Source organism: Streptomyces sp. NPDC031100, assembly GCF_055570785.1.
This window is the reverse complement of sequence record NZ_JBVIGN010000017.1, coordinates 1-54,916: the sequence shown is the minus strand read 5'-3', so window position 1 is coordinate 54,916 and position 54,916 is coordinate 1. Positions and strand designations below refer to the sequence as shown.

Below are 54,916 nucleotides of genomic sequence, written 5' to 3'. Positions count from 1 at the left end.
GCCGGTGACGGCCCAGCGTGCGGGCAGCAGCAGATGGCAGGCGGTGGCGAGCGCGATGTCTCGCGGGCGTTGAGGACCTGACCGAGGATGGTGAAGAGGCCGTAGAAGAAGATCTGCTGCAACAGGAACCGGGCGAAGACGACGGTGAGCCGGAAGGCCTGATGACTGTCCGGCGTGTCCCTCATGTACACGCTCACGATCTGCGGGGCCGCCCAGACGGCGAGTACGGTCCCGGCGGCCAGCACGGTGACGACGAGGGTCACCCCCGCTGCTCGTACGCACGCCCTCCATCAGGGTGGGAGGCACGGGCACGCACCAGCTGCGGCACGAGCACGGCGTTCAGCGCGCCGCCGATCAGCAGGATGTACAGACTGGTCGGCAGGTTGTTCGCCGTGTTGTACGTGGTCGCCAGCAGCCCGTTCCCGAGCGCGGCCCCCTGCAGCACCTGCCGTATCAGCCCGGTCGCCCGAGACACGACGGTGGCCCCGGCCATGAGCGCGGAGGACCGCGTGAGGCCGCCCTTCTTACGCTCAACTGCGGTCCACGCCAGGGGAATCGGCGATCTTCCCTCTCAATGGTGAACATTCCGGTTGCAGCTGGCATATTCGGTTTCCTCCGCCCTACGTTCCGCAGCGGAGGTGGTTCACATGAACGAACCCAGGAAGCGGCCCAACGCGGGCGAGCGGCACGAGGCGATCGACGTCAGCGACTTCGTGTACGCGGCGACCGGAGCCCGGGTACGACGACTGACCATGCCGGACGGGAGTCATTGGTTTCCGGCGGTGGATGTCTGTAAGGAACTCGGGCACACCAACTCGAGGAAGGCTCTCTCCGACCATGTCCCCGACGAGCACCGAGAGATTCTCGAGACCGTAACTGGGGGTTACGGTCTCAGCATTCCCGCAGGTCGGGAGTGGCGCCGAGACTTGCAACTCATCGATCTCCAGGGCCTGATCATCCTCGTCCAGGCCTGCACCAAACCCTCCTGCGCCCCCTTCAAGCAGTGGGCCGCCGAGGTCATCGAGACCGTCCAGCGGGAGGGTTCTTACACTCTCGAAGAGGCCGAGGTGCAGCCGGCCGACCCGGGCGCGCCCATCGCGTACGCCATGCCCGAGCAGGTCGCGGAAGCCATCGTCCGGCTTGAGGCGCACAACCTTCAGCTGGACGAGGAGTTGGCGAACGGGCAGCGCGAATCGATCTCGCTGCAGAAGGAGATGCCGACGATCCAGAGGGAAACGCTGGCCACGCAAAGGGAGACCCTGGCCACGCAGAAGGCCACACTCGCCGTGCAACAGGCCCTGGTCCGGGCGATGGAACGCATCGCGGACCGATTCGACGCCCTCGTCCTCGAACGTCGGGCGCCCGGCTGCCACCTCACGGCGCTGCCCACCACGGAGACCGTGCTGGCCGACTGGCGGCAACGGCTGTCCGTGACGGAGGACGTGTGGACGGTGGCCGTCGTCATCGCCCCGGTTCTCGTCGAGAAGGGTGAACTGCGCGAGCCGCTCGAATCGATCGCGGCCCGTACCGGTCTGACGGTGCACCGGGTCAACGAATGCCTCCGCCTGCTGCGCAAGCACGCCTGCATCCTTTCGCAGGGCGCGGCGGAGGACGGGGCGCCGGTGTACGTGCTCAACCGGACCTGAGCGTCCTGTAGGAGAGGGGGCGGCCGCAAGACGAATTTGCGGCCGCCCCCTTCAGGCCTCAGAGGTTACCTGCCGAGGATCGTCACGCCCAGGTAATCAACCGCTTCGGCTGCTCCAGGATCGCCGCCACGTCCGCCAGCACCTTGGAGCCCAGTTCGCCGTCGACCAGGCGGTGGTCGAAGCTCAGTGCCAGGGTCGTGACCTGGCGTGGCTTCACCTTGCCCTTGTGGACCCATGGCTGGAGCTTGATCGCGCCGACCGCGAGGATCGCGGACTCGCCGGGGTTGAGGATCGGCGTGCCGGTGTCGACGCCGAAGACGCCGACGTTGGTGATGGTCACCGTGCCGCCCTGCATCGCCGCGGGGGACGTCTTGCCCTCGCGGGCCGTGGTCACCAGCTCGCCCAGGGACTCTGCCAGCTGCGGGAGCGTCTTGGCGTGGGCGTCCTTGATGTTCGGGACGATCAGGCCACGGGGGGTGGCCGCGGCGATGCCCAGGTTGACGTAGTGCTTGAGCACGATCTCCTGGTTGGCCTCGTCCCAGGACGCGTTGATGTCCGGATTGCGCTTGATGGCGACCAGCAGGGCCTTGGCGATCAGGAGCAGCGGGTTCACCCGCAGGCCCTGGAACTCCTTGTCCTGCTTGAGCTCCTCCACCAGCTTCATCGTGCGTGTCACGTCCACCGTCACGAACTCCGTGACATGCGGGGCCGTGAACGCCGAGCCGATCATGGCCTGGGCGGTGGCCTTGCGAACGCCCTTGACCGGGATGCGGGTCTCGCGGACGCCGTCGTAGGTCACGGCGGGGGCCGTCACGGCCGGTGCGGGAACCGGGGCCGGGGCAACGGTCTCCACGACCGGCGCGGCGGCCTCGGCGGCCTGGGGCGCCGCCGCCGCGTGGACGTCCTCGCGGGTGATGACGCCGTCCGGGCCGGACGGGGTGATCGTGGCCAGGTCGACGCCGAGGTCCTTCGCCAGCTTGCGCACCGGCGGCTTGGCCAGCGGGCGTGGCTGGGCCGGGGCGCTGTGGCCGTTCAGTTCGGCCTGGACGGCCTGGGCGGCGGCCGCCGGGACGGTGACCTCCGGGCCCTTGCGCGGGCGGCGCTTGGTGGAGGTGGTGGCCACGCCGTAGCCGACCAGGACCGGCTGGCGGCCCTCCGCCTTGGGCTCCTCCGCCTTCGGTGCCGGCTTCGGCTCCTCGGCGGCCGGCGCCTGAGCTGCCGCACCGCCGGCCACGTCCACCGCGATGATGGCCGTGCCCACGTCCACCGTGGTGCCCTCGGGGAAGTGCAGCTCGCGGACCACGCCGTCGTAGGGGATGGGGAGTTCGACGGCCGCCTTGGCGGTCTCGACCTCGCACACCACCTGGCCGTCGGTGACCGTGTCACCCGGCTGGACGTACCACTTGAGGATCTCGGCCTCGGTGAGTCCCTCGCCCACGTCGGGCATCTTGAACTCGCGTACGGAAGCTTCCGTCATCGTCGTCACGAACCCTCTCCTCAGTACGCCAGGGCACGGTCGACGGCGTCGAGCACCCGGTCCAGACCCGGCAGGTACTCCTCCTCCAGGCGCGCCGGCGGGTACGGGGCGTGGTAGCCGCCGACCCGGAGCACCGGGGCCTCCAGGTGGTAGAAGCAGCGCTCCGTGATCCGGGCGGCGATCTCCGCACCGGAGCCGAAGAACACCGGCGCCTCGTGGACCACGACCAGGCGGCGGGTCTTCTCCACCGAGGCCTGGATGGTGTCGAAGTCGAGGGGGCTGACCGAGCGCAGGTCCAGCACCTCCAGAGCCTTGCCCTCCTCGGCGGCCGCGTCCGCGACCTGCTGGCACAGCTTCACCATCGGCCCGTAGGCGGCCAGGGTCAGATCCGTGCCCTCGCGGACCACCCGCGCCTTGTGCAGCGGGCCGGGGATCGCCTCGGTGCTGACCTCGCCCTTGTCCCAGTAGCGGCGCTTGGGCTCGAAGTAGATCACCGGGTCGTCGCTCTGGATGGCCTGCTGCATCATCCAGTAGGCGTCCGACGCGTTGGAGGGGCTGACCACCTTCAGGCCCGCCACGTGCGCGAACAGCGCCTCGGGGGACTCGGAGTGGTGCTCGACCGCACCGATGCCGCCGCCGTAGGGGATACGGATGACGACGGGCATCTTGACCTTGCCCAGGGCGCGGGCGTGCATCTTCGCGAGCTGGGTGACGATCTGGTCGTAGGCCGGGAAGACGAAGCCGTCGAACTGGATCTCCACCACCGGGCGGTAGCCGCGCAGGGCCAGGCCGATCGCGGTGCCGACGATGCCCGACTCGGCGAGCGGGGTGTCGATGACCCGGCTCTCGCCGAAGTCCTTCTGGAGGCCGTCCGTCACGCGGAACACGCCGCCGAGCTTGCCGACGTCCTCACCCATGATGACGACCTTGGGGTCCGTCTCCAGGGCGCGGCGCAGCGACTCGTTGATCGCCTTGGCCAATGCCATGGTCTTGGTCTCGGCTGCCATGATCAGACCCCCTCTGCGTCCGCGAACGACGCCTGGTAGGCGGCGAACTGGGCTCGCTCCTCGTCGACGAGCGCATGCCCGTCCGCGTACACGTTCTCGAAGATGGCGAAGTGGTCCGGGTCCGGCATGGAACGGACCGCTTCGCGCACTCGCCTGCCCAACGCCTCGGACTCGGCCTCGAGTTCCGCGAAGAATCCCTCGTCCGCGTGGTTTGAGGCTTCGAGGAACCGGCGAAGGCGCAGGATCGGGTCCTTCGCCTCCCAGGACTGCCGCTCCTCGTCGCCCCGGTAGCGGGTCGGGTCGTCGGAGGTGGTGTGGGCGCCCATGCGGTAGGTGTAGGCCTCGACGAGGGTCGGGCCCTCGCCGTTGCGGGCGCGCTCCAGCGCCCACTTGGTGACCGCGAGGCAGGCGAGCACGTCGTTGCCGTCGACCCGCACGCCCGGGAAGCCGAAGCCCTGCGCGCGCTGGTAGAGCGGCACACGGGTCTGCTTCTCGGTGGGCTCGGAGATGGCCCACTGGTTGTTCTGGCAGAAGAAGACCACCGGCGCGTTGTAGACCGCGGAGAAGGTGAACGACTCGGCCACGTCGCCCTGGCTGGAGGCGCCGTCGCCGAAGTAGGCGATGACGGCCGAGTCCGCGCCGTCCTTGGCGACGCCCATCGCGTAGCCGGTGGCGTGCAGCGTCTGGGAGCCGATCACGATCGTGTACAGGTGGAAGTTGTTGCTGTTCGGGTCCCAGCCGCCGTTGTTCACGCCGCGGAACATCCCGAGGAGGTTGGCCGGGTCGACCCCGCGGCACCAGGCGACGCCGTGCTCGCGGTAGGTCGGGAAGACGTAGTCGTCGTCGCGCAGGGCACGGCCAGAGCCGATCTGAGCGGCCTCCTGGCCGAGCAGCGAGGCCCACAGGCCCAGCTCGCCCTGGCGCTGCAGGGAGGTGGCCTCGGCGTCGAAGCGGCGGGTGAGCACCATGTCGCGGTACAGGCCACGCAGCTCTTCGGGGGTGATCCCGGCGACGTAGGCGTCGTACTCGGCGTTCTTGACCCGCTTGCCCTCGGGCGTCAGGAGCTGCACGAGTTCCGGGTCGGTGCTCTTCTTGGTGGTGCGGGTGGTGCGCTTGGTGCCGGTGGTACCGGTACTGGTGCCGGTGGTGCCGGCCTTGCCTGCGGCGCTGCGTCGCGGCTTGCGCGCGGCACTGCTGTCCACGGTCACGTGTGCTCCTCCGTCGTTCCGGCCCCCGGGGTTGCCGGTAGGCCAGTGCGGCTCACCTGTTTCGACCACCGGGCACGGGGTGGGTGCCACTCGGCCGGGAACAGGCGTGACAGGTGCCCCGGCGAGCGCCCTGCAACTTTCACGTTACCCAGTGCTCCACATTTCTGTGAAACCCCTCCTGACCTGCGTTTTTGCTTGGATTTCCAAGTAAATCCGCAGGGGCCGGAAGGCCGCTGGTCACAGCCTTGCAGGAGGCCGGAGCAACGGCACGTTATCCCGGCCACCCCGGGCACGGGAAGAGCCAATGTGTGACACTGCCCTCGTGCGCGAAGACGGAAAAATCCGGGTATTCCTGCTGGACGACCACGAGGTCGTGCGCCGTGGCGTCCACGAAATACTCTCCGTCGAAGCGGACTTCGAGGTGGTCGGCGAGGCCGGTACGGCGGCCGACGCGCTGGTGCGGATTCCGGCCACCCGACCCGACGTCGCCGTGGGTCAAGCGCCTGTTACTGACCTCGTTCGCGGACGACGAGGCCCTCTTCGACGCGATCATGGCGGGCGCCTCCGGGTACGTCCTGAAAGCGATCCGGGGCAACGAACTGCTGCAGGCCGTGCGGGACTCCATCTCGCCGAGAAGACGATCAAGAACTACGTTTCCAGCCTGCTCGCCAAACTCGGATGCAGCGGCGTTCCCAGGCGGCCGCCTACGTGGCCCGCATACAGGCGGAAAAGTTGCGGAAGCCATTGAGGGGCGACCAGAGTTTCTTTATCGAACTTTTCATCGCGTGACCGAAAGCGACCGACGGAGACTGCCTGTGACAAGCCCCAGCTCACGGCTGCTTTTCGTGCCCTAACATCTGGCGCGTGCCGCGCTCATGTGTACCACCCTTTGTGTCCCACGCGCCCCCTCTGGGCGCCCTGCTGCGCCTGTACGCCGCCGGTACCGCCCTCACCTGCGAACCCGTCGACCAGGGGCTGCTCAACCGCGGCTACCGGCTCTGCACCACCCGCGGCCGCTACTTCCTCAAGCACCACTTCGATCCGGACACCGCCGACCCGGCCGCCATCGAGCGCCGGCACCGGGCCACCCAGCGTCTGGCCGACCTCGGCGTCCCGGTCGCCCCGCCGCTCGCGCACCGCGAGGGCCGTACGGTCGCCGTCGTCGGCGGCCACGCCTACGCCCTGCACCCCTGGATCGACGGCCGGCACCGCCACGGCGGCCAGCTCACCCGCGGGGCGAGCGCACGCCTGGGAGCGCTCCTGGGCGCCGTACACGCCTGTCTGGAACGCGTGATGCCACCCAAGGGGCGCGCACGCCCCGCAACGAGCCCCCACCCCGTGGAGAGCGCCGACCCGGCCGACACCTTCGCCCTCATCGACGGCCTGCTCGCCCACGTGCGCCGCCACCGCCCCGCCGACGCCTTCGACGAACTGGCCCGCCACCGCCTGCTGGAGCGCCGCGCGCTCCTGGAACAGCACGCCCACCGGCGCCCGCCGCGCGGCGGCTCGGTGGGCTGGGTACACGGCGACTTCCACCCGTTCAACGTGCTCTACCAGGGCGACGCCCCGGCCGCCATCGTCGACTGGGACCGGCTCGGCGTGCAGCCCCGCGCCGAGGAGGCCGTACGCGCCGCCGCGATCTTCTTCGTACGGCCAGCCGGGGCGCTCGACCTGCCCAAGGTGCGGGCGTACGCGCGCACGTACCGGCGCGCGGCCGGGGCCACGCCCTCGGAGCTCGCGGCGGCCGTGCACCGGGTGTGGTGGGAGCGCCTGAACGACTTCTGGATGCTGCGCTGGCACTACGAACGCGGCGACACCCGCGCGGACTGCCAGTTCCCGGCCGCCTCGGCGCTCGCGGTGTGGTGGACGCGGGAGTACGACGCGGTGTGCGACGCCTTCGTGGGCTGACCGCCGGACGAGGCCGGGCACGGTCGGGCGGGGCTCCACGCGCGCGTGGAGCCGTTGCTCGCACGCGCGCGTGGGGTGGCCTGCCGGTGACGCCTCAGGCCGTTGCCGGGGCCGACGGCGTCGGTGGCCTTCAAGTCCCGTTGCCGGCCGTGGTGCCGTCCGTGGTGCCCGCGTCCGTCCCGCCGATCGTGGTGCCCGTGTCCGTGCCGCCGTCCGCCGGGTCCGTCGGCTGCGGCGCGGAGGTCTCCGGATCCGTCGGCTCCTGCGAGGTCTGCGGGTCCGTCGGCTCGTCGGTCGGGTCGGAGGTGGCCGTGTCGGACGGGGTCGAGGACGGCGAGTACGACGGCGACCCCCACTCCGAACCGGTGCCCGTGCCCGAGCCGTCGTCCGTGGTCGTGTCCGTGGGCTCGTCCGTGGGGTCGTCGGACGGCGACTCGCTGGGCGTCTCTTCCTTCGTGGTCTTCGAGTGGGACGGCGTCGGATCGGTGCCCGCGCCGCCGTGGCCGCCCGTGTTCTGCAGCGCCAGCGCGACACCGGCCGCGATCGCGATCACCGCGAGGACGGCGAGGATCCACAGCTTGCCGCGGCCGCTGCCCTTGTTGCCGTGCCCCTCGAAGCCGCCGTCGTCGCCGCCGTACCCGGCGGGCAGGATCGGCTGCGGGATCTGCGCGGTGCCGGCGCCGAAGTCGCCGGGGTGCTGCATCGCGGTCGTCCCCGCGAAGCCGCCCGCCGGGGTGCTGCGGCCGTCGTGCGTCTCCACCGGGCCGGTGTTCCACGTGCCGGTGTGGCCGCCCTGGTCGTACAGCATCTGCAGGCCGTACTGGACCATGCCGCGCATCTCCTCGGCCGTCTGGAACCGGTCGTCGGGTTCCTTGGCGAGCGAGCGCATGACCAGGCCGTCCAGCTCCGGCGGGCAGCCGTCGGAGAACTCGGAGGGCGGGGTCGGGATGTCCTGGACGTGCTGGTAGACCACCGACAGCGGGGTCTCGCCGGTGAACGGGGGCCGCAGCGCGAGGAGTTCGTACAGCAGGCAGCCGGTCGCGTAGAGGTCGGAGCGGTGGTCGACCGCCTTGCCGAGCGCCTGCTCGGGCGACAGGTACTGCGGGGTGCCCATGACCATGCCGGTCTGTGTCATCGTTGTCGAAGCACCGTGCAGGGCGCGGGCGATGCCGAAGTCCATCACCTTGACGGCGCCGTTGTGCGTGATGATGACGTTGGCCGGCTTGATGTCGCGGTGCACGATGCCGTGCTGGTGCGAGTAGGCGAGCGCCTCCAGCACCCCGGAGACGATGATCAGAGCCTGCTCGGGGCCCGGCGCCTCGGCGTTCATCAGCAGGTCGCGGATGGTGCGGCCCTCGACCAGCTCCATCACGATGTACGGCACGGACTGGCCGCCCACGAAGTCCTCGCCGGAGTCGTACACGGCGACGATCGCGTGGTGGTTGAGCCCGGCCACCGACTGGGCCTCGCGCGTGAAGCGGGCCTTGGACGTCGGGTCCTCGGCCAGGTCGGCACGGAGCAGCTTGACCGCGACCGTGCGGCCCAGACGGACGTCCTCGGCCGCGAACACCTCGGCCATGCCGCCCCGGCCCAGCCGGTGCGTCAGCCGGTACCGGCCGTCGCCGACGAGCCCTCCGTTGCCCCACATCTCCGGCGTGTCTGACATACCGCCGCCAGTCGCCTCGGGGTCGGACGGGCCCTGGGCGCTGTGCGTCTGTGCCATCGGTCCTCGCCGTCGTTTCTGCCCGCGGTGCGCGCGGTGTTGTTACGGTCTCCGTCGGCCACGCTACAGCCTTCGCGCAAGCCTCCGGTCCGATATGGGTACCGGGACCGGCCCGACCGGACCGGCCATGAAACCCGTAGCACGCGCTCTCGTGCAAATTCTGTGCGCCGGTCGTACGCCCCCTGTAACGCTTCCGCGACGCTTCTTTCGCGTACGGTCACGGAACGGGCACCGAGCTTGACGTGTCAGTGCCCTGGGGCAGACTTGGCCGGGAATGACACATTCGATCAAGGCATGTTCGCTCAAGGACGGCGCCGGACGGCCGGTGGGGGACGCGGAGAGATGAGCCACGACGGCGCACAGGGCAGGTACGCGGGACGGGCACTGGCCGGCGGTCGCTACCAGCTGCGCGATCTGCTCGGTGAAGGCGGCATGGCCTCGGTCCACCTGGCGTACGACGCCGTGCTGGACCGCCAGGTCGCGATCAAGACGCTGCACACCGAGCTGGGCCGGGAGCAGGCCTTCCGCGAGCGGTTCCGCCGCGAGGCGCAGGCCGTGGCCAAGCTCACGCACACCAACATCGTCTCGGTCTTCGACACCGGCGAGGACGATCTGGACGGCGCGACGATGCCGTACATCGTCATGGAGTACGTCGAGGGCCGCCCGCTCGGCTCGGTGCTCGACGAGGACGTACGGCAGTACGGCGCGATGCCCGCCGACAAGGCCCTGAAGATCACCGCGGACGTGCTGGCGGCGCTGGAGATCAGTCACGAGAAGGGGCTGGTCCACCGCGACATCAAGCCCGGCAACGTGATGATGACCAAGCGCGGCGTCGTCAAGGTGATGGACTTCGGCATCGCCCGCGCCATGCAGTCCGGCGTCACCTCGATGACCCAGACCGGCATGGTCGTCGGCACCCCGCAGTACCTCTCGCCCGAGCAGGCCCTCGGCCGTGGCGTGGACGCCCGCTCCGATCTGTACTCGGTCGGCATCATGCTGTTCCAGCTGGTCACCGGGCGGCTGCCGTTCGACGCGGACTCCCCGCTGGCGATCGCGTACGCGCACGTCCAGGAGGAGCCGGTCGCGCCCTCCTCGATCAACCGTTCCCTTCCGCCCGCCGTGGACGCGCTGATCGCCCGCGCGCTGAAGAAGAACCCGAACGAGCGCTTCCCGACCGCCGAGTCCATGCGCGACGAGTGCCTGCGCGTCGCCGCCTCCTTCCAGGCGGCGGCCCCGAGCATCGTGCCGGGCAGCGCCCCGACGCAGAGCGGCTCGGGAGTCGGCTCCGCGGTGTTCCCGCCGATCGACCAGGCGACCCCGGCGCCCACCGGCCCGGTCCAGACGCCGTACCAGCCGACGCCACCGCCGAACCCGTACGGCACCCAGGCGCCCGCCCCGGCCCCGGCGTACGGGTACCCGCAGCAGGGCGGCTATCAGACCCCGCAGGCGATGTACGGGCAGCAGGCTCCCGCGACCCCGCCGCCGTACAACCTCACGCCCCAGACCGTGGCCCAGCCGGCCGGCGGGGGCGGCGGCAAGAGCAACAAGCCGGTGATCATCGGGTCGATCGTGGTGTCCCTCGTCGCGGTCGTCGGCCTGATCGTCGCGCTGACGCTGAACGGCGGCACCACGGACGACCAGGGCGGCGGCGACGCCGGCCCGTCGGCGTCGACCCACGCGGCGGGCTACCGGGGGCCGGACAAGTCGAAGACGGTCGAGAAGACCGACTGCACGGAGCCGCAGGAGTCGTACAACGACCCGAAGAAGATCCGGCTCCCGGACTTCCGGTTCAAATACATCAAGTCCGTCAAGGAGTGCGCGGCGGCCGCGGGCTGGCGCATCACGACCAAGGAAGTCAACGAGAACACGTACGGCCAGGGCGCGGTGATCGACCAGTTCCCCCAGCAGGGCACGGACGTCAACCCGCAGGATGTCGAGATCCAGCTCAACGTGTCGAGCGGCAACCCCTAGCGGGGACCGGCCGGACCACGGCAGAGATGCAGGCATGGGAAAGGGCCCGGCGGACGACCGCCGGGCCCTTTGCTGCCGGGAGCGTGGGGAGTGCTTACAGGTACGGTCCGCCCGAGCGGCCGCCCGTGCGCGGGTCGTCGTCGCCCTCGTGGTGGCCCATGCCCGGCGGGAGCGCGCGGCGCATCTGCTCCAGCTGGGCCCGCGCGGCCATCTGCTGGGCGAACAGCGTCGTCTGGATCCCGTGGAACAGGCCCTCCAGCCAGCCCACCAACTGGGCCTGCGCGATCCGCAGTTCCGCATCGCTCGGGGTTCCGTCGTCCGTGAACGGCAGGGAGAGCCGCTCGAGCTCCTCGACCAACTCCGGCGCCAGCCCGTCCTCCAGCTCCTTCACCGAGCTGCGATGGATCTCCTTGAGCCGGGCCCGGCTCGCGTCGTCCAGGGGAGCTGCGCGCACCTCCTCCAGGAGCTGCTTGATCATGCTGCCGATCCGCATCACCTTGGCCGGCTGCTCGACCTGCTCCGTCACCGGGGTCTCGCGGGAGTCCTCGTCTGCGCCGCCGCCAATCGCCATGCCGTCCTGGCCCACGACCAGGATCTGGGGATTCTCCGGTGACCGTTCGTTCCTCGGCATCTCCATGCCGCCATTCTCTCGCACGCCTACACCTCACCACCGTGGTGCCCCCTCATGGGGCTGATCCACCGTTTAGACCCATCGGCCCAACCCGGAATGCCCTCTATGCCAGGAAATGTGAGTCTGGCTGACGTCGGTGTTTCGACGTCTGGGCTCCGGGAGGTCACCGACGTGACTCCAAGGCTGCGACTCACGATCCGCTGCGCAGGGCTGGTACTCGGCCTCGCCGCGGCTGCGCCGCTGTACGGCACGGCGACCTCGTACGGCGTCCAGGCCGCGCCGCCGGGCTCCCCCTCGCCCTCGGACCGGCCCACGGCGTCCGCCTCCCCCATCGTGCGGGCCTCCGCTTCCCGTTCCTCCTCCGCCGCGGCCGAGCCGTCGCGGGCCGGGAGCCGCCCCGGTGAGGGCCGGATGCGGCCGGGCCGGCCGGACGGGCCGGCCGCCGAGGAGGAGGGCGACGACGACGGCACGGTCACCGGTCCCCGCGACACCGCCGATCCGGAGGACGGCTCCGCGGAGCCGGAGACCGCGGACCTCCCGGGCCGGACCCCGGCGGCCTCCGGCACGCCTCAGGAGGCCGGACTGAACCCCGCCCGGCCGCCGCAGCGCCCGGAGGCCCAGAACCCGGCCCACCAGGGCGGAGCCGCGGCCGAGCCCGCACTGCAGATCCTGCCCCTGGGCACCGGCCTGGTCCTGATCGGGCTGGGCCTCGGCCTCGCGTTCGTGGGCCTGCGCGTACGGCGCAGCTGACCGGCCGCCGCCTACGGCGCGACCAGCAAGCGCCTTCCCGACGTGCCCGGCCGACTACGGCGTTACCGACAACACCTGGCCGATGTGCTCGGCCGGTTACGGTGCGACCAGCAGCACCTTCCCGACGTGCCCGCTCGCCTCGAGCACCCGGTGTGCCTCGGCCGCCTCCGGCATCGGCAGCTCGCGGTCGACGACCGGGCGGACCTGTCCCGCCGCGAGCAAGGGCCACACATGCTCGCGTACGGCCGCCACGATGGCCGCCTTCTCGGTCAGCGGCCGGGCCCGCAGCGAGGTCGCGGTGATCGCGGCCCGCTTGGTCAGCAGGGTGCCGATGTTCAGCTCGCCCTTGACGCCGCCCTGCATGCCGATGATCGCGAGGCGTCCGTTGACGGCGAGGGCCTGGACGTTGCGGTCCAGGTACTTCGCGCCCATGTTGTCGAGGATGACATCGGCGCCCGCGCCGTCCGTGGCCTGCTTGACCTCGGCGACGAAGTCCTGTTCGCGGTAGTTGATCAGCACGTCCGCGCCCAGCTCGGCGCAGCGCTCCAGCTTCTCCTTCGTCCCGGCGGTCACCGCGACCTTCGCGCCGACGGCCTTGGCCAGCTGGATCGCCATCGTGCCGATGCCGCTGGAGCCGCCGTGCACCAGCAGGGTCTCGCCCGGGCGTAGATGGGCGACCATGAAGACGTTGGACCAGACGGTGCAGACCACCTCGGGCAGCGCGGCCGCCTGCGTCAGGTCGACGCCGCCGGGCACGGGCAGCAGCTGTCCGGCCGGAACGGCGACCTTCTCGGCGTAGCCGCCGCCCGCGAGCAGCGCGCACACCTCGTCGCCGACGGCCCAGCCGGAGACCCCGGGGCCGAGCGCGGCGATCCTGCCGGAGCACTCCAGGCCGGGGTACGGGGACGCGCCGGGCGGCGGGTTGTAGAAGCCCTGCCGCTGCAGGACGTCGGCACGGTTGACGGCGCTGGCCACCACCTCGACCAGCACCTCGCCCTGGCCGGGCACCGGATCGGGAACCTCGTCCCACACCAGTGCCTCGGGCCCGCCAGGTTCGGGAATCGTGATCGCATGCATGCCGGCGACGCTACTCCTCGCAGGCACCGCCGCACGGACAGGCCCGCTCAGTCGCGGGGCAGCGGGCGGGTGTGCGGGGTGACCTGGGCGCCGGGGCCGGCGCGGGCGATGGTGATCAGGCGGTCCGTCAGCTGCAGGGTGCCGATGGACGGATCGTCGTAGCCGAGGACCCGGTGTCCGCGGACGACACACCACGAGGTCGTCCGTCTCGCGCGGGAACTTTCTTCAACCCCGTCGAGCAGACGGTCCGGACGGCCGACCGTCCCTTGGGTTCGTCCGCCTGGCGGGCGCTGGCGTCATGGCCCGGAAGTTTCACGTGAAACACACCCCGATGCCGGCCGCCGCCCACGGCAGGTCCAGCAGCTCCGCCTCCTCCCCCTGCCGCGCCCCGCCCGGCGGTACGACGGCCAGCGCGTCGGCGGCGGCGATCCCGCGCAGCATGGCCGGGCCGTTGTAGTGCAGGGGTGCGGCACGGTCGCCGCGCAGCACCACGGGAATGAGCCGGGTGTCGTACGGATGCCCCTGCACCGCCTCGTTGAGCGGCAGCGTGTACGGCTCGGGGGCGGGGCGGGCGGCGAGGGTGCGCAGCAGGGGCTCGGCCAGCGTGAGCAGGCCGGAGACGGCCGCGAGCGGGTTGCCGGGCAGGCCGACGAGGTGCTGGTTCTCCTTGGTGCGGGCCAGCAGCATGGGGTGGCCCGGGCGCACCTTGACGCCGTCGACGAGCAGTTCGGCGCCGATGCGTTCCAGGGTGGGGTGGACATGGTCGACGGGTCCGGCGGCGGTACCGCCGGTGGTGACGATGAGGTCGGCGTCGGAGCTGGTGAGCGCCTTGCGCAGGGCCCTGGCGTCGTCACCCAGTCGGCGTACGGCGATGACCTCGGCGCCCATCGCGCGCAGCCAGGGCGGCAGCATGGGGCCGAGCGCGTCCCGGATCAGTCCGTCGTGCGGGATCCCCTCGGTGAGCAACTCGTCGCCGAGGACGAGGACTTCGGCGCGGGGGCGGGGGACGGCGGTGAGGGTGTCGTATCCGGCGGCCGCAGCGAGGCCCAGGACGGCCGGGGTGACGAGAGTGCCGACGGGGAGCAGCTGGTCGCCGCTGCGGCACTCCTGACCGCGTGGGCGGATGTCCTGGCCGTGGCTGACCTCCTGGGTGGAGTGGAGGCGCCCCTGGGCGTCCGTGCGGCCGTGTTCGGTGCGCAGGACGGCGGTGGTGTCGGCCGGGATACGGGCGCCGGTCGCGATGCGGACGGCCTCGCCGTCGGTCAGCGGCTCGGGCTGCCCGTGTCCGGCGAGCACGCCCTCGTCCCGTACCTCCCAGGGGCCGGGTCCGGCGACCGCCCAGCCGTCCATCGCGGAGGTGTCGAAGGAGGGCAGGTCGGTGAGCGCGTCGAGGGGGGTGGCGAGGACCAGGCCGAGGGAGTCGGCGAGGGAGACGGAGACGGGGGCGCGGCGGCTGCCCGAGCGGGCGGCGCGGGCGGCGATCTCGCGGGCCCGGGGCCAGGGGGTGGCCTTGTGCCGGTGCTCGCCTCCGGCGGTGGAGGCGGGCGCGGGTACGGTGCCGTCGTCCTTGGGTTCTCTCACGAGGGCCAGGGCCTCCTCGACGTCGAGGTCGTCGCTGTCCTCGGGGGGCGCTCCGGCCCGGATGCCCGGGGCGGTCATCCGGCGTCCGGGGCGGCCGCGCCCCCGCTGCTCTCTTCCTCCCAGCGCAGCGCCAGTGCGGTGGCCTTGCGGGCGGCCTCGGCGACGGCTTCGGGGCCTCCCCTGCCCTGGGCGGCGGCGTAGCCGACGAGGAAGGTCGTCAGGGGCGCGGCGGGCCGGGCCACGCCGTGCGCGGCGTCGCGGGCCAGGTCGAGCAGGACGCCGGTGTCGACGTCGAGGTCGATGCCCAGCTCGTCCTTGACTGCGGAGATCCATTCATCCAACACGTGCCCATGCTCCCTGATGCGTGCCCTGGCGTCGGCGATGTCGTCCCAGGTGTCGCAGTCGAAGGACGCGAGCGGGTCCGGGACGCGGGTGAGGTGGAGGGCGCCGGTCAGCCGGCGCAGGGGCAGGCCGGTGAGGCCGTCGTGCCCGGTCGCGAGGGCCGCCAGTGCGCGGCGCAGCTCGGCGGTGCGGTAGGCGGCCACGAGCGGCTGGTCGCGGCCGTCGGCGTCGGTGAGCAGTGCGCCGTCGGCGCCGGTGTCCTCAAGAGCGGTCAACAGCCGCTGCAGCGTGGCCGTTTCAAGGAAGGGCAGGTCGGCGGAGAGGACGACCGCATGCGCGGCGGTGGTGAGCCCGAGGCCCGCCTCCAGCGCGGCGACCGGTCCGCCGCCGGGCGGATCCTCGCGTGCCCAGCGCACCGGGCGGGCGGTGGGCCGGGGGTCGGCGACGACGACCGTCGTGGCCGCGCCAGCACAGGCCGCGAGCACCCGGTCGAGCAGGGCGCGCCCGCCGACCCGCAGCCCGGGCTTGTCGGCCCCGCCGAGCCGCCGGGCGGCGCCGCCGGCCAGCACGACGGCGTCGTACGGCGCGGCGGTCCCGGGGGCGGCGGGAGCGTTGTCGGTCACCCTCTGAGTATGTCCTGCCTGCTCCTCCTTCTGGACCTTGCGTGCGTGACCTTTGCGTACGTCACAGGGTGCGCAGCAGCACCGCCGGCTGTTCCACGCAGTCCGCCACGTACCGCAGGAAGCCGCCTGCCGTGCCGCCGTCGCACACCCGGTGGTCGAAGGTGAGCGAGAGCTGGACGACCTGGCGCACGGCCAGCTCGCCCTCGTGCACCCACGGCTTGGGGACGATGCGGCCGACGCCGAGCATGGCCGCCTCGGGGTGGTTGATGATCGGGGTGGAGCCGTCGACGCCGAAGACCCCGTAGTTGTTCAACGTGAAGGTCCCGCCGGTGAGTTCCCCGGGGGTCAGCGTGCCGGCCCGGGCGGCTTCGGTGAGCCGGGCGAACTCCGCGGTCAGCGCCTCGGCGTCGCGCGCGTGGGCGTCCCGGACGACGGGCACGACCAGTCCCCGCTCGGTCTGCGCGGCGAACCCGAGGTGCACGTGGTCGAGTTGGACGACCTCGCGGGCGTCGGTGTCGACGTAGGAGTTCAGCTCGGGGAAGCGGGCGAGGGCGGCGGTGCAGATGCGGGCGAGCAGCGCGAGGAGGGAGATCTTCGTGCCTCCGGCCGCGTTCATCGCCGCCCGCGCGCGCATGAGTTCCGTCGCGTCGGCGTCGACCCAGCAGGTCGCGTCGGGGATCTCCCGCCGGCTGCGGGAGAGCTTGTCGGCGACGGCGCCCCGGACGCCCTTGAGGGGGATGCGGATGCCGTTGCGGACGGGGGAGACGCGGGCGGCCGGTGCCTCCGCAACGGGGGCGGGGGCGGCCTTGGCGCGCAGGGCGGCCTCGACGTCGGACCGCAGGATCAGCCCGTCGGGTCCCGAACCGGACAGCTGCCTGAGGTCGAGGTCGTTGTCCCGGGCGAGCCGGCGCACCAGCGGGGAGATCACGGGGACGGGTCCCTCGGCGGGTACGGAGACGGGCTCGGGGACGGACGGTGCCGGAGCGGGCTCCTTCGTCGTCCGGTTGGCGGCCGCCGCCCGCACCCTACGGCGCCGCGCGGGCGCTTCGGAGGTGCCGTATCCGACGAGGACGTTGCCCGATCCCTCGGTGTCCCCTCCCGCGGCCCGGGATGTCTGAGGGGCCTGTGGGACCTGGGGAGCCTGGGGGCCCACCGCCACCGTCAGCAGGGGGGCGCCTACGGGCAGTTCCGTGCCCTCCTCGCCGAAGCGGGCGGTGACCACGCCGCCGTAGGGGCAGGGGACCTCGACCATCGCCTTGGCGGTCTCGACCTCCACGACCGGCTGGTCGACGGCGACGACGTCGCCGACCTGCACCAGCCAGCGGACGATCTCCGCCTCGGTGAGGCCCTCGCCGAGGTCGGGGAGCTTGAACTCCAGCACCTGTGCCATCAGCTCTCGGCCTCCCACTGCAGGCGCGCCACGGCGTCCAGGATGCGGTCGACGCCGGGCAGGTGGTGCCGCTCCAGCATCGGCGGCGGGTAGGGGATGTCGAAGCCGGCCACGCGCAGCACCGGCGCCTCCAGGTGGTGGAAGCAGCGCTCGGTGATCCGGGCAGCGATCTCGGCGCCCGGACCTGCGAACCCGGTCGACTCGTGCACGACCACCGCGCGCCCGGTGCGCCGGACGGCCGCGCAGACCGTCTCGTCGTCGAACGGCACCAGGGAGCGCAGGTCGACCACTTCCAGGTCCCAGCCCTCCGCCCGGGCGGCCTCGGCGGCCTCCAGGCAGACCGGCACGGACGGGCCGTAGGTGATGAGCGTGGCGCTGCTGCCCGGGCGGCGCACCACCGCGCGCCCTATGGGCTCGACCTCCGTGGGGTGCTCGGGGTTCCAGGTGTCCTTGGACCAGTAGAGCCGCTTGGGCTCCAGGAAGACGACCGGGTCGTCGGAGGCGATGGCCTGGCGCAGCAGCCCGTAGGCGTCGGCGACGGTCGCGGGCGTGACGACATGGAGGCCCGGGGTGGCCATGTAGTAGGCCTCGGAGGAGTCGCTGTGGTGCTCGACGCCGCCGATGCCGCCCCCGTAGGGGACACGGACGGTGATCGGCAGGGGCATCCGGCCGCGGGTGCGGTTGCGCATCCGGGAGACATGGCTGATCAGCTGCTCGAACGCCGGGTAGGCGAAGGCGTCGAACTGCATCTCCACGACCGGGCGCAGGCCGTACATGGCCATGCCGACGGCGGTGCCGAGGATGCCGGCCTCCGCGAGCGGGGTGTCGGTGCAGCGGTTCTCGCCGAACTCCTTGGCGAGCCCGTCGGTGACCCGGAAGACTCCGCCGAGGGTGCCGACGTCCTCGCCCATGACGTGCACGGCGGGGTCGGCGGCCATCGCGTCGCGCATCGCGCGCGTGAGGGCCTGCGCCATGGTGGCGGGCTTGACGGCGACGGTGGTCATCGAAGGTCGCCTTCCTGGTCGTCCTGCTCCGCCTCCAGCTCGGCGCGCAGCAGGGCGCGCTGTTCGCGCAGTTGCGTGGTGGTCTCGGCGTAGACGTGGTCGAAGAGGTCCATGGGGTTGAGCTCGGGGTCCTGGTTCATGCGTTCCCGCAGGTCGGCAGCCATGTCCTCGGCGTCCTGCCGGGCGGCCTCGATTCCGGCGTCGTCGAGCAGGCCGCGCGCGGTCAGCTCGCGCTCCAGCAGCTGGATCGGGTCGTGCGCACGCCAGGCCTCGACCTCGGCGTCGCCGCGGTAGCGGGTGGCGTCGTCGGCGTTGGTGTGGGCGTCGATGCGGTACGTCACCGCCTCCACGAGGGTCGGGCCGCCGCCTGCGCGCGCGTGCCGTACGGCGTCGCTGAGGACCTCGTGCATGGCGGCCGCGTCGTTTCCGTCGACCAGCCGGCCCGGCATGCCGTAGCCGACGGCCTTGTGGGCCAGGGAGGGCGCGGCGGTCTGCTTGGCGAGCGGGACGGAGATCGCGAAGCCGTTGTTCTGCACCAGGAAGACGACCGGTGCCTGCCAGACGGCGGCGAAGTTCAGGGCCTCGTGGAAGTCGCCCTCGCTGGTGCCGCCGTCGCCGACCATGGCGAGTGCGACCACGTCGTCGCCCTTGAGGCGGGCGGCGTGCGCCAGGCCGACGGCGTGCGGGAGCTGGGTGGCCAGCGGGGTGCTCAGGGGGGCCACCCGGTGGGCGTGGGGGTCGTAGCCGGTGTGCCAGTCGCCGCGCAGCAGGGTGAGCGCCTCGACGGGGTCCACGCCCCGGGCGACGGCGGCGAGGGTGTCGCGGTAGCTGGGGAACAGCCAGTCGCGCTCCTCGAGGGCCAGGGCGGCGGCGACCTCGCAGGCCTCCTGGCCGGTGCTGGAGGGGTAGACGGCGAGACGGCCCTGCTTGGTCAGTGCGGTGGCCTGCACGTTGTACCGGCGGCCGCGCACCAGCTGGGCGTGGAGCCGCCGCAGCAGCTCCGGATCGGCCTTGGCGGCCGCCTCGGTGCCGAGGACGCGATAGGGCTCGGCGTCGGGCAGCAGCGGCGCGGGGTCCATACGGGGCTGCCAGGCGGGCGGCGGCGATGGCCGGTACGCGCCCCGCTGCTCCATGACCGTCATGACGGCACCTCCTCGTGGGAGCGGCTACGGGAGGCGTGTCGGCTGTGACCCGCCTCACCAACCGATTGTTCGGTCGTCGGCACATTTTGGCTACAGCCCCCGCCAGGCTGTGGACAAACGGTTCTCCACAGCCTGGAATGAATGCAGGACGTCCACGGCGATGAAGCGGGGGGACATGGCAGCTGAACAAATGGCCGAGGGACCGCAGGACGGCGCCGCCCTGCCCCCGCCGCGTCCGCTGGACGCCATCGACCAGGACATCCTGAAAATCCTGCAGGCGGACGGCCGTGCCTCGATACGGTCGGTCTCCGAACGCGTCCACGTCTCCCGTGCCAACGCCTACGCGCGCATCAACCGGCTCATCGAGGACGGGGTGATCAGGGGCTTCAGCGCCCGCGTCGACCACGAGCGGGCGGGGCACAGCACATCGGCGTACATCACGCTGAAGATCGTCCAGAACACCTGGCGCACGGTCCGCGAGCAGCTCAGGCAGCTGCCCGGCGCCTCCCACATCTCGCTGGTGGGCGGCGACTTCGACGTCCTGCTCCTGGTGCACACGCCCGACAACAGGGCGCTGCGCGAGCTGGTGCTCACCCGGCTCCAGGCGATCCCCGAGGTGCTCAGCACGCGCACGCTGCTGGTGTTCGAGGAGGAGGACCTGGAGCCGGAGGCCTGAGATCCGGCTCTGCCCGGAGACCCGGGCTCAGCTCTGGCGCAGGCCCGAGAAGGCAAGCCGGACCACCGCGTCGGCCACCTCGCGGCCGCTGGCACCGCGCGCCTCGGGCCGGTACCACTCCACGATGGAGTTGATCATCCCGAAGACCAGCCGGGTGGCCAGGCGGACCTCCACGTCGCCGCGTATGTCCCCCTCGGCGGCCGCGGCCTTCAGCAGCTCGGCGACCTGGTGGTCGAAGTCGCGGCGCCGCTCCAGCGCCCAGCGCTCGGTCTCGGTGTTGCCGCGCACGCGCAGCAGCAGCGTCACGTACGGCAGCTCCGATATGAGCACCTCGACCATGCGCCGCACGACGTGCTCCAGGCGGTCCGCGGCGTGCCCCACGCGCGCGTGCTCCTCCTCGAGGATTCCGAACAGGCCGTCCAGCGCCCGGCTGACGGCCCGGCGCAGCAGCTCCTCCTTGCCGCTGACGTGGTGGTAGATGGACGACTTGGAGATGCCGGCCGCCTTGGAGAGGTGCTCCATGGAGGTGCCGTCGTAGCCGCGTTCGTTGAAGACCCGGACGGCGACGGAGAGCAGCGACTCGGGGGTGTACGTGTCGCGCTTGGCGGTGGTCATGGGGTGCCCTCCCGCTTGTCGGTGGCGTACGCGTGGCGGTAGAGCGCGAGGGACGGCGCGTACCGGCCGGAGGGGTCGCGCAGGTGCAGGTCGTCCAGCAGGTCGTAGGCCCAGCCGCGGCCGAGCCTGCGGCTCCATTCGAAGGGGCCGAGCGGGTAGTTGACGCCGAGGCGCATCGCGGTGTCGATGTCCTCCTCGGTGGCCACGCCCTTGGCGACGGCGTCGTGCGCGAGGTCCACGATCCGGGCGACCGTACGGGCGACGATCATGCCGGGGACGTCGCCGATGACGCTGACCTTCTTGCCGAGCGCCTGGAAGAGGCCGATGGCCTCGGCGAGGGTCTGCGGCGAGGTGTCCTGGGAGGCGGACAGGGCGATACGGGTGGCCTTGCGGTAGTCGAGGGCGAGGTCGAAGTAGACGACGTCGCGGAACTCCACGGAGGTCTGGCCGTCGGCGAGGACCAGCTGTCCGCCGCTGGGCAGCAGCAGGCGGCTGCCGTGGTCCTCGTCCTCCTCGCGGACCTGGATGCCCGCCTCGCGGATCAGCGTGAGCAGCTCGGCCGCCGGGCCGAGGCCGCCCTCGGCGGTGACGTGGGCGGGCGGCCGCTCCTGCTCGGCGGTGTGCGGCTCGGAGCGCTCGGCGCCCTCGGCGTAGTCGTACCAGCCGTGCCCGCTCTTGCGGCCGAGCCGCCCGGACTCGACCAGCCGGCGCTGGGCCAGCGAGGGGGTGAAGCGCACGTCCTGGAAGAAGGACTGCCACACCGAGTGGGTGACGGACTCGTTGACGTCCTGCCCGATCAGGTCGGTCAGCTCGAACGCGCCCATCCGGAAGCCGCCCGACTCGCGCAGGACCGCGTCGATGGTGGCCGGGTCGGCGGCCTGGGCCTCGTAGACGGCGAAGGCCTCGGCGTAGAAGGGCCGGGCGATCCGGTTGACGATGAAGCCGGGGGTGTCCGCGCAGGCCACGGGAGTCTTGCCCCAGGCGCGTGCGGTCTCGTACGCGCGCGTGGCCGACGTGACGTCGGTGGCGAACCCGGAGACGACCTCCACCAGCGGCAGCAGCGGGGCCGGGTTGAAGAAGTGCAGGCCCAGGAAGCGGCCGGGGTTGGCGAGCGCGCCGCCGATGGCCGTCACCGACAGGGACGAGGTGTTGGTGGCGAGCAGACAGTCCTCGGCGACGATCTCCTCCAGCTCGCGGAAGAGCTGCTGCTTGATGTCCAGCCGCTCCAGGACGGCCTCGACGACCAGCGCGCAGTCGGCCAGCTCGGTGAGGCTGCCCGCGGGGGTGAGCCGGGCGCGGGCAGCGTCCCGTTCGGCGGCGGTGAGCCGGTCCTTCGTCACGAGCCGGTCGAGGCGGGCGCCGATCGCTGCGGCCGCCTCCTGGGCGCGCCCGGGAACGGCGTCGTACAGCCGCACCGGGTGGCCGGCGACCAGCGCGACCTGGGCGATGCCCTGGCCCATGGTGCCGGTGCCGACGACGGCCACGGCGCTGCTGAGGTCGAGAGCTGTCATGTGCGCGATCCTCCCGCACGGGGTTTTCCACAGATGCGGCGGACCCCCTTGTACCGACCGATCGTTCGGTTACTCTAGCTCTGACTGGCTGTTCCCGCTTCTGTTTCCGCCCAGGTCCTGAACTCGACGAAGAGTTCTCCAGACGAGGAGTTGGTCCCGCATGGCCGCCCAACTGACCCCCCACGAGCTGATCGCGAAGCACCGGCCCACGCTCGACCAGGCGCTCGAAGCGATCCGCACGCGCGCGTACTGGTCCCCGCATCCCGAGCACCCCAAGGCCTACGGCGAGCACGGCAGCCTGGACGCGGCAGCGGGCAAGGCCGCCTTCGACGCCCTGCTGGGCAACCGCCTCGACCTCGCCGACCAGCCCGGCATCGACGACTGGGTGGGCGACGAGGTCTCGCCGTACGGCATCGAACTGGGCGTGAGCTACCCGCACGCGGACGTCGACGTGCTGCTGCCCGCGATGAAGGCCGGACAGCGCGCCTGGCGGGACGCGGGCGCGGAGACCCGCGCGGTGGTATGCCTGGAGATCCTGAAGCGGATCAGCGACCGCACGCACCAGTTCGCCCACGCGGTCATGCACACCAGCGGACAGGCGTTCATGATGGCGTTCCAGGCGGGCGGCCCGCACGCCCAGGACCGCGGCCTGGAGGCAGTGGCGTACGCGTACGTGGAGCAGGTCCGCACGCCTGAGACGGCCGAGTGGACCAAGCCGCAGGGCAAGCGCGACCCGCTGGCCCTGACCAAGACCTTCAAGGCCGTCCCGCGCGGCATCGCGCTGGTCATCGGCTGCAACACCTTCCCGACGTGGAACGGCTACCCGGGCCTGTTCGCCTCCCTGGCGACCGGCAACGCGGTCCTGGTCAAGCCCCACCCGCGCGCGGTGCTGCCGCTCGCGCTGACCGTGCAGGTCGCCCGGCAGGTGCTCGCCGAGTCGGGCTTCGACCCGAACCTGGTGGCGCTGGCCGCCGAGCGCCCCGGCGAGGGCATCGCCAAGGCTCTCGCCACCCGCCCCGAGATCCGCATCATCGACTACACCGGCTCGACGTCCTTCGGTGACTGGCTGGAGGCCAGCGCCCGCCAGGCGCAGGTCTACACGGAGAAGGCCGGCGTCAACACGGTCATCGTGGAGTCGACCGACGACTACAAGGGCATGCTGTCCAACCTGGCCTTCTCGCTGTCCCTGTACAGCGGCCAGATGTGCACCACCCCGCAGAACCTGCTCGTCCCGCGCGACGGGATCCGCACCGACGAGGGCCCCAAGACCTTCGACGAGGTGACCGCCGACCTCGCCCGCGCGGTCGACGGCCTGCTCGGCGACGACGCCCGCGCGAACGCCCTGCTGGGCGCGATCGTCAACCCGGACGTCAAGGCCCGGCTGGAATCGGCGGCCGGTCTCGGTGAAGTCGCTCTGGCCTCGCGCGAGATCAGCAACCCGGAGTTCCCGGGCGCGGTCGTCCGCACCCCCGTGATCGTCAAGCTGGACGGCGCCAAGCCGGACGACGAGGCCGCCTACATGAGCGAGTGCTTCGGCCCCGTCTCCTTCGCCGTCGCGGTCGACTCCGTGACCGCCGCGGTGGACCTGCTGCGCCGCACGGTCCGGGAGAAGGGCGCCATGACGGTCGGCGCGTACACCACCGACGCGGAGGTCGAGGCGGCCATCGAGGAGGTCTGCCTGGAGGAGGCCGCCCAGCTGTCCTTCAACCTGACCGGCGGGGTGTACGTGAACCAGACCGCCGCCTTCTCCGACTTCCACGGCTCGGGCGGCAACCCGGCGGCGAACGCGGCCCTCACCGACGGCGCGTTCGTGGCCAACCGCTTCCGGGTGGTGGAGGTCCGCCGGCAGGCGTGACGCTCCGCGGGGAAGCCTAGGACGCCGTGGGTGCGCCCCCGGTCGCACTCCAGTGGTACAGCGTCATGGCCACGCTGGTGGCCAGGTTGTAACTGGAGACCTGGGGGCGCATCGGCAGCGCCAGCAGATGGTCGGCACGCGCGCGCAGCTCCGCCGACAGGCCGCTGCGCTCCGACCCGAAGGCCAGCACGGCGTCGTCCGGCAGCGTGGTGCCCCGGATGTCGTCGCCCTCCGGGTCGAGGGCGAACAGCGGCCCGGCGGGCAGTTCCTCGACGCCGAGCCGCTCCACGGCGGTCGCGAAGTGCAGCCCCGCACCGCCACGCACCACGGTGGGGTGCCACGGGTCGAGGGTGCCCGTGGTGACCACTCCGGTCGCCCCGAAACCGGCGGCCAGCCGGATCACGGCGCCGGCGTTGCCGAGGTTGCGCGGGTTGTCAAGGACCACGACGGGCGCGGTGCGGGGCGTGCGGGCGAGCGCCCGCAGATTGGCCTCGCGGGAGGGCCGTACGGCCAGGGCGGCCACCCCCGTCGGATGGGGGCGCGGCACCAGCGAGGCGTACGTCTCCTGCGTCACCTCCGTCAGGAGCGCGTCCAGCGTCTCCCTGACGTCCCCGGCCAGCTCCTCGGCGAGGGCAAGTGCCGCCCGCCGGTCGGTGGTGACCGCCACCGGGACGTCCGCGCCGAAGCGCAGCGCGTGCTTGAGGGCGTGGAAGCCGTCGAGCAGCACGGCGTCACCGGCGCGCTCGCGCCAGCGGGTCACGGGGTCGGTCATGCGGTGAACCCTACGCGGCCCTTCGTGTTCTCCTCGGCGGAGCGCTGCGGCGGCAGCCTACGGTCGTGCTCGCCGCGCCGCAGCAGCCGTCCCCGCGCGCGTGCCGCCCAGCCGCCGAGCAGCAGCAGGAAGGACGTGGGCAGGAAGACCGCGTCCGCGGTGATCATCGCCAGCGAGAAGAACGGCAGGCCGAGGACGACCGCGATCACGGCGTGCTCGGTCATCATCAGCACCAGCAGGACGTTCTTGACCCGCCGGTTGAACAGGGTGAACGGGAAGGCGACCTGCACGATGACCGTCCCGTAGGCCACGATCATCATGATCGTTCCGCTGGAGGACATCAGGTCGGCCAGGGCGGGCCAGGGCGAGAAGTAGTCCAGGTGGAGCGGGTAGTAGACGGCGGTGCCGTCCTGCCAGCGCGAGCCCTGGATCTTGTACCAGCCGGCCGTGGCGTAGATCAGACACGCCTCCGCCATGATCACGAACAGGGCGCCGTTGTGCAGGACGTTGGCGATCACGTCCAGCAGGATCCGCGGCTCCTGCGACCTCGCCCGGCGCTGCACCGCGGCCCACAGGCCGAGCGCCGCCCACACCGTCCACAGCAGCGCGGGCACCAGCCAGCCGTTGTCGAACCGGCCCGCCAGCGTCACCCCGGTGAGCGCGAGGCCGAGCACCGCCCACAGCGCTGGTCCCACCCGGTCGGGGCGGACCCGCTCCCCGCGCGCGCGTGCCGCCTCGGTGCGGGCCGCCCGCCGGGCGTCGAGCGACCAGACCTGCCCGCAACGCGTGAACACCAGGTAGAAGGCCATCAGGTGCAGGACGTTGTCGCCGCCGTCACCCACGAAGACGCTGCGGTTCTGCAGCGACAGCACGCCCACCATGAACAGCACGGAGGCGGTGCGGGTGCGCCAGCCGAGCAGCAGCGCCGCGCTGGAGAGGACTGCCAGCACGTAGAAGATCTCGAACCAGGCCTGCCCGTCGGACCACGTCAGGGCCGTGAAGGCGTGGTTGTCGGAGGTCAGCTGCCGGGCGAGGTCCCAGCTCCACGGGCCGTCGGGACCGTACAGCTCCTGGCGGTGGGGGAACTCGCGCAGCAGGAAGAGCAGCCAGGTCGCGGCGAAGCCGATGCGGATCACGGCGCTCTGGTACGGGCCGAGCGCCGACTCGGTGACGCGGGCGATGCCGCGCGAGAGCGTCATGGAGAGACCGTTCACCGCACACCTCCCTCGGCCTCGTCGGCGGTCACCGTCCACCAGGGCAGCAGACGGTAGACGGGCTTGTCCGAGACCTGCTCGCGGCTCCACTTCGGCGGCTGCACGTTCGTGGTGCAGGAGCGGACCTGCACGCGCTGGATGACACCCTTCCGGCTGATCGCGTCCTCCCGGTACAGGCGCATCACGACGATCCGGCGCACGTACTGCTCGGAGAGCGAGCCGCGCAGGGCCACGGGCCGGTTGTCGGCGCCGTGCGTGGCGACGAAGAAGTCCCAGGCGCGGCGCAGCTCGTTCTGCTCGGTGTGGCTGGGCACCAGGCTGCCGTCGATGGCGGCGCCGTCCCGGGCGGACAGGTCGTTCCAGCCGGTGGTGCGCAGGCTGCCGTCCTTCATCCGGACCTCGGCGCGCACCTGAACGGCGATGTTCTGCTGGAGCGGGTTCGGGGCGAACAGCTTCCAGTTCTGTTCGAACTCCGGGTACACCCACTCCTCTATCGCCTTGCCGTGCTGCTTGGTCACCGTGTTCGCCGGCGCGAGGCTCAGGAACACCATCCCCAGATGCACACAGGCGGCGACGGCGACGACCGCGAGCGCCAGCGCCGCGCCGACCTGGTAGCGGGGGGAGAGGGCGGCGACGCCGGTCCGGGGTGCCCGGGGCGGCGGCGGGGCCTCGGGAGTCGGTGGACCGTCGGGATCGCCCGCAGCCTCCCCGGCGAGCCCCTCCGGAAGCTCAGGGCCCTCCCGAAGCTCAGGGCCCTCCCGGTGCTCGGGCCCCTCCCGGTGCCGGGGATCCTCCGGGCGACGCGCCCCGGTCGACCCGGCGGGCCCTCCGCGGGCCTGCGAGTCCTCGTCGTACGCGTCCATTCCGCCCCGTTCCCCGATTCCGGTCGCCGTCCCGACACCGCCACAGGCGCCGCATGCTTCCCGGGCGCCACTCCTAGACGCCCGCACGGAACGGTACTCAGCACCGGCCGCCCGGCGCAGCCCCGCGGACGGCCCGGGTCAGTGGCCCTCACCACGCCGCGCCGCCCCGCCCACGGTTTTCCACAGGCAGGCCGCGCGGTTATCCACAACGGTTGACACCCGCGACGGCCCGGCACACCATTGATAACGCACGGACCGAACGATCGGTCGGGACGTATTCAGGGAGAGCCCGAGGTCAGGGGGACCGCATGGCCACAGCAGCCGCGCACCGCACGGCCCGCACGGAGGCGGACGGCGCACGGACCACCGCCGAGAGCACGGCGGAGTACCAACGCGCCTTCGACGCGGCCGTGGCCGCCGACGAACGCATCGAGCCACGCGACTGGATGCCCGACGCCTACCGCGCGACCCTGGTCCGGCAGATCGCCCAGCACGCGCACTCCGAGATCATCGGCATGCAGCCGGAGGCCAACTGGATCACCCGCGCGCCCAGCCTGCGCCGCAAGGCGATCCTGATGGCCAAGGTCCAGGACGAGGCCGGCCACGGCCTGTACCTGTACAGCGCGGCCGAAACCCTCGGTACCGGCCGCGACGAGCTGCTCGACAAGCTGCACAGCGGCCGCCAGAAGTACTCCTCGATCTTCAACTACCCCACGCTGACCTGGGCCGACGTCGGCGCGATCGGCTGGCTCGTGGACGGCGCCGCGATCACCAACCAGGTCCCCCTGTGCCGCTGCTCCTACGGCCCCTACGCGCGCGCCATGGTGCGGATCTGCAAGGAGGAGTCCTTCCACCAGCGCCAGGGCTACGAGCTGCTGCTGGCCCTCAGCAAGGGCACCCCGGAGCAGCACGCGATGGCGCAGGACGCGGTGAACCGCTGGTGGTGGCCCTCGCTGATGATGTTCGGCCCGCCCGACGACGAGTCGCAGCACTCCGCGCAGTCCATGGAGTGGAAGATCAAGCGCCTCTCGAACGACGAGCTGCGCCAGCGCTTCGTCGACATCTGCGTCCCGCAGGCCGAGTCCCTGGGCCTGACCCTCCCGGACCCGGACCTGCGGTGGAACGAGGAGCGAGGACAGCACGACTTCGGCGCGATCGACTGGACCGAGTTCTGGGACGTCCTCAAGGGCAACGGACCCTGCAACGAACAGCGCATCACCCAGCGCAGGCGCGCACACGACGAGGGTGCCTGGGTACGGGAAGCGGCCGCGGCCTACGCGGCCAAGCACACTGGCGAGACGGGAGCGAAGCAGGCATGACGAACACCGACTGGCCCCTGTGGGAGGTCTTCGTGCGCTCCCGGCGCGGCCTCTCCCACACGCACGCCGGCAGCCTGCACGCACCGGACGCGGAGCTGGCCCTGCGCAACGCCCGCGACCTGTACACCCGGCGCGGCGAAGGCGTCTCGATCTGGGTCGTCCCGGCCTCCGCGATCACCGCGTCCTCGCCCGACGAGAAGGACCCGTTCTTCGAGCCGGCCGCCGACAAGCCCTACCGGCACCCGACCTTCTACGAGATCCCCGAAGGGGTGAAGCACCTGTGACCGCGACCGTCCCCACGACCGCCGCACTCGCCCTCGGCGACGACGCCCTGGTGCTCTCCCACCGCCTGGGGGAGTGGGCCGGGCACGCCCCCGTCCTGGAAGAAGAGGTCGCCCTTGCCAACATCGCCCTCGACCTGCTGGGCCAGGCCCGGGTACTGCTGTCCATGGCAGGCGACGAGGACGAGCTGGCCTACCTGCGCGAGGAGCGGGCCTTCCGCAACCTCCAGCTGGTGGAGCAGCCCAACGGCGACTTCGCGCACACCATCGCCCGCCAGCTGTACTTCTCCCTCTACCAGCAGCTGCTCTACACCGAACTGGCCGCGGGAGACGGGCCGTTCGCACCGCTGGCCGCGAAGGCCGTCAAGGAGGTCGCCTACCACCGCGACCACGCCGAGCTGTGGACGCTGCGGCTCGGCGACGGCACCGAGGTGAGCCGGGAGCGGATGCAGCAGGCGTGCGAGGCGCTGTGGCGGTTCACCGGGGAGATGTTCCAGCCGGTGGAAGGCCTGGACGCCGACTGGGTGGGCATGGAGGCCCAGTGGCTCCAGTCCGTGACGGACATCCTCGGCCGGGCGACCCTGACCCTGCCCGAGGGGCCGCGCACCGGCGCATGGTCGGCGGGTGCCGGCCGGCAGGGCCTGCACACCGAGTCGTTCGGGCGGATGCTCGCCGAGATGCAGCACCTGCACCGCAGCCACCCGGGGGCGTCATGGTGACCACCACCGCCCTGGAGGCGGAGCTGCTGGAGCTGGCCGGCTCGGTGCCCGACCCCGAACTGCCCGTGCTCACGCTCCAGGAGCTGGGCGTCCTGCGCGCAGTGCACCTCCACGGCGCGGACACGGTCGAGGTCGACCTGACCCCGACCTACACCGGCTGCCCCGCCATCGAGGCGATGAGCCTGGACATCGAGCGGGTGCTGCGCGCCCACGGCATGCGCGAAGTCACCGTCCGCAAGGTGCTCGCCCCCGCCTGGTCCACGGACGACATCACCCCCGAAGGCCGCCGCAAGCTCCAGGAGTTCGGCATCGCTCCCCCACGCGTGCGCCACGACGCCGGACCGGTGCCGCTCACCCTGGGCGCGACCCGCACCCTCGCCGAGGACGCCGACCCGGTCCGCTGCCCGCACTGCGGATCCGCGGACACCGAACTGCTGAGCCGGTTCTCCTCCACCGCATGCAAGGCGCTGCGCCGCTGCCTGGCCTGCCGCGAACCGTTCGACCACTTCAAGGAGTTGTGATGGCGCGCTTCCACCCGCTCCCGGTGGCCGCGGTCGACCGGCTCACCGACGACTCCGTCGCCCTCACCCTCACCGTCCCGCCCGGGCTGCGCGAGGAGTACCGGCACGCGCCCGGCCAGCACCTCGCCCTGCGGCGGCGCACGGACGGCGAGGAGATCCGGCGGACGTACTCGATCTGCTCCCCGGCCCCGGACCCGGCCGACGAGGGCCCGGACACGCTGCGTGTGGGAGTGCGGCTGGTCGAGGGCGGCGCCTTCTCGACGTACGCGCTGAAAGAGGTCAACGTCGGCGACGAGCTGGAGGTGATGACCCCGGCCGGACGCTTCACCCTCCAACCGGCACCGGGTCTGTACGCGGCGATCGTCGGCGGCAGCGGCATCACCCCCGTGCTGTCGATCGTCTCGACGCTGCTGGCGCGGGAACCCGAGGCCCGGTTCTGCCTGATACGCAGCGACCGTACGGCCGCTTCGACGATGTTCCTGGAGGAGGTCGCCGACCTGAAGGACCGCTACCCCGAGCGGCTGCAGCTGGTGACCGTGCTCTCCCGCGAGGAGCAGCAGGCGGGCCTGCCGTCCGGGCGGCTCGACCGGGAGCGGCTCACGGGACTCCTGCCGGCGCTGCTGCCGGTGGACCAGGTGGCGGGGTGGTTCCTGTGCGGTCCCTTGGGGCTGGTCGAGGGCGCGGAGAAGGCACTGCGCGAGCTGGGCGTGGACCGCGCCCGCATACACGAGGAGATCTTCCACGTGGACGCGGGCGTGGCCCCGGCGCCCACCGTCCCGGCCCCCGCGCACAGCACCGTCACCGCCCGGCTCGACGGGCGCGGCGGCACCTGGCCGGTCCAGGACGGCGAGTCCTTGCTGGAGACGGTGCTGCGCAACCGCCCCGACGCGCCCTACGCCTGCAAGGGCGGCGTGTGCGGCACCTGCCGGGCCTTCCTGGTCTCGGGCGAGGTGCGCATGGACCGCAACTTCGCGCTGGAGGCGGAGGAGACGGAAGCCGGATATGTGCTGGCCTGCCAGTCCCATCCGGTGACGGAGAAGGTGGAGCTGGACTTCGACCGCTGAGGCGTGCCTCGGCGACGGGTGGGGAGGGGCTGGGGGGAGGGAGGGGGGCGGGGGACCCCCCAGAAGCGATCTCAAGAAGCAGCCTCGAAGACACCACCCCCTCCTCCCCGTTCCCTTCTCCTAGAACCTGTTCTATCTTGACGGCCCGTCAGACGAACCGTCGGATCACCGGACCCTCCGGGAGGACAGGCCGTGGACTTCACCTTCAGCGAGGAGCAGTTGGCGGCGGCCGAGGCGGCACGGGGGGTGTTCGCCGGGGTGGCGCCGGATGCGGTGCCCAGCCCGGCGCTCACCACCGGCGCCGTGGCCGAGGGCTTCGACCGGGAGCTGTGGTCCCGGCTGGCCGGCGCGGACCTGCTCAGCCTGCTGCTGGACGAGCAGCACGGCGGGGCGGGTCTGGACGCCATCGCGATGTGCCTGGTGCTGCGCGAGTCCGCCAAGGTGCTCGCCCGGGTTCCTCTGCTGGAGCACAGCGCAGCCCTGGCAGCCGTACAGACCTACGGCGGCAAGGAGTTGGGGGAGCGGCTGCTGGCCCGTGCGGGGCGCGGTGAGCTGGTGTTGACGGTCGCCCCGCACGGCCGTACCGGACACGACCCGGCCGAACTCGCCGTCACGGCACGGCGGGACGGGCTGGCGTGGGTGCTGGACGGGGTGCAGACGGCGGTGCCGTGGGCGTACGACGCGGACCTCGTCCTCGTACCGGCCCATATCGAGGGCACGGCCGCCGACCGGACCGTACTCGCCCTGGTGCCGCGCGCGCAGGACGGGGTGGTGCTGGGCGAGCAGATCTCGACGAGCGGGGAGCGGCTGGCCGAGCTGCGCCTGCAGTCGGCGCGGGTCGAGGCGGGCGATGTCGTCGAGGCCGAGGGTGCCTGGGAGTGGCTGCACGCGCTGCTGGCCACCGGTACCTGTGCGCTGGCTCTCGGCCTGGGCGAGCGCGTGCTGAGGATGACGGCTGAGTACACCGGCAAGCGGGAGCAGTTCGGGTATCCGATCGCGACCTTCCAGGCGGTCGCCGTGCAGGCCGCGGACCGGTACATCGACCTGCGTGCCATGGAGGCCACCCTCTGGCAGGCCACCTGGCGGATCGCCTCGGGAGCGGCGGGGGCGCTGCCGGCCGCCGGAGACGTCGCCGTGGCGAAGATCTGGGCGGCGGAGGGCGTGCGCCGCGTCGTGCAGACGGCGCAGCATCTGCACGGCGGGTTCGGCGCGGACACCGACTACGCGCTGCACCGCTACCACGCCTGGGCCAAGCAGCTGGAGCTGGCGCTCGGCCCGGCGGCGGCGTACGAGGAGACACTCGGGGACCTGCTGGCGGCGCACCCGCTCAGCTGACCGGACCTCGGGCGGGGCTGGGAGGTGTCTTCCGGATCATGCCAGCGACGCTGGGCCGGCGCGCGCAGCCGGCGGCGCCCCTGGCAGGGCAGGGGAAGTGTCCTCTGGATCATGCCCGCGACACGGGACCAGGCACACGCAGCCGACCGCACCCCCGGCAGGGACTGGGAGGTGTCTCCTGGATCACGCCGACGGCATGGGACCCGGCACACGCAGCCGACCCCGCCCCCCCGGCGGCGCTAGACGACCGCGCCCGGTGCCCCGGCGTCGGTCACGACCGGTCGGCCCGCGGACTCCCAGGCCTGCATGCCGCCGGACACGTTCGCGGCGTCGATGCCCTGCTGGGCCAGGTACATCGTGACCTGGGCCGAGCGGCCGCCGGAGCGGCAGATCACGTTGACCCTGCCGTCCTGCGGGGCGGCCTCGGTCAGCTCGCCGTAACGGGCCACGAACTCGCTCATGGGGATGTGCAGCGCCCCTGCGGCGTGACCCGCCTCCCACTCCTCGTCCTCGCGGACGTCCAGCAGGAAGTCGTCGTCCTTGAGGTCCGTGACCTCGACCGTGGGCACACCAGAACCAAAATGCATGTCTCCGACGCTACCCGACGGACGGGGTGGTTCACCCCTGTCCCAGCAAGCCCGCCAGCTCGGCTTCCCGCTGCTCGATGTCGGCGCGCAGCCGGCCGGCGATCTCGTCGAGCAGGCGGTCGGGGTCGTCCGGGGCCAGGCGGAGCATGCCGGCGATCGCGCCCTCCTCGAGTTCGCGGGCGACCAGCGTGAGCAGCTCCTTGCGCTGGGTGAGCCATTCGAGGCGGGCGTACAGCTCCTCGGCGGGGCTCGGGCGGCGCTCGGGCGGCACCGGGCCGGCTGCCCATTCCTCGGCCAGCTCCGCGAGGAGCCTCTCGTCGCCGCGGGCGTAGGCGGCGTTGACGCGGGTGATGAACTCCTCGCGCCGCAGCCGCTCCCCTTCCTCCTGTGCGAGGTCGGGGTGAGCCTTGCGGGCCAGCTCGCGGTAGAGCCTGCGGGCCTCCTCGCTGGGCCGCACCCGCTCCGGGGGCTTCACCGTCTGGCCGGTGAGCATGGCGGCGGCCTCCGGGAACAGGCCGTGGCCGCCCATCCAGCCGTGCAGCAGTTCCTCGACGCCGGGGATCGGCATGACGTGGGCGCGGGCCTCCTCGGCCCGGCGGATGTCCTCGGGGTCGCCGGTGCGGGCGGCCTTCGCCTCGGCGATCTGCGCGTCCAGTTCCTCGATGCGGGCGTAGAGCGGGCCGAGTCTCTGTTCGTGCAGCCGGGAGAAGTTCTCGACCTCGACGCGGAACGTCTCCACGGCGATCTCGTACTCGATCAACGCCTGCTCGGCGGCCCGTACGGCCTGTTCCAGCCGTTCCTCGGGCCGCGGTGCCTGGGACTGCTCAGCTTCCGGGGTCGTCACCAGACCAGCGTAGGCCACGGCCGAAACCCAGCGCCGGAGACGGCCGGGCTCAGCCGAGCGGCTCCGCGTCCGGGCAGTCGGCCGGTACCCACTCGGCCTGCAGGTCCTGGCAGGCGACCACGAGGGTGCCGGGACGGCAGGCGAGCTCGTGGGTGCAGCCGCCGGGGTGCGGGAGGATTTCGTCGAGGATCACCTCGCCGAGGGAGGCCGGGTCGCACACGCCGAGGACGTCCGACTGGAAGCGGGAGACGCCGGTGTAGCGGACGAGGAGGTCCTCGTCGTGCTTGAAGCAGTTGTGCCGGAAGCGGATCTCGACGTTTCCGCCTCCGGTGCGGCGCACCTGAGCGGGCCGGAGGTCCTTCACACAGCGTTTGCCGCCGAAGTCGTAGTGCCCGGGGTCGGTGGCGAACGCGCGGGCGCCCGGCGGCAGTTCGGCGGCGAGCGCGGGCAGCCGGTCGAGGTAGGGCCGGGGGTCGATGAGCTCCGGTTCCTCTCCCTCGCCGCCGGTCAGCTCGACGTACCTCACCTCACCACCCCTTCGGCCCGCGCATTCCCCGCATCCGCCCTCACACGCCCATCTCGGCCGCGATGCGCCCGGACCGGACCCCCGCCACCAGCTTCGCGTGATCGGCCTCGGTGCGGTCGGCGTAGGCGACGGCGAAGTCGGCGATCGCCTCGTCCAGTTCCTCGTTCTTGCCGCAGTAGCCGGCGATCAGGCGGGGGTCCGCGCTGTGGGCGTGGGCGCGGGCCAGCAGGGCGCCGGTCATCCGGCCGTAGTCGTCGATCTGGTCGGCGGCGAGTGCGGCCGGGTCGACGCTGCCCTTGCGGTTGCGGAACTGGCGCACCTGGTAGGGCCGCCCGTCGACCGTCGTCCAGCCCAGCAGGATGTCGCTGACGACCTGCATCCGCTTCTGGCCGAGGACCACCCGGCGGCCCTCGTGCTCCACGGCCGGCACCTCGAAGCCGGCCGTGGCCAGATGCGGGACCAGCGCCGACGGGCGGGCCTCCTTCACCTGGAGCACCAGCGGCTGCCCACGGTGGTCCAGGAGCAGCACCACGTACGAGCGCGTGCCCACGCTGCCCGTGCCGACCACCCGGAAGGCCACGTCGTGCACCGCGTGCCGGGCCAGCAGGGGCAGCCGGTCCTCGGAGAGCGTCGAGACGTACGGCTCGAGGGAGGCGGCCACCGCGGCCGCCTCGGCGTCCGGGACCCGGCGCAGCACCGGTGGCGCGTCGACGAAGCGCCGTCCGCCGTCCTCCGCTTCCTCGGTCGACTTCGCCGCGAACCGGCCGCTGGTGTTGGCTCGCGCCTTCTCCGAGACCCGCTCCAGCGTGCCGAGCAGGTCGTGGGCGTCGGTGTGGGAGACCAGCTCCTCGTCCGCGATCGCGTTCCAGGCGTCCAGCACCGGCAGCTTGGCCAGCAGCCGCATGGTGCGCCGGTAGGCGCCGGCCGTGTCCTGGGCGGCCTTGCGGCAGGTGTCCTCGTCGGCGCCCGCCTCCCGTCCGGCCAGCACCAGTGAGGTGGCGAGCCGCTTCAGGTCCCATTCCCAGGGGCCGTGCACGGTCTCGTCGAAGTCGTTGAGGTCGATGACCAGGCGGCCGCGGGCGTCGCCGTACAGGCCGAAGTTGGCCGCGTGCGCGTCGCCGCATATCTGGGCGCCGATCCTGGTCACGGGGGTGCGCGCCAGGTCGTACGCCATCAGTCCGGCCGAGCCGCGCAGGAAGGCGAAGGGGGTGGCCGCCATCCGGCCCACGCGTATCGGCGTCAGCTCGGGTATGCGGCCGGCGTTGGACTCCTCCACCGCGCCGATCGCGTCCGGGCGGGAGTCGTCGAGCTCGAGGGTGCGGTGCGCGCTGCGCGGCACGCTCGTCCTGAGCGCCTTGCCCTCTTCCTTGGGCGAGCCCTGCGGCTGCCACTCGGCGAACCCGCGCACCCGGGGCACCCGGGGCAGCCGGCGCGCTGCCGCCTGCTCGGCCGTTTCCGCCACTCCGACACCGGCTTCGGTCATCGCGACCGCCTCCCCCGAACACGCCGCACCCGCGCTCATCCGCGGATTCGCTCGAACATCAACTCGTGCAGACCGTACAACCGGTGGCCGAAACGTGTCAGATCCTGTGGACAACTCCGAGCCTGTGGAAAACTCCGCCACCCCCGGGCATCGGTACTCCTGGTACCCACTGCGCCCGCCCTCACGCCCGCCCTCACGCCGCCTTCACGCCGACCCTCACGCCAACCCTCACTGCGCCTTCACGCCCGCCCGCGCGCCTGCTCTCCCGCTTGCTCTCCCGCCCGCGGAAGCGCCGGCACGGCGAGCACCCGCCGGGGCGTCTCCTCGGCCGGTGGCAGGTCGAGCCTGGTGAGGAGGGCGCCACTGTGCCGGCCGCCGGCCGCCCTGAGACCACGACCCCTCCGGCATGGAGGGTGAGTAGCAGCAGCGGGGTGAACTGACGTGCCGTCACCAGGCCGGGAGCCGTGCCCGAGTCACCGGTGAGCGAGCACCAGCCAGTCCCCCGGCGACTCGGTCCGCTCCCCGACGCCCCGCGGTCCGGTCCAGTGCCGTTCAGTCGGTGCCGCGGAGGATGTGGTGGTCAGGGGTCTCCCCCTTCTTCGCCGGCGAGCAGCGCGGGCTGCGCGGGCAGCGCGGGCAGTCGGGTGTCGGGCTCTTCGAGGGCGCGGTCGTCGTTCACGAGAACGTGGGAACTCACGTCTGCCGGGCGGGGGTCCTGCGGTCTGCTGCCGGGGGGTGCGGCGTCCCTGGCGAGGAGGCATTCCTCCAGGAACCCGAGGGCCCGCAGGTGGTAGGTGCGCGCCGCCCAGCCGAGGCTGATGTTGTGCCCGGCGTCCGGCTGGAGATCGACGGTCACCTTCGGTGCGGCCAGCGGCTTCTCGATGGCGGCGAGGGCCTCCTCGTCGAACCGCCACCACTGCTCGTGCTCGGCGAAGGTGAAGCGGACCGGCACCCGGACCCGCGCGGCAATGTCCGGGTACCGCTCCGGCCACAGCGGTCCCTCGCGCGCCTCCGTCAGCGGTACGGGCCTGACGAGGGCGCTGCTGAGCCGGAAGGCGTCCGGCGGGTACAGCCGAAGGGCGCCCCAGTGCCGACGCCAGTCCCCGTGTCCGTCGGGGCCTGGCAGTTGGTGCCGCTCCACGGCGAAGCGGCTGCCGAGGCCGGAGATGTCGAGGCCGAGCAGCGCGCTGTCGTCCCGGGCCGCGGCGGCCAGCGCCAGTTTGCCGCCGTTGGAGTGGGCGAGCAGGAAGAAGCCCGCGCCGGTGTCGCGGCGATCGGCGAAGTCGGCGAGCGCGGCGTGCAGGGTGGCCGCCTGGTCGTACACGGTCTGCCCTTCGGGCAGAAGGGGAGCCGACAGGCCGTAGCCGGGGCGGTCCACCGCCAGGACGGTGTATCCGAGCTGGGCTCCGAGTGCCAGCAGCGAGAGCCCGGGGCGGGCTTGGCTGTCGAAGTAGCCCGCGCTCATTCCGCCGCCGTGCAGGGCGACCACGGTTGCGCGGGGCGGTGTCTGTCGCGGCTCGGCCAGCAGCGCGGAGATCGGGATGCCCGCCGCGTCGAGGACAATGTCATGAACCTCCGGAGCACCGGAATCCTGCGAGTCGGCCATGTGATCAGCGGCCCCTGCGCCGGGAGCCGCGGGTGGTGGCGAGGGGGACGGGCTGCGGCATGGTGTTCTTCCTGTCTCGGAGGGGGTTACGTGACCGTGAAATACGGCAAGTTCCGGTTGGATTCACGAGAATTTATCTATGTCTCAGTTAATCCACTTCTAGTGGCTGATGTCCGCCGATAGCGTCACCGGCATGACCATGCCCATGACCACCGTCTCGCTACCCTCAACTCCCCGATTCCGGGTTGCGGTCCAGGTCCTCCGGACAGGCCCAGCGGTACCTGGGCCTCGAGATCAACCACGACATGGGCCCCAACACCGGCAGCGCCCATCTCTCCGCCACCGACAGGGCGGGCAGACCCATGAACGACACCTTCACGGTGATCCGCGACGAGGGAACGTGGCACCTCGTCGTGTTCGCCGGGCAGCACGCCCCGCCCGGCAAGCCCCCGGCCTCGGCCGCCACACCACCAACAGCCTCCTGAGGGGCCGCCACGCGCGCCGACCGATCGCAAGATCAAAACGCGGCTGGACACCCTGCCCCTCGGCAGCGAACGCCCACGACCATGCACCCACCATCGCCGCCGGACGAAAGAACCGAGGACCCGGACCCCGACCGGCCACCTCGCACCGGCCGCCCGGCCCCGGTCACAACTCGGCATCACCCGCAGCAAAGCCCTTGGCCCCGCCCGTGACATAGCTCACGGACGGGGCCGGCTGCGTCCTCACCGCACTGTGCGATCCCTCACAAGTCCGGACACAACGAGAAACGGGCCCCGCCGTGACTTCCGTCACCGGCAGAGACCCGTTTCATCGGTTTCTCTCTGTGCGCGAGGGGGGAGTTGAACCCCCACGCCCTTGCGGGCACTGGAACCTGAATCCAGCGCGTCTGCCTATTCCGCCACCCGCGCATTGGGTGTGTCTTCCGGCTCCGGCCCTTTCGGGCTGGCCCCTTCCGACATCCAGAACATTAGCACGTCGTACGGGGTGGGTTCACATCACTTCCCGCGGGTACAGGGCGGCCCGGGGCCGCCCCCTGCCCGCCCACGTATCAAGGAGTCTCTGTTCACGTATCAACCTCGTACCGGTCCCGGTCATCTCCCCAGGAGGCGGACCAGGTCCACAGCCGGGTGCGGGACACTGGTCCTTGCCCGCCTCTACGATCCTTGCCTGGAGGAGTTCGCTGGAGGAGTTCGCTGGAGGAGTTCGAAGCGGAGCAGCTGGGGGAACCGGCTGATTGCCGGGCGCGTAGATACGATCAGTGAGCAGTACCGGGCAAGACAGCGGCACAGAGCAGGGCAAGGAAGAAGCGTCAGCGACGGAGGAGGTGCCCCATGGGAGTCCTGAAGAAGTTCGAGCAGCGTCTCGAAGGTCTGGTCAACGGCACCTTCGCCAAGGTCTTCAAGTCCGAGGTCCAGCCGGTGGAGATCGCCGGTGCGCTCCAGCGGGAGTGCGACAACAACGCGACCATCTGGAACCGTGACCGGACCGTGGTCCCCAACGACTTCATCGTGGAGCTGAGCGCGCCGGACTTCGAGCGCCTCAGCCCCTACTCCGGGCAGCTCGGTGACGAGCTGGCCGGCATGGTGCGTGACTACGCCAAGCAGCAGCGCTACACCTTCATGGGCCCGATCAAGGTCAACCTGGAGAAGGCCGACGACCTCGACACCGGTCTGTACCGGGTGCGCTCGCGCACCCTCGCCTCCTCCGCCAGCCAGCAGGGCGCCCCGCCCGCCGCGCCGGCCGGCCGCCCCGGCCAGGGCGCCCCGGGCGGCTACGGCTATCCGCCGGCCGCTCCCGCCGGAGCACCCCCGATGCCGTCCGCGCCGCCGCCCGGCGCCCGCCCCGGCGGTTACGGCTACCCCCAGCCCGCCCCCCAGCAGCCCGCGGCCGCACCGGCGAGCGGCGGGCGCACCCGCTACTGGATCGAGATCAACGGCACCCGCCACCAGATCTCCCGCGCGACGCTGGTGCTGGGCCGCAGCACCGACGCAGACGTGCGGATCGACGACCCCGGCGTCTCCCGCCGGCACTGCGAGATCCGGACCGGAACGCCCTCGACGATCCAGGATCTCGGCTCCACCAACGGCATCGTGGTGGACGGGCAGCACACCACCCGCGCTACGCTCCGCGACGGCTCGCGGATCGTCGTGGGCAGCACCACCGTTATCTATAGGCAAGCCGAAGGGTGATCCGGGGGCAATGTCAGAGCTGACCCTCACGGTCATGCGGCTGGGTTTCCTGGCCGTACTGTGGCTGTTCGTGATCGTGGCCGTGCAGGTCATCCGCAGCGACCTGTTCGGTACGCGCGTCACTCAGCGCGGATCGCGTAGGGAGGCCGCGCGCCCGCAGCAGGCGGCCCGGCAGCAGGCCGCGCCCCCGCAGCAGCGCGGCCAGCAGGGCGGCGGCCGGCGCGGCCGCAACGCCCCTACCAAGCTGGTCGTGACCGAAGGCACACTGACCGGCACCACCGTCGCGCTCCAGGGCCAGACGATCACGCTGGGCCGGGCGCACGACTCCACGATCGTGCTGGACGACGACTACGCCTCCAGCCGCCATGCCAGGATCTACCCGGACCGCGACGGTCAGTGGATCGTCGAGGATCTCGGCTCCACCAACGGCACCTACCTGGACCGGTCCCGGCTGACGACCCCCACACCGATCCCGCTGGGTGCCCCGGTCCGCATCGGCAAGACCGTCATCGAGCTGCGGAAGTAGTGCTACGTCATGAGTGAGCGCGAGCGGAGCGAGCACGCAGCGGCAGGCCGCACCCCGGTCTCCGGCGCGCTCCCGACCGGAGGGTGGGCAGTGTGGCTCGACACGACCGGCTGTACCCGGAGCCGACGGGCGAGGTGCGCATGAGCCTCTCACTGCGCTTCGCCGCCGGATCGCACAAAGGCATGATCCGGGAGGGCAACGAGGACTCCGGTTACGCCGGTCCGCGCCTGCTCGCCATCGCCGACGGCATGGGCGGCCAGGCGGCCGGCGAGGTCGCCTCCTCCGAGGTCATCTCCACCCTGGTCACGCTCGACGACGACGTGCCCGGCTCCGACATCCTCACCTCGCTCGGCGCCGCCGTGCAGCGCGCCAACGACCAGCTGCGCGCCATGGTCGAGGAGGACCCCCAGCTCGAGGGCATGGGCACGACCCTCACCGCCCTGCTGTGGACCGGGCAGCGGCTCGGTCTCGTGCACGTCGGCGACTCCCGTGCGTATCTGCTCCGTGACGGGGTGCTCACCCAGATCACCCAGGATCACACCTGGGTGCAGCGGCTCGTCGACGAGGGCCGGATCACCGAGGAAGAGGCCACCACCCACCCGCAGCGCTCCCTGCTGATGCGCGCCCTCGGCAGCGGCGACCACGTCGAGCCCGACCTGTCCATCCGCGAGGTCCGGGCCGGCGACCGCTATCTGATCTGCTCCGACGGCCTGTCCGGCGTCGTCTCCCACCAGACGATGGAGGAGACCCTCGCCAGCTACCAGGGCCCGCAGGAGACCGTGCAGGAGCTGATCCAGCTCGCGCTGCGCGGCGGCGGCCCCGACAACATCACGGTCATCGTCGCCGACGTCCTCGACCTGGACACCGGCGACACCCTCGCCGGGCAGCTGTCCGACCAGCCGCAGATCGTGGGCGCGGTCGCCGAGAACCAGCACCACCTGCACGACAACGGGATCATGCAGACGCCGGCCGGCCGCGCCTCCCACCTCGGCCGCCAGGGCCACGGGCAGGGCGGCGGCGAGTTCGGCCCGCCCGGCTCCGGCGACACCACCGGCTACGTCCCCACGGGGAGCTTCGGCGACTACGCCGACGAGGACTTCGTCAAGCCGCGCAAGGGCCGCAAGTGGCTGAAGGGCACGCTGTACAGCTGCCTCGCCCTCGCGGTCATCGGCGGCGGCCTGTACGGCGGATACCGCTGGACGCAGACGCAGTACTTCGTCGGCACGAACGGCGAGCACGTCGCGCTGTACCGGGGCATCAGCCAGGACCTGGCCTGGGTGTCGCTCTCCAAGGTGGAGAAGGACCACCCGGAGATCGAACTCAAGTACCTGCCGCCCTACCAGCAGAAGCAGGTCAAGAACACGATCGCCGCAGGCGGTCTGCAGCAGGCCCAGACGAAGATCGAGGCACTGTCCGTGCAGGCCTCCGCATGCAAGAAGCAGGCGGAGCGCACGGCCGCGGAGAGCGACAAGAACGCCAGGACGGGCCAGGGCGAGGCCGGAGGCACCACGGGAACCACCCGTACCGCCTTCACGTCCAAGGCATCACCGACGCCGAATCCGTCGGCGTCCAAGACGTCCCCGACATCGCCCTCGAAGTCTCCGACCCCGTCCACGACCCCCAGCCCCGGCCCGAGCCTCTCCGAGGATGAGCAGAAGGTCGTCGATCAGTGCGGCAAGCAGTAAGCGAGCCGTGAGAGGCCCCGTCACACGATGAGCAGTACTACGAATCCGACGCACCACACGTCCACGATCGGCGCGATCGGCGCCCCCAGCCGCCGCAACACCGAGCTGGCCCTGCTGATCTTCGCCGTGGCCATCCCGGTGTTCGCCTACGCCAACGTGGGCCTGGCCCTCAACGACCAGGTGCCCGCGGGGCTGCTGGGCTACGGCCTGGGCCTCGGTCTGCTGGCCGGCGTCGCGCATCTCGTCGTACGGAAGTTCGCCCCGTACGCCGACCCGCTGCTGCTGCCGCTGGCCACCCTGCTCAACGGGCTCGGCCTGGTCGCCATCTGGCGGCTCGACCAGTCCAAGCTGCTGCAGGGCATCGGCGTGGCCGGCGGCAAGGCGACCAACCAGCTGATCTACACCGCGATGGGCATCGCGCTCTTCGTCGCCGTGCTGTTCTTCCTCAAGGACCACCGCACGCTGCAGCGCTACACGTACATCTCCATGGCGGCCTCGCTGTTCCTGCTGCTGCTCCCGCTGGTCCCGGGGCTCGGCGCCGACGTCTACGGCGCCAAGATCTGGATCCAGGTCGGCAGCTTCACCATCCAGCCCGGCGAGTTCGCCAAGATCGTGCTGGCGGTGTTCTTCGCCGGCTACCTGATGGTCAAGCGCGACGCGCTGGCGCTCGCCAGCCGCCGCTTCATGGGCATGTACCTGCCGCGCGGCCGTGACCTCGGCCCGATCCTCGTCGTCTGGGCGATCTCGATCCTCATCCTGGTCTTCGAGACCGACCTCGGTACGTCGCTGCTGTTCTTCGGAATGTTCGTGATCATGCTGTACGTCGCCACCGAGCGGACCAGCTGGATCGTCTTCGGTCTGCTGATGTCCGCGGCCGGCGCCGTCGGCGTGGCGAGCTTCGAGCCGCACATCCAGACCCGTGTGCAGGCCTGGCTCGACCCGATGCACGAGTACGTGCTCAGCCGCACCCCGGGCGTCCAGGGAGTCCACTCCGACCAGGTGCAGCAGGCCCTGTGGGCGTTCGGCTCCGGCGGCACCCTCGGCACCGGCTGGGGCCAGGGCCACTCCGAACTGATCAAGTTCGCCGCCAACTCCGACTTCATCCTCGCCACCTTCGGCGAGGAGCTGGGCCTGGCCGGCATCATGGCGATCCTGCTGATCTACGGCCTGATCGCGGAGCGCGGTGTGCGCACCGCCCTCGCCGCCCGCGACCCGTTCGGCAAGCTGCTCGCCATCGGTCTGTCCGGCGCCTTCGCGCTCCAGGTGTTCGTCGTCGCCGGCGGTGTGATGGGTCTCATCCCGCTGACCGGTATGACGATGCCGTTCCTCGCGTACGGCGGTTCCTCCGTGATCGCCAACTGGGCACTGATCGGCATCCTGATCCGCATCAGCGACACCGCCCGCCGCCCGGCGCCCGCCCCCGCCGCCAACCCCGACGCCGAGATGACCCAGGTGGTCCGCCCGTCATGAACAAGCCCCTGCGCCGGATCGCGATCTTCTGCGGACTCCTCGTCCTCGCCCTGCTGATCCGCGACAACTGGCTCCAGTACGTCAAGGCCGACCAGCTGCGCACCGACAAGGACAACCGCCGGGTCGCCATCGAGCGGTACGCGAACCCGCGGGGCGACATCATCGTCGACGGCGACCCCATAACCGGATACGTCGAGTCCAAGAGCGGCGACTTCAAGTACAAGCGCACGTACAAGAACGGGCCCATGTGGGCCCCGGTCACCGGCTACTCCTCGCAGGCCTTCGACAGCAGCCAGCTGGAGAAGATCAACGACGGCATCCTCACCGGCAACGACGACCGGCTCTTCTTCCGCAACACCCTCGACATGATCACGGGCAAGCCGAAGCAGGGCGGCAACGTCGTCACCACGCTCAACGCGGCCGCGCAGAAGGCGGCGTACAACGGGCTCAAGAGCCGCGGCGGCAAGGGCGCCGTGGTCGCCCTCGAACCGTCCACCGGCAAGATCCTCGCGCTGGCCTCCTACCCGTCGTACGACCCCTCGTCCTTCGCGGGCAACTCCACCGCCGTGGACTCCAAGAACTGGACCAAGCTCCAGAAGAAGAACAATCCGGCCGACCCGATGCTGAACCGGGCGCTGCGCGAGACCTACCCGCCGGGCTCCACCTTCAAGGTGGTCACGGCCGCGGCCGCGCTGGAGAACGGGCTGTACACGTCGGCGGACGAGAACACCGACTCCCCGCTGCCCTACATCATGAAGGGCACCACCACCGAGCTGAAGAACGAGGGGAACATCCCCTGCAAGAACGCGTCCATGCGTGAGGCGCTGCGCGTGTCCTGCAACACCGTCTTCGGCAAGATCGGCGCCGACCTCGGCAACGACAAGATGCTGGCCGAGGCGAAGAAGTTCGGCTTCGACGCGGAGCAGTTCACCCCGATCCGCTCCAACGCCTCGGTGTTCTCCGAGAACATGAACTCGTCGCAGACCGCGCTGTCCTCCATCGGCCAGTACAACACAGCGGCCACCCCGCTGCAGATGGCCATGGTCGCCTCGGCGGTCGCCAATGACGGCACGCTGATGAAGCCGTACATGGTCAGCGAGCTGAGTACCCACAATCTGGACGTCGTCGAGCAGACCCAGCCGAAGGAGCTGAGCAAGCCGCTCTCCACGAAGAACGCGCAGATCCTGCAGCAGATGATGGAGACGGTCGTCCAGAAGGGCACCGGTCAGAAGGCGCAGATCGGCGGCGGCGTCACCGTCGGCGGCAAGACCGGTACCGCCCAGCACGGCGTGGCGAACAGCGAGAACCCCTACGCGTGGTTCATCTCCTACGCCAAGCTCAGCGACGGCAGCTCGCCGGTCGCCGTGGCCGTGGTGATCGAGGACGAGAGCGCGAACCGCGATGACATCTCCGGTGGCGGCCTGGCCGCACCGATCGCGAAGAACGTCATGGAGGCGGTCATCAACTCCAAGAAGTGACCCTGCACACGTCCCCTTCACATCGTTGCACGTTGCGATACCGGTCCTGTATCGGATAACGGGCTTGGCCAGGTCACACAACGCGAGCCGGGTACGGTAGGCCCGGACGGCAGCCTCGGGCCGCACACGACGTGCGCGGCCGAGACCGACGGAGAGGGCTGGTAGGTAGCTATGGAAGAGCCGCGTCGCCTCGGCGGCCGGTACGAGCTGGGCCAGGTGCTCGGCCGTGGTGGCATGGCGGAGGTCTACCTCGCGCATGACACCCGGCTCGGCCGCACCGTGGCAGTGAAGACCCTGCGCGCCGACTTGGCACGCGACCCTTCCTTCCAGGCCCGGTTCCGCCGGGAGGCCCAGTCGGCCGCCTCGCTCAACCATCCCGCGATCGTGGCGGTCTACGACACGGGCGAGGACTACATCGACGGGGTCTCCATCCCGTACATCGTGATGGAGTACGTGGACGGCTCCACGCTGCGTGAGCTGCTGCACTCCGGCCGCAAGCTCCTGCCCGAGCGGGCGATGGAGATGACCATCGGCATCCTCCAGGGCCTGGAGTACGCCCATCGCAGCGGCATCGTCCACCGTGACATCAAGCCGGCCAACGTCATGCTGACCCGCAACGGCCAGGTCAAGGTGATGGACTTCGGCATCGCCCGGGCCATGGGCGATTCCGGCATGACCATGACCCAGACCGCCGCGGTCATCGGCACGGCCCAGTACCTCTCCCCCGAGCAGGCGAAGGGCGAGCAGGTGGACGCCCGCTCGGACCTCTATTCGACGGGCTGCCTCCTCTACGAGCTGCTGACGGTACGGCCCCCCTTCGTCGGCGACTCCCCCGTGGCCGTGGCCTACCAGCACGTCCGCGAGGAGCCCCAGGCGCCGAGCGTCTTCGACCCCGAGATCACCCCCGAGATGGACGCGATCGTCCTGAAGGCGCTGGTCAAGGACCCGAACTACCGCTACCAGTCGGCCGACGAGATGCGCGCCGACATCGAGGCCTGCCTCGACGGGCAGCCGGTCGCGGCGACGGCCGCGATGGGCGCGGTGGGCTACGGCGGCTACCCCGACGACCAGCCGACGACGGCCCTGCGCGCGGACGCCGGCGCGGGAGCCACGAGCATGCTCCCGCCGATGAACCCGGACGACGGCGGCTACGGCTACGACGACCGCCCCGACCGGCGCCGCCAGCAGAAGAAGAACAACACCTCCACGATCCTCCTCGTCGTCGCGGCCGTCCTGGTCCTGGTCGGCGCGATCCTGATCGGGAAGTGGGTGTTCAGCGACAAGAACACGGCCGAGACCTTCAAGGCCCCGAACTTCGTCGGCAACAGCTACCCCACCGCCCAGAAGTACGCCGTCAACTCGGGCCTGAAACTGGCGCCGCCCACGCGCAAGCCCTGCGCGAACCAGCCGAAGGGCAACGTCTGCTCCCAGGACCCCAAGGCGGGCACGGACGTCAAGAAGGGCGACACGATCACCGTGGTGGTGTCGACGGGGGCACCGAAGGTCGCGGTGCCGAGTGTCCTCGGCCAGAGCTTCGACGACGCCAAGGCGACGCTGGAGGGCGACAAGTACCAGTTCCACGTGCTGAAGAAGGAGAAGGTGTCGGCCGAGCAGCCAGGCACCGTTCTGGTTCAGAGCTTGGAGCTGGGCAAGGAAGTCCAGAAGGGCTCCACGATCACCCTCACGGTCGCCAAGGCCGAGGAGAAGGTCACCATCCCGAACGACCTGGTCGGCAAGTCCTGCGACGAGGCCAAGGCCGAGCTGCAGCAGTTGGGCCTGGCACCCAGCTGCAGCGACACCGCCACCAACAACCCCGACGACGACGGCAAGGTCTTGTCGACCAGCCCGCCGGCGGGCCAGCAGGTCTCCAAGAACGACGCTGTGGTGATCAACGTCGGCAAGGTTCAGACCCCGCAGCAGACGCAGGTTCCGCCGGTCCAGAACCAGAAGCTCAAGGACGCCCGGAAGATGCTCGAGCAAGCGGGTCTTCAGGTCGCCGTCCAGGGCTCCCAGGACGACAACGCCATCGTGGTCACCTCCAACCCGACCCCGGGCAGCACCGTCAACCAGGGCGACACCGTCACCCTGTTCACGGTGGACCAGGGCGGCAACAACAACGGAGGCAACGGCGGTACCAATCTCTTCGGCGGTACCACCGGATAGTCCCGCCAAGGTCTGATATCGGGAAACCGGTACGCAGGGCCCCGGCACTCGTGTGAGTGCCGGGGCCCCATTCATTCCTCATGTCCCACATCACAGTAAGCACCCGTAAAAAAGTTGATCAACTTCAAGCCAATTGCTAATATCTGAGCCAGGCGGGAAATTCTCCGCCCGACCGGATCCGGGGGTAGAAAAATCAAGAAGCGAATTTGGGGCGTACTCGGCGCTGCGTGTTCTCTGGCATTCCTCGCGTCGGGAACGGCCTCCGCGGGAACCAACAGCGGCTGGGTCTACACGACCGACTGGGATCCCGGTGGCCAGGGAGCCTTCGGTCACGACGGTGACTGCCTGACGGTTTACGACAACCAGAAGGACGGTTACAACGTCGAGATCCACGTTTTCAGTATGAGCACGTACAAGACCCTCGCCGAGCTCCACACCACTCAGGGTGGGGGCTCCCACGCGTACAAGTGCTTCCCGACCCAGGTTCCCGAGAACATCAAGGTCGGCGTGCGGGTTTCGCTCATCAAGAGCGGGGACAAGTTCAGCGGATTCAAGTACAACGTCATCAGTTGATCCGCGCGGTACGATGGAATAACCCGAATAAAGCGCGGTAGAAAAAGCCGGGCCCGAAGCCGCAAGAAGAATTGCGGCTTCGGGCCTTCGCCATGCTGACGACAGAATTGCTCAAAGAACCTCTGTCAACCGTGCAGTTCCTTGGGCGGCGTCCGTTCGCTGTCCACCTTCTCGACCCTGACCAGCTCACCCCACACCACATACCGATAGCGGGACGTGTACACCGGCGTGCACGTCGTCAGGGTGATGTAGTGGCCCGGCTTCTTCCTGCCGGACTCCTTGGGGATCGAGGTCAGGACCTTGACGTTGTACTTCGAGGTCTCCGGGAGGATCGAGTAGACCTTGTAGACGTACCAGTCGTCCTTCGTCTCGAAGACGATCGGGTCGCCTTTCTCGATCTTGTCGATGTTGTGGAACTTCGCGCCGTGGCCGTCGCGGTGGGCGGCGAGGGTGAAGTTGCCGTCCTTGCCCGTCATGGGGAGGGACGCCTTGACCGGGTCCGTGTAGTAGCCGGCCACGCCGTCGTTCAGGACGTCCGTGCCCGTGCCCTTCTCGACCAGTATCGCGCCGGTCCGCAGCGCCGGGACGTGCAGGAAGCCGATGCCGTCCTGGGTGTCCAGCGCGCCGGGACCCGAGTCGGTGGCATGGGCCCAGTGGTCGCGCACCTTGTCGGCCTGCCGGTCCGCCTTGCGGTCCGCTATGACGTTCGTCCACCACAGGGAGTAGACGACGAACAGGGCGAGCAACAGGCCCGCCGTGATGAGGAGTTCACCGAGGACGCTGACCGCCATGGCGATCCGGCCGGCGCGCCGGCGCGGGGCGGACACCTCGTCGGAGGCGTCCGTGTGCTGTTCGGTCTCGTCGGCGGTCGCTGCCACTTGTTCCTCTGCCCCTACTCGATGAGCGCGTCCGGCTTGCCCTTGCTGCGCGGGCGTTCCTCGACCATCTTGCCCCAGACGATCAGCCGGTACTTGCTGGTGAACTCCGGCGTACAGGTGGTGAGGGTGATGTACCGGCCCGGTTCGGTGAAACCGGACCCCGGGGGGATCGGGTTCAGCACACTCGTGTTCGACGGCGGGGTCACCGGCAGCATCGAGGTCACCTGGTACACGAAGTACTTGTCCTGCATCTCGACGACCACCGCGTCACCGCGCTGGAGCTTGTTGATGTACCGGAACGGTTCACCGTGGGTGTTGCGGTGCGCGGCCAGCCCGAAGTTACCGGTCTTCGCGTCCGGCATCGCCGTCTTCAGCGCGCCCTCGCCGTAGTGCCCGACCATGCCCTTGTCGAGCACCTTCTTGTTGCTGACGCCCTCCGCTATCGGCGCCACCACGTCCAGCCTGGGGATGTGCAGGATCGCGAAGCCCTGCCCCGGCTCGAACACCCCGGGCGCCCGCTTGCCGCTCGCCCAGTCGTCCTGCAGCTGGTGCGTCTCGCTGCCCGCCTGCGCGTGCGCGCGGACGTTCGTCCACCACAGCTGGTAGGTGACGAACAGCAGCATCAGCACGCCGGTGGTGATGAACACCTCGCCGATCGCCCGGCTCGCGATCACCCCCGCGCTCGGCTTGCGCAGCCGCGCCTGGCGCCGGGCCTCGACCCGGGACAGCGGCCGCTGCGGCCCGGTCTGCGGCGAACTCGCCGGCCCTCTGCTGCCGCCATGACGCCCACCACGCCGCTTGGCGGCCTTTCTGCGGGCCGCACGGCCGCCCGGTGTGATTCCGGTGGCGGAAGAGGCCGAGGGGGCCGCAGAGGCGCGTATGGGCTCGCTCTCCGGGCCCAGCGGCGGACCGGTGATCCGCAGCGCCATCGTCTCCTCGTCCACCGGCGGCAGCAGCGTGGTCGACGGATCGGCCGGCGACGGGATCGGCGGCATCTGCGCCGTAGGGGGGTCGCCTGCGGCCGGGTACGGCACAGAGCCGTAGGACTCGTACGGGCTCTCCCCGTACAAGTCCTCGCGCTCGGGCCGCAGCGCGGTCACGCCGTGGCCCTGCCCACCACCGGGGCCAGCCCCGCCGATCGCGCCACGGCACCCTGGTCGCCGCACTCCACCAGCCAGTTGGCCAGCATCCGGTGCCCGTGCTCGGTCAGTACCGACTCGGGGTGGAACTGCACGCCCTCGACCGGGAGTTCGCGGTGGCGCAGGCCCATGATGATCCCGTCGTGCGTCCGGGCCGTGACCTCCAGCTCCGCCGGGACGGTGGCCGGCTCGGCGGCCAGGGAGTGGTAGCGGGTGGCCGTGAAGGGGGACGGCAGGCCCGCGAAGACGCCCTTGCCCCCGTGCTCCACCAGGGAGGTCTTGCCGTGCAGCAGCTCGGGCGCCCGGTCCACCACACCGCCGTACGCCACCTGCATCGACTGCATGCCGAGGCAGACGCCGAAGACGGGGACACCGGTCGCGGCGCAGTGGCGGACCATGTCCACGCACACCCCGGCCTCCTCCGGCGTCCCCGGGCCGGGCGAGAGCAGCACGCCGTCGAAGCCGTCCTGGGCGTGCGCCGTGGACACCTCGTCGTTGCGCAGCACCTCGCACTCGGCACCCAGCTGGTACAGGTACTGGACGAGGTTGAAGACGAAGCTGTCGTAGTTGTCGACGACGAGAATCCGCGCACTCACTGGTTGTCCACCGTCACATCGTTGAAGGGCAGCAGCGGTTCGGCCCAGGGAAAGACGTACTGGAAGAGGACATAGACCACGGCCAGGACCAGTACGAGTGAGATCAGCGCCCTCACCCACGCGTTCCCCGGCAGATGCCGCCAGATCCAGCCGTACATGCCGTTCCTTCCGTATCGCCACGGCACCTGACTCACGCCGTACTGCACCAGACTAACGGCGCAGCGCCTCCGGTTGGCCTGACTCCACAGGCTGGGTGGAGTCCAGGTGCGCCCAGACGATCAGCCGGTGACTGTGCCCCCATTCCGGATCGCACGTGGTCAGCGTCAGATACCGGCCCGGACGCGTGTACCCCGACGTACGTGGCACAGGGTCGATCACCTCAACGTCGGTCGGCACGGTTTTGTAAGGCCCTTTGTCGATCCGATACGTGAACCAGGTCGTCCCGTCCGTGAGCACCACCGCGTCGCCGGGCCGCAGCCGGGGGAAGTCCTTGAAGGGGTCGCCGTAGGTGCGCCGGTGCCCGGCGACCGCGAAGTTGCCCTGCTGTCCCAGCCGGGCGGTGCCGGCGTAGTGGGCGAGGCCCTTCTTCAGCACGTCCGTGCCGGTGCCCTCCAGCACCGGCTTGTTCCACGTGAAACCGAGCCGGGGGATGTACATGATCGCGAAGGGCTTGCCGTAGTGGTACGCCGCCGGCTCCGCCCCGCCCGCCGCGGCCTCGGTGCTTCCGGCCGAGGGCTGCACGCCCCCCTTCGACCACTGCTGGTGCAGCTGGTCGATCTGGTCGCTCATCACCCCGTCGGCCTGCACACCGGTCCAGAACAGCACGTAGACGACGAAGAGCACGATCAGGGTGCCGACGGTGATGCACAGTTCGCTGACGGTCCTGACGATCACGCGCACCGGCGGCTCCTGACCGGACGGATCTACTCCACGGGCTTCGCGTAGTGCAGATCCACTGTGCCCGAGTAGCCCGGCAGAGTCACCGTCCCGTTCTCGGTGACTTTCCAGCCCAGGCCGTAGACGTTGACGTACACCATGTAGGTCTGGATCGCCTTGCTCGCGGCGAGCGCCTGCTGGAGCTTCCCGGGGTCCCCCACCGCGGTGATCTTGTACGGCGGTGAGTAGACGCGGCCCTGCAGGATCAGCGTGTTGCCGACGCAGCGCACGGCACTGGTGGAGATCAGCCGCTGGTCCATGACCTTGATGCCCTTGGCCCCGCCCTGCCACAGGGCGTTGACCACGGCCTGCAGGTCCTGCTGGTGGATGACCAGGTAGTCGGGCTGCGGCTCGGGGTAGCCGGGGAGCTTGGCCGTCGCGTTCGGCGGGGCGTCGTTGAGGGTGACGGTGATCGCCCGGCCCGTGAGCGGCCGGGTGCCGGTGCTCTTCTCCAGCCCCTTGAGCTTCTCGTCCTCGGCCTTGGTGCTCCCGTCGTCGCTCTCGGCGAGCGACTCCATGGTGTCGCGCCGGGCCGCGTTGGACTCGTCCAGCTCCTTGTTCTTGCGGCTGCGCTCCTGGATCAGGTCGGACAGCTTCAGCATCGAGGCGTCCGTGCGGATGTCGGTGCCCTTGGCCGTGTTGAAGCTGGTGAAGAAGAGGAGCCCCGCGAGCGCGAAGACGGCCACCGTGAGGATCCGCACCGGCCGGAAGCGGAGCACACGGGCAGGGCCGGAACCCGTTGATCCCGTCCCGGGGGAGTCGGCAGAATTGCTCAACGTACCCTTATCTCCTTCGGCGCCGCGGAAGCACTACGCTAACGGACGCCCGGGGGAGCACTAAGCGTCCCCTTGTACGCTGCCCCGGACCGACCCAGTTACCTGCGCGGCCACGCAGCGCATCGACAGGAGAGACCCTCGTGCCGAAGTCACGTATCCGCAAGAAGGCCGACTACACGCCGCCGCCCGCCAAGCAGGCGCAGGCCATCAAGCTCACCAACCGGGCCTGGGTCGCGCCCGTCATGCTGGCCATGTTCCTCATCGGCCTGGCCTGGATCGTCGTCTTTTATGTGACCGACGGGTCGCTGCCGATCGACAGCCTGGACAACTGGAACATCGTGGTGGGCTTCGGCTTCATCGCCGCCGGCTTCGGCGTGTCCACGCAGTGGAAGTAGCGCGGCCGGAGCAGCTCTGCCCAGGGCTGCTCCGCTGAGTTATCCACAGCCCGGAGCGCTGTCCACATGCCCCCTGGGGAAAAGACTACGATCTGTGGATAACTCATCGGGCGTTGACGCCGGTGTGACTGCCCTACCGGTCCTCATACAGGCGTTCGCCCCCTGCCTGACCTGCGGAAACACATACGAGCGGCAGGGGGCACAGTTGTTCCCGCACAGCGTGCACAAGATCCGCCACACGCTGTGGACAACGGTTCGGTATCAGGTGAGCTGAGCGGTTCTGACCAGCGTCAGGGCCACCACCACGGCCAGGACGAGCGCACAGGTGCCGTACTGCACGAGCGCCCGCTTCTCGCGCGGAGCGTGGACCATGGCGTAGCCGGTGACGACTCCGGCGACGAGGCCGCCGATGTGGGCTTGCCAGGCGATGTTGTGGAACCCGAAGGTGAAGATCAGGTTGATCACCAGCAGCGCGATGATCGGCCGCATGTCGTAGTTCAGCCGACGCATGAGGACGGCGGTCGCGCCGAAGAGGCCGAAGATCGCTCCGGAGGCGCCGAGCGAGGCCTCCGACGGGCCTGCGAGCAGATACGTCAGCGCACCGCCGGCCAGCCCGGAGACGAAGTACAGCGCCAGATAACGGGCCCGGCCGAGGGCCGCTTCCAGGGGGCCGCCGATCCACCACAGGCTGAGCATGTTGAAGGCGATGTGCCAGATCGCCTGGTGCGTGAACATCGAGGTCACGAAGCGGTACCACTCGCCCTCGGCGACGCCCATGGTCGGCTGGTAGGGCTTCGGGGGCCACTCACCGATCAGGACCAGGTCGTTCAGGAGCGAGCTCTTGGCCTGCACCGCGATGAACACGGCAATGTTGATCCCGATGAGGACCTTGGTGATCAGCCGGGGGTCGGCCGTGACCGTCCCGCCCGCCACCGTACGAGGCCGGGACGCGGCCGGGGCGTGGCCCGTGCCGGTGCCGCCGCGGACGCATTCGGGGCACTGGAAGCCGACCGAGGCGCTGACCATGCACTCGGGGCAGATGGGGCGCTCGCAGCGGGTGCAGCGCACGCCGGTCTCGCGGTCCGGGTGGCGGTAGCACCCGGGCAGGCTCCGGGCTCCCTGCGTGCTGCCTTCGGCCTGCTCCATGAGATCCCCTTGCTGGTCGTAGGGCCTGTCCCTGCGGCACATACCCTGCCCCGCCCTTCCATACGGACGAGCGGGGCGTTTGGTTCCCTGCGGAAGCTCAGCCCTCGCGCTTGTCCACGACGACCGACTCGATGACCACCTCGTTGACCGGCCGGTTGTTCGGGAGGGTGGTCGGCGCGGCGGCGATGGCGTCCACGACCTTCTGGCTGGCCTGGTCCGTGACCTCGCCGAAGATGGTGTGCTTGCGGTTCAGGTGCGGGGCGGGGCTGACCGTGATGAAGAACTGGGAGCCGTTGGTGCCCGGGCCCGCGTTGGCCATGGCGAGCAGATAGGGCCGGTCGAAGCGCAGGTCCGGGTGGAACTCGTCGCCGAACTCGAAGCCGGGGCCGCCGATGCCGGTGCCCAGCGGGTCGCCGCCCTGGATCATGAAGCCGCTGATGACCCGGTGGAAGATCGTGCCGTCGTAGAGCTTGTCCTGGCTCACCGCGCCGGTGCCCGGGTGCGTCCACTCACGCTCGCCCTGGGCGAGCTCGACGAAGTTTCTGACCGTCTTGGGCGCGTGGTTCGGGAACAGCCGGACCTCGATGTCGCCGTGGGTGGTCTTCAGGGTGGCGTAGAGCTGCTCGGCCACGGTCTGCCTTCCGTTGTCCTCGTGTGACCTCCAGATGGTCGCACGGCCCGGGGCGGCGGGCGCTCGGCCGCCGCGAGTTCCTCCGCGCAGGGAGCGCACGGCGGTGATTCGTGGCAGTGTCGTCGACAAGCGCCTGTTGCACCCATATGCCCGTCCTCGCATGCCGCTCGGGCTGTTGGCGGGCATGATCCGTAAAAGTGTGGAAAGGCGAATTACCGTACGCCACCGAGGAGGAGGAAACCCGTGACCCGCATCGACAGCGTGCGCGCCGCGACCGGCTCGGCGAAGGACAGCGTGCTGCACGCCGCGGAAGTGGTGGCGCCCTACGCCGACACGGCCAAGGAGCGTGCCGCGCATTACGCGCAGGAGGCACGCGTACGGCTGGCGCCCGTGGTGTCCCAGGCCGCCGCCCTGGCGGCCGAACAGGCCCGGGTGCAGTACGACGCCCGGCTCGCGCCGCGTCTGGAGCAGGCCCGTGCGCATGTGCCGCCGAAGGTGGACCTGGCCGCGCAGGAGGCCGCCGTGCTGACCCGGAAGGCGGCCCGGCAGGCGGCCGAGTACTCCCGTCCGAAGATCGAGCACGCGGTGGCCGCGGCCGCTCCGGTGGCGGACGAGGCCGCCGCGCGGGGTGCCGCCGCGCTGGTCGCGCTGCGCGGTCAGGTCTCGGCGCAGGAGATCCAGAAGCTCGCCCACAGGAAGGAACGGCGGTGCCGGGCGGGCCGGGCCATGAAGGTGCTGGCGCTGCTGGGCGCGGTGGCGGGCGGTGTGTTCTGTGCCTGGAAGTGGTGGGACAAGCAGGCCAACCCGGACTGGCTGGTGGAGCCGCCCGTCGCGACGGAGGTGCCGGAGTCGGGCCGGCTGAGTTCGGTGGACGGCAGCGGCACCTCGGGGCTGGACCCGGAGGTCCAGGCGAAGCAGGCCGAGGAGGAGGCCGCCGACCGCGACGAGCGGGAGTGAGGCGGCCGGCACCGACCGGGTGCCGGCGGGGGGGGGGGGGGGGGGGGGGGGGGGGGGGGGGGGGGGGGGAGACGTCGTGTCTTTCGTGGTGGAGGTAGAGGGGA

Annotated in this window: 51 protein-coding genes, 1 tRNA gene and 3 pseudogenes; 23 read left to right on the top strand and 32 right to left on the bottom strand. The window is 70.9% G+C overall.

The window, feature by feature from the left end; genetic code table 11:
- Nucleotides 1-59: 59 nt before the first annotated feature.
- Nucleotides 60-493: pseudogene (locus ACZ5DS_RS36535) on the bottom strand (lipid II flippase MurJ); the annotation flags it as partial.
- Between the two features lie 154 nt (nucleotides 494-647).
- Between ACZ5DS_RS36535 and ACZ5DS_RS36530 the strand changes: the two are divergent.
- The gene (locus ACZ5DS_RS36530; RefSeq protein WP_468247264.1) at nucleotides 648-1,646 is read left to right on the top strand and encodes a BRO-N domain-containing protein; all 999 of its coding nucleotides are present in this window, start codon (nucleotides 648-650) and stop codon (nucleotides 1,644-1,646) included.
- Nucleotides 1,647-1,728: 82 nt separating this feature from the next.
- Here ACZ5DS_RS36530 and ACZ5DS_RS36525 read toward each other — a convergent pair whose 3' ends face one another.
- The 3 genes from ACZ5DS_RS36525 to pdhA (ACZ5DS_RS36515) are packed head-to-tail and all read right to left on the bottom strand — an operon-like array spanning nucleotide 1,729 to nucleotide 5,338.
- A complete protein-coding gene (locus tag ACZ5DS_RS36525) occupies nucleotides 1,729-3,132 on the bottom strand; it encodes a dihydrolipoamide acetyltransferase family protein (protein ID WP_468247262.1) in 1,404 nt (467 codons plus the stop codon).
- Between the two features lie 11 nt (nucleotides 3,133-3,143).
- Complete coding sequence (locus ACZ5DS_RS36520; RefSeq protein WP_468247595.1) at nucleotides 3,144-4,109, bottom strand: alpha-ketoacid dehydrogenase subunit beta; 966 nt, start codon at nucleotides 4,107-4,109, stop codon at nucleotides 3,144-3,146.
- 23 nt (nucleotides 4,110-4,132) lie between these two features.
- A complete protein-coding gene (gene pdhA, locus ACZ5DS_RS36515; RefSeq protein WP_468247261.1) occupies nucleotides 4,133-5,338 on the bottom strand; it encodes a pyruvate dehydrogenase (acetyl-transferring) E1 component subunit alpha in 1,206 nt (401 codons plus the stop codon).
- A 322-nt stretch (nucleotides 5,339-5,660) separates the two neighbouring features.
- On the opposite strand from pdhA (ACZ5DS_RS36515), the pseudogene ACZ5DS_RS36510 reads away from it, so the two are divergent.
- Together ACZ5DS_RS36510 and ACZ5DS_RS36505 are read left to right on the top strand one after the other, a co-directional pair.
- Nucleotides 5,661-6,127 (top strand): annotated as a pseudogene (locus ACZ5DS_RS36510) (hypothetical protein).
- 102 nt (nucleotides 6,128-6,229) lie between these two features.
- Nucleotides 6,230-7,246 (top strand): phosphotransferase, encoded by a 1,017-nt coding sequence (locus ACZ5DS_RS36505; protein WP_468247260.1) that lies wholly within the window; start codon nucleotides 6,230-6,232, stop codon nucleotides 7,244-7,246.
- Nucleotides 7,247-7,376: 130 nt separating this feature from the next.
- Here the strand turns inward: ACZ5DS_RS36505 and ACZ5DS_RS36500 are convergent, their stop codons facing one another.
- On the bottom strand, nucleotides 7,377-8,969 hold the full coding sequence (locus ACZ5DS_RS36500) for a protein kinase domain-containing protein (protein ID WP_468247258.1): 1,593 nt from the start codon (nucleotides 8,967-8,969) through the stop codon (nucleotides 7,377-7,379).
- Between the two features lie 342 nt (nucleotides 8,970-9,311).
- Between ACZ5DS_RS36500 and ACZ5DS_RS36495 the strand changes: the two genes are divergently transcribed.
- Nucleotides 9,312-10,940, top strand: a complete 1,629-nt coding sequence (locus tag ACZ5DS_RS36495) for a protein kinase domain-containing protein (protein ID WP_468247257.1) — start codon at nucleotides 9,312-9,314, stop codon at nucleotides 10,938-10,940.
- A gap of 94 nt (nucleotides 10,941-11,034) precedes the next feature.
- On the opposite strand, the gene ACZ5DS_RS36490 is transcribed toward ACZ5DS_RS36495, so the two are convergent.
- A complete protein-coding gene (locus ACZ5DS_RS36490; protein WP_468247255.1) occupies nucleotides 11,035-11,577 on the bottom strand; it encodes a bacterial proteasome activator family protein in 543 nt (180 codons plus the stop codon).
- A gap of 165 nt (nucleotides 11,578-11,742) precedes the next feature.
- On the opposite strand from ACZ5DS_RS36490, the gene ACZ5DS_RS36485 reads away from it, so the two are divergent.
- Complete coding sequence (locus ACZ5DS_RS36485) at nucleotides 11,743-12,321, top strand: hypothetical protein (RefSeq protein WP_468247253.1); 579 nt, start codon at nucleotides 11,743-11,745, stop codon at nucleotides 12,319-12,321.
- Nucleotides 12,322-12,417: 96 nt separating this feature from the next.
- Here the strand turns inward: ACZ5DS_RS36485 and ACZ5DS_RS36480 are convergent, their stop codons facing one another.
- The 7 genes and pseudogenes from ACZ5DS_RS36480 to pdhA (ACZ5DS_RS36450) form a co-directional block, all read right to left on the bottom strand.
- A complete protein-coding gene (locus ACZ5DS_RS36480) occupies nucleotides 12,418-13,398 on the bottom strand; it encodes an NAD(P)H-quinone oxidoreductase (RefSeq protein WP_468247251.1) in 981 nt (326 codons plus the stop codon).
- A gap of 47 nt (nucleotides 13,399-13,445) precedes the next feature.
- Nucleotides 13,446-13,620: pseudogene (locus ACZ5DS_RS36475) on the bottom strand (Ion channel protein); the annotation flags it as partial.
- 90 nt (nucleotides 13,621-13,710) lie between these two features.
- Nucleotides 13,711-15,057, bottom strand: coding sequence for a molybdopterin molybdotransferase MoeA (locus ACZ5DS_RS36470; RefSeq protein WP_468247249.1), 1,347 nt, complete (start codon nucleotides 15,055-15,057; stop codon nucleotides 13,711-13,713).
- Nucleotides 15,054-15,944, bottom strand: a complete 891-nt coding sequence (locus ACZ5DS_RS36465) for an NTP transferase domain-containing protein (RefSeq protein WP_468247247.1) — start codon at nucleotides 15,942-15,944, stop codon at nucleotides 15,054-15,056. Before ACZ5DS_RS36465 ends, ACZ5DS_RS36470 begins: the two co-directional genes overlap by 4 nt.
- A 61-nt stretch (nucleotides 15,945-16,005) precedes the next feature.
- The gene (locus ACZ5DS_RS36460) at nucleotides 16,006-17,334 is read right to left on the bottom strand and encodes a dihydrolipoamide acetyltransferase family protein (protein WP_468247244.1); all 1,329 of its coding nucleotides are present in this window, start codon (nucleotides 17,332-17,334) and stop codon (nucleotides 16,006-16,008) included.
- Nucleotides 17,334-18,338, bottom strand: coding sequence for an alpha-ketoacid dehydrogenase subunit beta (locus ACZ5DS_RS36455; protein ID WP_468247242.1), 1,005 nt, complete (start codon nucleotides 18,336-18,338; stop codon nucleotides 17,334-17,336). Before ACZ5DS_RS36455 ends, ACZ5DS_RS36460 begins: the two co-directional genes overlap by 1 nt.
- Entirely contained in the window at nucleotides 18,335-19,480 is a 1,146-nt protein-coding gene (pdhA, locus tag ACZ5DS_RS36450; protein ID WP_468247241.1) for a pyruvate dehydrogenase (acetyl-transferring) E1 component subunit alpha, read from the bottom strand. The genes ACZ5DS_RS36455 and pdhA (ACZ5DS_RS36450) overlap by 4 nt, the downstream gene beginning before the upstream one ends.
- A 190-nt stretch (nucleotides 19,481-19,670) precedes the next feature.
- Between pdhA (ACZ5DS_RS36450) and ACZ5DS_RS36445 the strand changes: the two genes are divergently transcribed.
- Nucleotides 19,671-20,156: an Lrp/AsnC family transcriptional regulator gene (locus tag ACZ5DS_RS36445; RefSeq protein WP_468247592.1), complete on the top strand. Its 486-nt coding sequence runs from the start codon at nucleotides 19,671-19,673 to the stop codon at nucleotides 20,154-20,156.
- 27 nt (nucleotides 20,157-20,183) lie between these two features.
- On the opposite strand, the gene ACZ5DS_RS36440 is transcribed toward ACZ5DS_RS36445, so the two are convergent.
- Nucleotides 20,184-20,771, bottom strand: a complete 588-nt coding sequence (locus tag ACZ5DS_RS36440) for a TetR/AcrR family transcriptional regulator (RefSeq protein WP_468247238.1) — start codon at nucleotides 20,769-20,771, stop codon at nucleotides 20,184-20,186.
- A complete protein-coding gene (locus ACZ5DS_RS36435; RefSeq protein ID WP_468247236.1) occupies nucleotides 20,768-22,282 on the bottom strand; it encodes a 3-hydroxyacyl-CoA dehydrogenase in 1,515 nt (504 codons plus the stop codon). The genes ACZ5DS_RS36440 and ACZ5DS_RS36435 overlap by 4 nt, the downstream gene beginning before the upstream one ends.
- Nucleotides 22,283-22,442: 160 nt before the next feature.
- Between ACZ5DS_RS36435 and paaN the strand changes: the two genes are divergently transcribed.
- Nucleotides 22,443-24,137, top strand: coding sequence for a phenylacetic acid degradation protein PaaN (paaN, locus tag ACZ5DS_RS36430; protein ID WP_468247235.1), 1,695 nt, complete (start codon nucleotides 22,443-22,445; stop codon nucleotides 24,135-24,137).
- Nucleotides 24,138-24,153: 16 nt separating this feature from the next.
- Here paaN and ACZ5DS_RS36425 read toward each other — a convergent pair whose 3' ends face one another.
- From ACZ5DS_RS36425 to ACZ5DS_RS36415, 3 genes are read right to left on the bottom strand one after another with little or no spacing between them, the layout of a single operon-like run.
- Complete coding sequence (locus ACZ5DS_RS36425; protein ID WP_468247232.1) at nucleotides 24,154-24,909, bottom strand: TrmH family RNA methyltransferase; 756 nt, start codon at nucleotides 24,907-24,909, stop codon at nucleotides 24,154-24,156.
- A complete protein-coding gene (locus ACZ5DS_RS36420) occupies nucleotides 24,906-26,123 on the bottom strand; it encodes an HTTM domain-containing protein (protein ID WP_468247230.1) in 1,218 nt (405 codons plus the stop codon). Before ACZ5DS_RS36420 ends, ACZ5DS_RS36425 begins: the two co-directional genes overlap by 4 nt.
- On the bottom strand, nucleotides 26,120-26,986 hold the full coding sequence (locus ACZ5DS_RS36415) for a DUF5819 family protein (protein ID WP_468247228.1): 867 nt from the start codon (nucleotides 26,984-26,986) through the stop codon (nucleotides 26,120-26,122). The genes ACZ5DS_RS36420 and ACZ5DS_RS36415 overlap by 4 nt, the downstream gene beginning before the upstream one ends.
- 308 nt (nucleotides 26,987-27,294) lie before the next feature.
- Here ACZ5DS_RS36415 and paaA point away from each other — a divergent pair, with 308 nt between their 5' ends.
- The 6 genes from paaA to ACZ5DS_RS36385 all read left to right on the top strand — a co-directional run bounded on the left by paaA (nucleotide 27,295) and on the right by ACZ5DS_RS36385 (nucleotide 32,225).
- A complete protein-coding gene (gene paaA / locus ACZ5DS_RS36410; protein WP_468247226.1) occupies nucleotides 27,295-28,305 on the top strand; it encodes a 1,2-phenylacetyl-CoA epoxidase subunit PaaA in 1,011 nt (336 codons plus the stop codon).
- Nucleotides 28,302-28,589: a 1,2-phenylacetyl-CoA epoxidase subunit PaaB gene (gene paaB, locus ACZ5DS_RS36405; RefSeq protein ID WP_359062396.1), complete on the top strand. Its 288-nt coding sequence runs from the start codon at nucleotides 28,302-28,304 to the stop codon at nucleotides 28,587-28,589. The genes paaA and paaB overlap by 4 nt, the downstream gene beginning before the upstream one ends.
- Nucleotides 28,586-29,305: a 1,2-phenylacetyl-CoA epoxidase subunit PaaC gene (gene paaC / locus ACZ5DS_RS36400; RefSeq protein WP_468247223.1), complete on the top strand. Its 720-nt coding sequence runs from the start codon at nucleotides 28,586-28,588 to the stop codon at nucleotides 29,303-29,305. The genes paaB and paaC overlap by 4 nt, the downstream gene beginning before the upstream one ends.
- Complete coding sequence (gene paaD / locus ACZ5DS_RS36395) at nucleotides 29,299-29,826, top strand: 1,2-phenylacetyl-CoA epoxidase subunit PaaD (RefSeq protein ID WP_468247221.1); 528 nt, start codon at nucleotides 29,299-29,301, stop codon at nucleotides 29,824-29,826. Before paaC ends, paaD begins: the two co-directional genes overlap by 7 nt.
- Nucleotides 29,826-30,890: a 2Fe-2S iron-sulfur cluster-binding protein gene (locus ACZ5DS_RS36390; RefSeq protein WP_468247220.1), complete on the top strand. Its 1,065-nt coding sequence runs from the start codon at nucleotides 29,826-29,828 to the stop codon at nucleotides 30,888-30,890. The genes paaD and ACZ5DS_RS36390 overlap by 1 nt, the downstream gene beginning before the upstream one ends.
- A gap of 192 nt (nucleotides 30,891-31,082) precedes the next feature.
- On the top strand, nucleotides 31,083-32,225 hold the full coding sequence (locus ACZ5DS_RS36385) for an acyl-CoA dehydrogenase family protein (protein ID WP_468247217.1): 1,143 nt from the start codon (nucleotides 31,083-31,085) through the stop codon (nucleotides 32,223-32,225).
- Nucleotides 32,226-32,464: 239 nt separating this feature from the next.
- On the opposite strand, the gene ACZ5DS_RS36380 is transcribed toward ACZ5DS_RS36385, so the two are convergent.
- From ACZ5DS_RS36380 to ACZ5DS_RS36360, 5 genes are all read right to left on the bottom strand, one after another.
- Complete coding sequence (locus ACZ5DS_RS36380; RefSeq protein ID WP_468247590.1) at nucleotides 32,465-32,794, bottom strand: rhodanese-like domain-containing protein; 330 nt, start codon at nucleotides 32,792-32,794, stop codon at nucleotides 32,465-32,467.
- 49 nt (nucleotides 32,795-32,843) lie between these two features.
- Complete coding sequence (locus tag ACZ5DS_RS36375) at nucleotides 32,844-33,656, bottom strand: hypothetical protein (protein ID WP_468247216.1); 813 nt, start codon at nucleotides 33,654-33,656, stop codon at nucleotides 32,844-32,846.
- Between the two features lie 49 nt (nucleotides 33,657-33,705).
- On the bottom strand, nucleotides 33,706-34,182 hold the full coding sequence (locus ACZ5DS_RS36370) for a hypothetical protein (RefSeq protein ID WP_468247214.1): 477 nt from the start codon (nucleotides 34,180-34,182) through the stop codon (nucleotides 33,706-33,708).
- Nucleotides 34,183-34,222: 40 nt separating this feature from the next.
- Nucleotides 34,223-35,665, bottom strand: a complete 1,443-nt coding sequence (locus tag ACZ5DS_RS36365) for a DUF2252 domain-containing protein (protein ID WP_468247211.1) — start codon at nucleotides 35,663-35,665, stop codon at nucleotides 34,223-34,225.
- 580 nt (nucleotides 35,666-36,245) lie between these two features.
- A complete protein-coding gene (locus ACZ5DS_RS36360) occupies nucleotides 36,246-37,271 on the bottom strand; it encodes an alpha/beta hydrolase (protein ID WP_468247209.1) in 1,026 nt (341 codons plus the stop codon).
- A 245-nt stretch (nucleotides 37,272-37,516) separates the two neighbouring features.
- On the opposite strand from ACZ5DS_RS36360, the gene ACZ5DS_RS36355 reads away from it, so the two are divergent.
- On the top strand, nucleotides 37,517-37,756 hold the full coding sequence (locus ACZ5DS_RS36355; protein ID WP_468247206.1) for a hypothetical protein: 240 nt from the start codon (nucleotides 37,517-37,519) through the stop codon (nucleotides 37,754-37,756).
- Nucleotides 37,757-38,098: 342 nt separating this feature from the next.
- On the opposite strand, the gene ACZ5DS_RS36350 is transcribed toward ACZ5DS_RS36355, so the two are convergent.
- Nucleotides 38,099-38,182, bottom strand: a tRNA-Leu gene (locus tag ACZ5DS_RS36350).
- A gap of 423 nt (nucleotides 38,183-38,605) precedes the next feature.
- Between ACZ5DS_RS36350 and ACZ5DS_RS36345 the strand changes: the two genes are divergently transcribed.
- The 7 genes from ACZ5DS_RS36345 to ACZ5DS_RS36315 all read left to right on the top strand — a co-directional run bounded on the left by ACZ5DS_RS36345 (nucleotide 38,606) and on the right by ACZ5DS_RS36315 (nucleotide 47,358).
- Nucleotides 38,606-39,463: an FhaA domain-containing protein gene (locus tag ACZ5DS_RS36345; RefSeq protein WP_468247204.1), complete on the top strand. Its 858-nt coding sequence runs from the start codon at nucleotides 38,606-38,608 to the stop codon at nucleotides 39,461-39,463.
- Nucleotides 39,464-39,473: 10 nt separating this feature from the next.
- Entirely contained in the window at nucleotides 39,474-39,989 is a 516-nt protein-coding gene (locus tag ACZ5DS_RS36340; protein WP_468247203.1) for an FHA domain-containing protein FhaB/FipA, read from the top strand.
- 140 nt (nucleotides 39,990-40,129) lie between these two features.
- A complete protein-coding gene (locus ACZ5DS_RS36335; protein WP_468247587.1) occupies nucleotides 40,130-41,674 on the top strand; it encodes a Stp1/IreP family PP2C-type Ser/Thr phosphatase in 1,545 nt (514 codons plus the stop codon).
- Between the two features lie 27 nt (nucleotides 41,675-41,701).
- Nucleotides 41,702-43,144 carry an FtsW/RodA/SpoVE family cell cycle protein gene (locus ACZ5DS_RS36330; protein ID WP_468247200.1) on the top strand — a complete coding sequence of 481 codons (1,443 nt, stop codon included), beginning with the start codon at nucleotides 41,702-41,704 and terminating at the stop codon, nucleotides 43,142-43,144.
- Complete coding sequence (locus ACZ5DS_RS36325; RefSeq protein ID WP_468247198.1) at nucleotides 43,141-44,622, top strand: peptidoglycan D,D-transpeptidase FtsI family protein; 1,482 nt, start codon at nucleotides 43,141-43,143, stop codon at nucleotides 44,620-44,622. Before ACZ5DS_RS36330 ends, ACZ5DS_RS36325 begins: the two co-directional genes overlap by 4 nt.
- 171 nt (nucleotides 44,623-44,793) lie before the next feature.
- Complete coding sequence (gene pknB / locus ACZ5DS_RS36320; protein ID WP_468247196.1) at nucleotides 44,794-46,785, top strand: Stk1 family PASTA domain-containing Ser/Thr kinase; 1,992 nt, start codon at nucleotides 44,794-44,796, stop codon at nucleotides 46,783-46,785.
- A gap of 402 nt (nucleotides 46,786-47,187) precedes the next feature.
- On the top strand, nucleotides 47,188-47,358 hold the full coding sequence (locus ACZ5DS_RS36315) for a hypothetical protein (protein ID WP_468247193.1): 171 nt from the start codon (nucleotides 47,188-47,190) through the stop codon (nucleotides 47,356-47,358).
- Between the two features lie 125 nt (nucleotides 47,359-47,483).
- On the opposite strand, the gene ACZ5DS_RS36310 is transcribed toward ACZ5DS_RS36315, so the two are convergent.
- Genes ACZ5DS_RS36310 through ACZ5DS_RS36285 form a run of 6 tightly spaced genes read right to left on the bottom strand, consistent with a single transcriptional unit; the run spans nucleotide 47,484 to nucleotide 51,683 of the window.
- Nucleotides 47,484-48,236 carry a class E sortase gene (locus ACZ5DS_RS36310; protein WP_468247191.1) on the bottom strand — a complete coding sequence of 251 codons (753 nt, stop codon included), beginning with the start codon at nucleotides 48,234-48,236 and terminating at the stop codon, nucleotides 47,484-47,486.
- Nucleotides 48,237-48,250: 14 nt separating this feature from the next.
- A complete protein-coding gene (locus ACZ5DS_RS36305; RefSeq protein ID WP_468247189.1) occupies nucleotides 48,251-49,336 on the bottom strand; it encodes a class E sortase in 1,086 nt (361 codons plus the stop codon).
- Complete coding sequence (locus ACZ5DS_RS36300) at nucleotides 49,333-49,971, bottom strand: aminodeoxychorismate/anthranilate synthase component II (protein WP_093500774.1); 639 nt, start codon at nucleotides 49,969-49,971, stop codon at nucleotides 49,333-49,335. The genes ACZ5DS_RS36305 and ACZ5DS_RS36300 overlap by 4 nt, the downstream gene beginning before the upstream one ends.
- Nucleotides 49,968-50,129, bottom strand: coding sequence for a hypothetical protein (locus ACZ5DS_RS36295; protein ID WP_171060312.1), 162 nt, complete (start codon nucleotides 50,127-50,129; stop codon nucleotides 49,968-49,970). Before ACZ5DS_RS36295 ends, ACZ5DS_RS36300 begins: the two co-directional genes overlap by 4 nt.
- Nucleotides 50,130-50,181: 52 nt before the next feature.
- Nucleotides 50,182-50,871, bottom strand: coding sequence for a class E sortase (locus ACZ5DS_RS36290; protein WP_468247186.1), 690 nt, complete (start codon nucleotides 50,869-50,871; stop codon nucleotides 50,182-50,184).
- Between the two features lie 23 nt (nucleotides 50,872-50,894).
- Nucleotides 50,895-51,683: a DUF881 domain-containing protein gene (locus ACZ5DS_RS36285; protein WP_468247185.1), complete on the bottom strand. Its 789-nt coding sequence runs from the start codon at nucleotides 51,681-51,683 to the stop codon at nucleotides 50,895-50,897.
- Nucleotides 51,684-51,823: 140 nt separating this feature from the next.
- Here ACZ5DS_RS36285 and crgA point away from each other — a divergent pair, with 140 nt between their 5' ends.
- Nucleotides 51,824-52,078: a cell division protein CrgA gene (gene crgA / locus ACZ5DS_RS36280; protein ID WP_053711550.1), complete on the top strand. Its 255-nt coding sequence runs from the start codon at nucleotides 51,824-51,826 to the stop codon at nucleotides 52,076-52,078.
- Between the two features lie 261 nt (nucleotides 52,079-52,339).
- Here the strand turns inward: crgA and ACZ5DS_RS36275 are convergent, their stop codons facing one another.
- Both ACZ5DS_RS36275 and ACZ5DS_RS36270 read right to left on the bottom strand, forming a co-directional pair.
- Nucleotides 52,340-53,224: a rhomboid family intramembrane serine protease gene (locus ACZ5DS_RS36275; protein ID WP_468247182.1), complete on the bottom strand. Its 885-nt coding sequence runs from the start codon at nucleotides 53,222-53,224 to the stop codon at nucleotides 52,340-52,342.
- Nucleotides 53,225-53,321: 97 nt separating this feature from the next.
- Nucleotides 53,322-53,855 carry a peptidylprolyl isomerase gene (locus ACZ5DS_RS36270; protein ID WP_468247180.1) on the bottom strand — a complete coding sequence of 178 codons (534 nt, stop codon included), beginning with the start codon at nucleotides 53,853-53,855 and terminating at the stop codon, nucleotides 53,322-53,324.
- 243 nt (nucleotides 53,856-54,098) lie between these two features.
- Between ACZ5DS_RS36270 and ACZ5DS_RS36265 the strand changes: the two genes are divergently transcribed.
- Entirely contained in the window at nucleotides 54,099-54,812 is a 714-nt protein-coding gene (locus ACZ5DS_RS36265; protein ID WP_468247178.1) for a DUF5324 family protein, read from the top strand.
- The last annotated feature ends 104 nt before the right edge of the window (nucleotides 54,813-54,916 follow it).

What these genes read in the sequence shown, in the direction of transcription:
- ACZ5DS_RS36500 (WP_468247258.1), bottom strand. Translation starts at nt 8,969, where the DNA reads ATGGCACAGACGCACAGCGCCCAGGGCCCGTCCGACCCCGAGGCGACT.
- paaN (WP_468247235.1), top strand. Translation starts at nt 22,443, where the DNA reads ATGGCCGCCCAACTGACCCCCCACGAGCTGATCGCGAAGCACCGGCCC.
- ACZ5DS_RS36445 (WP_468247592.1), top strand. Translation starts at nt 19,671, where the DNA reads ATGGCCGAGGGACCGCAGGACGGCGCCGCCCTGCCCCCGCCGCGTCCG.
- ACZ5DS_RS36455 (WP_468247242.1), bottom strand. Translation starts at nt 18,338, where the DNA reads ATGACCACCGTCGCCGTCAAGCCCGCCACCATGGCGCAGGCCCTCACG.
- pdhA (WP_468247241.1), bottom strand. Translation starts at nt 19,480, where the DNA reads ATGACGGTCATGGAGCAGCGGGGCGCGTACCGGCCATCGCCGCCGCCC.
- ACZ5DS_RS36435 (WP_468247236.1), bottom strand. Translation starts at nt 22,282, where the DNA reads ATGACAGCTCTCGACCTCAGCAGCGCCGTGGCCGTCGTCGGCACCGGC.
- pknB (WP_468247196.1), top strand. Translation starts at nt 44,794, where the DNA reads ATGGAAGAGCCGCGTCGCCTCGGCGGCCGGTACGAGCTGGGCCAGGTG.
- ACZ5DS_RS36365 (WP_468247211.1), bottom strand. Translation starts at nt 35,665, where the DNA reads ATGACCGAAGCCGGTGTCGGAGTGGCGGAAACGGCCGAGCAGGCGGCA.
- ACZ5DS_RS36440 (WP_468247238.1), bottom strand. Translation starts at nt 20,771, where the DNA reads ATGACCACCGCCAAGCGCGACACGTACACCCCCGAGTCGCTGCTCTCC.
- ACZ5DS_RS36295 (WP_171060312.1), bottom strand. Translation starts at nt 50,129, where the DNA reads ATGTACGGCTGGATCTGGCGGCATCTGCCGGGGAACGCGTGGGTGAGG.
- ACZ5DS_RS36520 (WP_468247595.1), bottom strand. Translation starts at nt 4,109, where the DNA reads ATGGCATTGGCCAAGGCGATCAACGAGTCGCTGCGCCGCGCCCTGGAG.
- ACZ5DS_RS36360 (WP_468247209.1), bottom strand. Translation starts at nt 37,271, where the DNA reads ATGGCCGACTCGCAGGATTCCGGTGCTCCGGAGGTTCATGACATTGTC.
- ACZ5DS_RS36325 (WP_468247198.1), top strand. Translation starts at nt 43,141, where the DNA reads ATGAACAAGCCCCTGCGCCGGATCGCGATCTTCTGCGGACTCCTCGTC.
- ACZ5DS_RS36335 (WP_468247587.1), top strand. Translation starts at nt 40,130, where the DNA reads ATGAGCCTCTCACTGCGCTTCGCCGCCGGATCGCACAAAGGCATGATC.
- ACZ5DS_RS36275 (WP_468247182.1), bottom strand. Translation starts at nt 53,224, where the DNA reads ATGGAGCAGGCCGAAGGCAGCACGCAGGGAGCCCGGAGCCTGCCCGGG.
- ACZ5DS_RS36530 (WP_468247264.1), top strand. Translation starts at nt 648, where the DNA reads ATGAACGAACCCAGGAAGCGGCCCAACGCGGGCGAGCGGCACGAGGCG.
- ACZ5DS_RS36340 (WP_468247203.1), top strand. Translation starts at nt 39,474, where the DNA reads ATGTCAGAGCTGACCCTCACGGTCATGCGGCTGGGTTTCCTGGCCGTA.
- ACZ5DS_RS36490 (WP_468247255.1), bottom strand. Translation starts at nt 11,577, where the DNA reads ATGGAGATGCCGAGGAACGAACGGTCACCGGAGAATCCCCAGATCCTG.
- ACZ5DS_RS36330 (WP_468247200.1), top strand. Translation starts at nt 41,702, where the DNA reads ATGAGCAGTACTACGAATCCGACGCACCACACGTCCACGATCGGCGCG.
- paaD (WP_468247221.1), top strand. Translation starts at nt 29,299, where the DNA reads ATGGTGACCACCACCGCCCTGGAGGCGGAGCTGCTGGAGCTGGCCGGC.
- paaB (WP_359062396.1), top strand. Translation starts at nt 28,302, where the DNA reads ATGACGAACACCGACTGGCCCCTGTGGGAGGTCTTCGTGCGCTCCCGG.
- ACZ5DS_RS36470 (WP_468247249.1), bottom strand. Translation starts at nt 15,057, where the DNA reads ATGACCGCCCCGGGCATCCGGGCCGGAGCGCCCCCCGAGGACAGCGAC.
- ACZ5DS_RS36480 (WP_468247251.1), bottom strand. Translation starts at nt 13,398, where the DNA reads ATGCATGCGATCACGATTCCCGAACCTGGCGGGCCCGAGGCACTGGTG.
- paaA (WP_468247226.1), top strand. Translation starts at nt 27,295, where the DNA reads ATGGCCACAGCAGCCGCGCACCGCACGGCCCGCACGGAGGCGGACGGC.
- ACZ5DS_RS36415 (WP_468247228.1), bottom strand. Translation starts at nt 26,986, where the DNA reads ATGGACGCGTACGACGAGGACTCGCAGGCCCGCGGAGGGCCCGCCGGG.
- ACZ5DS_RS36460 (WP_468247244.1), bottom strand. Translation starts at nt 17,334, where the DNA reads ATGGCACAGGTGCTGGAGTTCAAGCTCCCCGACCTCGGCGAGGGCCTC.
- ACZ5DS_RS36495 (WP_468247257.1), top strand. Translation starts at nt 9,312, where the DNA reads ATGAGCCACGACGGCGCACAGGGCAGGTACGCGGGACGGGCACTGGCC.
- ACZ5DS_RS36315 (WP_468247193.1), top strand. Translation starts at nt 47,188, where the DNA reads ATGAGCACGTACAAGACCCTCGCCGAGCTCCACACCACTCAGGGTGGG.
- ACZ5DS_RS36425 (WP_468247232.1), bottom strand. Translation starts at nt 24,909, where the DNA reads ATGACCGACCCCGTGACCCGCTGGCGCGAGCGCGCCGGTGACGCCGTG.
- ACZ5DS_RS36345 (WP_468247204.1), top strand. Translation starts at nt 38,606, where the DNA reads ATGGGAGTCCTGAAGAAGTTCGAGCAGCGTCTCGAAGGTCTGGTCAAC.
- ACZ5DS_RS36390 (WP_468247220.1), top strand. Translation starts at nt 29,826, where the DNA reads ATGGCGCGCTTCCACCCGCTCCCGGTGGCCGCGGTCGACCGGCTCACC.